At 59.9% G+C, this 56,532-nt stretch carries 53 protein-coding genes and 1 tRNA gene (1 of these 54 cut by a window edge); 17 read left to right on the top strand and 37 right to left on the bottom strand.

Annotation, left to right across the window (positions count from 1 at the left end):
• Nucleotides 1-561: the 5' portion of an alpha/beta fold hydrolase gene (locus AB1E34_RS07415; RefSeq protein ID WP_372571699.1), read on the bottom strand. The gene continues 375 nt to the left of window position 1, outside the view; only the first 561 of its 936 coding nucleotides appear in the window; it begins with the start codon at nucleotides 559-561; the stop codon falls past the left edge of the window.
• A 107-nt stretch (nucleotides 562-668) separates the two neighbouring features.
• Here AB1E34_RS07415 and ttcA point away from each other — a divergent pair, with 107 nt between their 5' ends.
• The 10 genes from ttcA (at nucleotide 669) to AB1E34_RS07365 (ending at nucleotide 10,427) form a co-directional block, all read left to right on the top strand.
• Nucleotides 669-1,538 carry a tRNA 2-thiocytidine(32) synthetase TtcA gene (gene ttcA / locus AB1E34_RS07410; protein ID WP_372571698.1) on the top strand — a complete coding sequence of 290 codons (870 nt, stop codon included), beginning with the start codon at nucleotides 669-671 and terminating at the stop codon, nucleotides 1,536-1,538.
• A 64-nt stretch (nucleotides 1,539-1,602) separates the two neighbouring features.
• The gene (locus AB1E34_RS07405; RefSeq protein ID WP_372571697.1) at nucleotides 1,603-3,141 is read left to right on the top strand and encodes a putative bifunctional diguanylate cyclase/phosphodiesterase; all 1,539 of its coding nucleotides are present in this window, start codon (nucleotides 1,603-1,605) and stop codon (nucleotides 3,139-3,141) included.
• 126 nt (nucleotides 3,142-3,267) lie between these two features.
• Nucleotides 3,268-5,088, top strand: coding sequence for a membrane protein insertase YidC (yidC, locus tag AB1E34_RS07400; protein ID WP_372571696.1), 1,821 nt, complete (start codon nucleotides 3,268-3,270; stop codon nucleotides 5,086-5,088).
• The gene (locus tag AB1E34_RS07395) at nucleotides 5,085-5,825 is read left to right on the top strand and encodes an MOSC domain-containing protein (RefSeq protein ID WP_372571695.1); all 741 of its coding nucleotides are present in this window, start codon (nucleotides 5,085-5,087) and stop codon (nucleotides 5,823-5,825) included. The genes yidC and AB1E34_RS07395 overlap by 4 nt, the downstream gene beginning before the upstream one ends.
• Nucleotides 5,822-6,475: a ribosome biogenesis GTP-binding protein YihA/YsxC gene (gene yihA / locus AB1E34_RS07390; RefSeq protein ID WP_372571694.1), complete on the top strand. Its 654-nt coding sequence runs from the start codon at nucleotides 5,822-5,824 to the stop codon at nucleotides 6,473-6,475. The genes AB1E34_RS07395 and yihA overlap by 4 nt, the downstream gene beginning before the upstream one ends.
• Entirely contained in the window at nucleotides 6,472-6,831 is a 360-nt protein-coding gene (locus AB1E34_RS07385; protein ID WP_372571693.1) for a DUF2946 domain-containing protein, read from the top strand. Before yihA ends, AB1E34_RS07385 begins: the two co-directional genes overlap by 4 nt.
• A gap of 76 nt (nucleotides 6,832-6,907) precedes the next feature.
• Nucleotides 6,908-8,302, top strand: a complete 1,395-nt coding sequence (locus tag AB1E34_RS07380) for a PepSY-associated TM helix domain-containing protein (RefSeq protein WP_372571692.1) — start codon at nucleotides 6,908-6,910, stop codon at nucleotides 8,300-8,302.
• Between the two features lie 105 nt (nucleotides 8,303-8,407).
• A complete protein-coding gene (gene argB, locus AB1E34_RS07375) occupies nucleotides 8,408-9,271 on the top strand; it encodes an acetylglutamate kinase (RefSeq protein ID WP_372571691.1) in 864 nt (287 codons plus the stop codon).
• A complete protein-coding gene (locus AB1E34_RS07370; protein ID WP_372571690.1) occupies nucleotides 9,271-9,933 on the top strand; it encodes a ferredoxin in 663 nt (220 codons plus the stop codon). The genes argB and AB1E34_RS07370 overlap by 1 nt, the downstream gene beginning before the upstream one ends.
• Nucleotides 9,930-10,427 carry a SixA phosphatase family protein gene (locus AB1E34_RS07365; RefSeq protein ID WP_372571689.1) on the top strand — a complete coding sequence of 166 codons (498 nt, stop codon included), beginning with the start codon at nucleotides 9,930-9,932 and terminating at the stop codon, nucleotides 10,425-10,427. Before AB1E34_RS07370 ends, AB1E34_RS07365 begins: the two co-directional genes overlap by 4 nt.
• A 55-nt stretch (nucleotides 10,428-10,482) precedes the next feature.
• Here the strand turns inward: AB1E34_RS07365 and AB1E34_RS07360 are convergent, their stop codons facing one another.
• The 17 genes from AB1E34_RS07360 to rplO form a co-directional block, all read right to left on the bottom strand.
• Nucleotides 10,483-11,274, bottom strand: a complete 792-nt coding sequence (locus AB1E34_RS07360) for an amino acid ABC transporter ATP-binding protein (protein WP_306202036.1) — start codon at nucleotides 11,272-11,274, stop codon at nucleotides 10,483-10,485.
• A gap of 10 nt (nucleotides 11,275-11,284) precedes the next feature.
• Nucleotides 11,285-12,589 (bottom strand): amino acid ABC transporter permease, encoded by a 1,305-nt coding sequence (locus AB1E34_RS07355; RefSeq protein WP_372571688.1) that lies wholly within the window; start codon nucleotides 12,587-12,589, stop codon nucleotides 11,285-11,287.
• Nucleotide 12,590: 1 nt separating this feature from the next.
• Nucleotides 12,591-13,859 (bottom strand): amino acid ABC transporter permease, encoded by a 1,269-nt coding sequence (locus AB1E34_RS07350; RefSeq protein WP_372571687.1) that lies wholly within the window; start codon nucleotides 13,857-13,859, stop codon nucleotides 12,591-12,593.
• Nucleotides 13,860-13,989: 130 nt separating this feature from the next.
• Entirely contained in the window at nucleotides 13,990-15,006 is a 1,017-nt protein-coding gene (locus tag AB1E34_RS07345) for an amino acid ABC transporter substrate-binding protein (RefSeq protein WP_306202042.1), read from the bottom strand.
• Between the two features lie 207 nt (nucleotides 15,007-15,213).
• Nucleotides 15,214-15,921 (bottom strand): ATP12 family chaperone protein, encoded by a 708-nt coding sequence (locus tag AB1E34_RS07340; protein WP_372571686.1) that lies wholly within the window; start codon nucleotides 15,919-15,921, stop codon nucleotides 15,214-15,216.
• The gene (locus AB1E34_RS07335; protein ID WP_372571685.1) at nucleotides 15,914-16,597 is read right to left on the bottom strand and encodes an HAD-IA family hydrolase; all 684 of its coding nucleotides are present in this window, start codon (nucleotides 16,595-16,597) and stop codon (nucleotides 15,914-15,916) included. Before AB1E34_RS07335 ends, AB1E34_RS07340 begins: the two co-directional genes overlap by 8 nt.
• Nucleotides 16,594-17,637: an RluA family pseudouridine synthase gene (locus AB1E34_RS07330; RefSeq protein ID WP_372571684.1), complete on the bottom strand. Its 1,044-nt coding sequence runs from the start codon at nucleotides 17,635-17,637 to the stop codon at nucleotides 16,594-16,596. Before AB1E34_RS07330 ends, AB1E34_RS07335 begins: the two co-directional genes overlap by 4 nt.
• On the bottom strand, nucleotides 17,634-18,014 hold the full coding sequence (gene crcB, locus AB1E34_RS07325) for a fluoride efflux transporter CrcB (protein ID WP_372571683.1): 381 nt from the start codon (nucleotides 18,012-18,014) through the stop codon (nucleotides 17,634-17,636). Before crcB ends, AB1E34_RS07330 begins: the two co-directional genes overlap by 4 nt.
• Nucleotides 18,015-18,045: 31 nt before the next feature.
• Entirely contained in the window at nucleotides 18,046-19,359 is a 1,314-nt protein-coding gene (locus AB1E34_RS07320) for a replication-associated recombination protein A (RefSeq protein WP_372571682.1), read from the bottom strand.
• Nucleotides 19,360-19,362: 3 nt separating this feature from the next.
• Nucleotides 19,363-20,745: a trypsin-like peptidase domain-containing protein gene (locus tag AB1E34_RS07315; RefSeq protein WP_372571681.1), complete on the bottom strand. Its 1,383-nt coding sequence runs from the start codon at nucleotides 20,743-20,745 to the stop codon at nucleotides 19,363-19,365.
• Between the two features lie 146 nt (nucleotides 20,746-20,891).
• Nucleotides 20,892-21,311: a 50S ribosomal protein L17 gene (gene rplQ / locus AB1E34_RS07310; RefSeq protein WP_372571680.1), complete on the bottom strand. Its 420-nt coding sequence runs from the start codon at nucleotides 21,309-21,311 to the stop codon at nucleotides 20,892-20,894.
• Nucleotides 21,312-21,429: 118 nt separating this feature from the next.
• Nucleotides 21,430-22,446 (bottom strand): DNA-directed RNA polymerase subunit alpha, encoded by a 1,017-nt coding sequence (locus AB1E34_RS07305; RefSeq protein ID WP_372571679.1) that lies wholly within the window; start codon nucleotides 22,444-22,446, stop codon nucleotides 21,430-21,432.
• 115 nt (nucleotides 22,447-22,561) lie between these two features.
• Nucleotides 22,562-22,951 carry a 30S ribosomal protein S11 gene (gene rpsK / locus AB1E34_RS07300; protein ID WP_372571678.1) on the bottom strand — a complete coding sequence of 130 codons (390 nt, stop codon included), beginning with the start codon at nucleotides 22,949-22,951 and terminating at the stop codon, nucleotides 22,562-22,564.
• Between the two features lie 14 nt (nucleotides 22,952-22,965).
• Complete coding sequence (gene rpsM / locus AB1E34_RS07295) at nucleotides 22,966-23,334, bottom strand: 30S ribosomal protein S13 (RefSeq protein ID WP_372571677.1); 369 nt, start codon at nucleotides 23,332-23,334, stop codon at nucleotides 22,966-22,968.
• 199 nt (nucleotides 23,335-23,533) lie between these two features.
• Nucleotides 23,534-24,109 carry an adenylate kinase gene (locus AB1E34_RS07290; protein ID WP_306202061.1) on the bottom strand — a complete coding sequence of 192 codons (576 nt, stop codon included), beginning with the start codon at nucleotides 24,107-24,109 and terminating at the stop codon, nucleotides 23,534-23,536.
• Nucleotides 24,106-25,470: a preprotein translocase subunit SecY gene (gene secY / locus AB1E34_RS07285; RefSeq protein WP_372571676.1), complete on the bottom strand. Its 1,365-nt coding sequence runs from the start codon at nucleotides 25,468-25,470 to the stop codon at nucleotides 24,106-24,108. The genes AB1E34_RS07290 and secY overlap by 4 nt, the downstream gene beginning before the upstream one ends.
• Before the next feature lie 110 nt (nucleotides 25,471-25,580).
• Nucleotides 25,581-26,054: a 50S ribosomal protein L15 gene (gene rplO, locus AB1E34_RS07280; RefSeq protein ID WP_372571675.1), complete on the bottom strand. Its 474-nt coding sequence runs from the start codon at nucleotides 26,052-26,054 to the stop codon at nucleotides 25,581-25,583.
• A gap of 1,330 nt (nucleotides 26,055-27,384) precedes the next feature.
• Between rplO and AB1E34_RS07275 the strand changes: the two genes are divergently transcribed.
• From AB1E34_RS07275 to AB1E34_RS07255, 5 genes are all read left to right on the top strand, one after another.
• Nucleotides 27,385-27,474 (top strand) — tRNA-Ser (locus AB1E34_RS07275).
• A 396-nt stretch (nucleotides 27,475-27,870) separates the two neighbouring features.
• Nucleotides 27,871-29,289 carry a circularly permuted type 2 ATP-grasp protein gene (locus AB1E34_RS07270; RefSeq protein WP_372571674.1) on the top strand — a complete coding sequence of 473 codons (1,419 nt, stop codon included), beginning with the start codon at nucleotides 27,871-27,873 and terminating at the stop codon, nucleotides 29,287-29,289.
• Between the two features lie 3 nt (nucleotides 29,290-29,292).
• Entirely contained in the window at nucleotides 29,293-30,234 is a 942-nt protein-coding gene (locus tag AB1E34_RS07265; protein ID WP_372571673.1) for an alpha-E domain-containing protein, read from the top strand.
• Nucleotides 30,235-30,237: 3 nt separating this feature from the next.
• A complete protein-coding gene (locus tag AB1E34_RS07260; RefSeq protein ID WP_372571672.1) occupies nucleotides 30,238-31,035 on the top strand; it encodes a transglutaminase family protein in 798 nt (265 codons plus the stop codon).
• Nucleotides 31,036-31,046: 11 nt separating this feature from the next.
• On the top strand, nucleotides 31,047-31,796 hold the full coding sequence (locus AB1E34_RS07255) for a proteasome-type protease (RefSeq protein ID WP_372571671.1): 750 nt from the start codon (nucleotides 31,047-31,049) through the stop codon (nucleotides 31,794-31,796).
• A gap of 79 nt (nucleotides 31,797-31,875) precedes the next feature.
• Here the strand turns inward: AB1E34_RS07255 and AB1E34_RS07250 are convergent, their stop codons facing one another.
• The 8 genes from AB1E34_RS07250 to AB1E34_RS07215 all read right to left on the bottom strand — a co-directional run bounded on the left by AB1E34_RS07250 (nucleotide 31,876) and on the right by AB1E34_RS07215 (nucleotide 41,834).
• Nucleotides 31,876-32,883: an LLM class flavin-dependent oxidoreductase gene (locus tag AB1E34_RS07250; RefSeq protein WP_372571670.1), complete on the bottom strand. Its 1,008-nt coding sequence runs from the start codon at nucleotides 32,881-32,883 to the stop codon at nucleotides 31,876-31,878.
• Between the two features lie 203 nt (nucleotides 32,884-33,086).
• Nucleotides 33,087-34,664 carry an APC family permease gene (locus tag AB1E34_RS07245; RefSeq protein ID WP_372571669.1) on the bottom strand — a complete coding sequence of 526 codons (1,578 nt, stop codon included), beginning with the start codon at nucleotides 34,662-34,664 and terminating at the stop codon, nucleotides 33,087-33,089.
• Between the two features lie 330 nt (nucleotides 34,665-34,994).
• Nucleotides 34,995-36,302, bottom strand: coding sequence for an alpha/beta hydrolase family protein (locus tag AB1E34_RS07240; RefSeq protein ID WP_372571668.1), 1,308 nt, complete (start codon nucleotides 36,300-36,302; stop codon nucleotides 34,995-34,997).
• A 104-nt stretch (nucleotides 36,303-36,406) separates the two neighbouring features.
• Nucleotides 36,407-38,419, bottom strand: a complete 2,013-nt coding sequence (locus AB1E34_RS07235) for a TRAP transporter permease (protein WP_372571667.1) — start codon at nucleotides 38,417-38,419, stop codon at nucleotides 36,407-36,409.
• Between the two features lie 55 nt (nucleotides 38,420-38,474).
• Nucleotides 38,475-39,644: a TAXI family TRAP transporter solute-binding subunit gene (locus AB1E34_RS07230; protein ID WP_372571666.1), complete on the bottom strand. Its 1,170-nt coding sequence runs from the start codon at nucleotides 39,642-39,644 to the stop codon at nucleotides 38,475-38,477.
• Nucleotides 39,645-39,688: 44 nt separating this feature from the next.
• A complete protein-coding gene (locus AB1E34_RS07225) occupies nucleotides 39,689-40,498 on the bottom strand; it encodes an enoyl-CoA hydratase/isomerase family protein (RefSeq protein WP_372571665.1) in 810 nt (269 codons plus the stop codon).
• 33 nt (nucleotides 40,499-40,531) lie between these two features.
• Entirely contained in the window at nucleotides 40,532-40,984 is a 453-nt protein-coding gene (locus tag AB1E34_RS07220; protein WP_372571664.1) for a DUF6841 family protein, read from the bottom strand.
• Nucleotides 40,985-41,006: 22 nt separating this feature from the next.
• Nucleotides 41,007-41,834 carry an alpha/beta fold hydrolase gene (locus tag AB1E34_RS07215; RefSeq protein ID WP_372571663.1) on the bottom strand — a complete coding sequence of 276 codons (828 nt, stop codon included), beginning with the start codon at nucleotides 41,832-41,834 and terminating at the stop codon, nucleotides 41,007-41,009.
• A 176-nt stretch (nucleotides 41,835-42,010) separates the two neighbouring features.
• Between AB1E34_RS07215 and AB1E34_RS07210 the strand changes: the two genes are divergently transcribed.
• Nucleotides 42,011-42,610, top strand: coding sequence for a CGNR zinc finger domain-containing protein (locus tag AB1E34_RS07210; protein WP_372571662.1), 600 nt, complete (start codon nucleotides 42,011-42,013; stop codon nucleotides 42,608-42,610).
• An 87-nt stretch (nucleotides 42,611-42,697) separates the two neighbouring features.
• Here the strand turns inward: AB1E34_RS07210 and AB1E34_RS07205 are convergent, their stop codons facing one another.
• The 4 genes from AB1E34_RS07205 to AB1E34_RS07190 all read right to left on the bottom strand — a co-directional run bounded on the left by AB1E34_RS07205 (nucleotide 42,698) and on the right by AB1E34_RS07190 (nucleotide 47,602).
• A complete protein-coding gene (locus AB1E34_RS07205) occupies nucleotides 42,698-44,230 on the bottom strand; it encodes a sulfatase family protein (protein WP_372571661.1) in 1,533 nt (510 codons plus the stop codon).
• 3 nt (nucleotides 44,231-44,233) lie between these two features.
• Nucleotides 44,234-45,106, bottom strand: a complete 873-nt coding sequence (locus AB1E34_RS07200) for a carbohydrate ABC transporter permease (RefSeq protein ID WP_372571660.1) — start codon at nucleotides 45,104-45,106, stop codon at nucleotides 44,234-44,236.
• Nucleotides 45,099-46,025: a carbohydrate ABC transporter permease gene (locus AB1E34_RS07195; RefSeq protein WP_372571659.1), complete on the bottom strand. Its 927-nt coding sequence runs from the start codon at nucleotides 46,023-46,025 to the stop codon at nucleotides 45,099-45,101. Before AB1E34_RS07195 ends, AB1E34_RS07200 begins: the two co-directional genes overlap by 8 nt.
• A gap of 62 nt (nucleotides 46,026-46,087) precedes the next feature.
• Nucleotides 46,088-47,602, bottom strand: a complete 1,515-nt coding sequence (locus AB1E34_RS07190; protein ID WP_372571658.1) for an ABC transporter substrate-binding protein — start codon at nucleotides 47,600-47,602, stop codon at nucleotides 46,088-46,090.
• 120 nt (nucleotides 47,603-47,722) lie between these two features.
• On the opposite strand from AB1E34_RS07190, the gene AB1E34_RS07185 reads away from it, so the two are divergent.
• On the top strand, nucleotides 47,723-48,640 hold the full coding sequence (locus tag AB1E34_RS07185) for a LysR family transcriptional regulator (RefSeq protein ID WP_372571657.1): 918 nt from the start codon (nucleotides 47,723-47,725) through the stop codon (nucleotides 48,638-48,640).
• Between the two features lie 4 nt (nucleotides 48,641-48,644).
• On the opposite strand, the gene AB1E34_RS07180 is transcribed toward AB1E34_RS07185, so the two are convergent.
• The 7 genes from AB1E34_RS07180 to AB1E34_RS07150 form a co-directional block, all read right to left on the bottom strand.
• The gene (locus AB1E34_RS07180) at nucleotides 48,645-49,544 is read right to left on the bottom strand and encodes a DUF4432 family protein (RefSeq protein WP_372571656.1); all 900 of its coding nucleotides are present in this window, start codon (nucleotides 49,542-49,544) and stop codon (nucleotides 48,645-48,647) included.
• A 17-nt stretch (nucleotides 49,545-49,561) separates the two neighbouring features.
• Entirely contained in the window at nucleotides 49,562-51,085 is a 1,524-nt protein-coding gene (locus tag AB1E34_RS07175) for a sulfatase (RefSeq protein WP_372571655.1), read from the bottom strand.
• Nucleotides 51,082-51,909 carry a carbohydrate ABC transporter permease gene (locus tag AB1E34_RS07170; RefSeq protein WP_372571654.1) on the bottom strand — a complete coding sequence of 276 codons (828 nt, stop codon included), beginning with the start codon at nucleotides 51,907-51,909 and terminating at the stop codon, nucleotides 51,082-51,084. The genes AB1E34_RS07175 and AB1E34_RS07170 overlap by 4 nt, the downstream gene beginning before the upstream one ends.
• Nucleotides 51,906-52,778, bottom strand: coding sequence for a carbohydrate ABC transporter permease (locus tag AB1E34_RS07165; protein ID WP_372571653.1), 873 nt, complete (start codon nucleotides 52,776-52,778; stop codon nucleotides 51,906-51,908). The genes AB1E34_RS07170 and AB1E34_RS07165 overlap by 4 nt, the downstream gene beginning before the upstream one ends.
• A gap of 74 nt (nucleotides 52,779-52,852) precedes the next feature.
• The gene (locus tag AB1E34_RS07160; protein WP_372571652.1) at nucleotides 52,853-54,199 is read right to left on the bottom strand and encodes an ABC transporter substrate-binding protein; all 1,347 of its coding nucleotides are present in this window, start codon (nucleotides 54,197-54,199) and stop codon (nucleotides 52,853-52,855) included.
• A 125-nt stretch (nucleotides 54,200-54,324) separates the two neighbouring features.
• Nucleotides 54,325-55,245 carry a LysR family transcriptional regulator gene (locus AB1E34_RS07155; RefSeq protein WP_372571651.1) on the bottom strand — a complete coding sequence of 307 codons (921 nt, stop codon included), beginning with the start codon at nucleotides 55,243-55,245 and terminating at the stop codon, nucleotides 54,325-54,327.
• Nucleotides 55,242-56,117, bottom strand: a complete 876-nt coding sequence (locus AB1E34_RS07150; protein WP_372571650.1) for a formylglycine-generating enzyme family protein — start codon at nucleotides 56,115-56,117, stop codon at nucleotides 55,242-55,244. The genes AB1E34_RS07155 and AB1E34_RS07150 overlap by 4 nt, the downstream gene beginning before the upstream one ends.
• Nucleotides 56,118-56,532: the final 415 nt, after the last annotated feature.

The following is a 56,532-nucleotide window of genomic DNA, read 5'->3' as shown; positions in this document are numbered from 1 at the left end:
CACATCCGCCGCCACAAAGGCGATCTGGCTGGTGGTCCAACTGGTCTGCGCGGTGGCATGGTCATCATCTGCGTAATCCATCGCCTCACGCACCAGAAAGGTCCCCATGGAATGGGCCAGCACATGGATATTGTAGCGGCAATCCGGCGTCTGCATCCGCGACAGCCGATTGATGCCGTGGATAAACAGCTTATCCGCAGAGCGGCGCGCATCCGCCCGGTCCGAGTTATAACCCAGCACCGATCCGTCACTTGGCCAGTCGAAGCTGAGAACCACCCCGGTAAATCCCTGCGCCTCCAGCCCGGCGCGAATCTTGCGGTGGCGTTCCAGCATCTCGAACTGCTCGGTGTTGAACCCATGCACAAAGACCACGATATGGCCGTTCTCGTCATCACTGGCTCCGGCCTCGTCCTGAACTCGGCTGACCCATTGCGAGACCGGCAGTTCGTGCTGTCGAGCGGGTTGCCCGACACCGGGCGGAATAGCCAGATAGCGCGCGCCACCCAGCCTGTTGGAATAATGATCACCGCTGCGGGCGCGGACGGAAAAGAAATAGTCCATGGCTCAAACCTCTCGAAATACAATGCTTGCCCAGCATAACACCGATCTCGGGTCTTTGCAGCGCGGCGCTTCCATGGCATATGCCCGCAAGCCTGAGGAGAGCCGCAATGCTGGACGATGACAGCGATATCCATCCCCTATTCGCCGGGGCGCCCTCGACCACCGAGTTCAAGAAGCTGCGCAAGCGGATCGTGCGCCATACCCGCGAAGCGATCGAACAATACGGTATGGTTGAGCGTGGTGCGAAATGGCTGGTCTGCCTGTCTGGCGGCAAGGACAGCTATACGCTGCTGGCGGTCCTGCACGAGCTGCAATGGCGCGGCCTGCTGCCGGTCGAGTTGTTGGCCTGCAATCTGGATCAGGGGCAGCCGGGCTTCCCTGCAACCGTGCTGCCGGAGTTTCTTGAGCGGATGGGCGTGCCGCACCGGATCGAGTATCAGGACACCTATTCCGTCGTGATGGACAAGATCCCGCAGGGTCGGACCTTCTGCGCGCTCTGTTCGCGACTGCGGCGCGGCAATCTCTATCGCATCGCGCGCGAGGAAGGGTGTTCAGCCGTGGTGCTGGGGCATCACCGCGACGACATTTTGGAAACCTTCTTCATGAACCTCTTTCACGGCGGGCGGCTGGCCACGATGCCGCCGAAACTGGTGAACGAAGAAGGCGATCTGTTCCTCTATCGCCCGCTGGCCCATGTGGCCGAGGCCGATTGCGAGAAATTTGCCACCGCGATGAACTACCCCATCATCCCCTGCGATCTGTGCGGCAGTCAGGACGGGCTGCAGCGCCAGCAGGTCAAACAGATTCTCGATCAATGGGAAAAGAACGCGCCAGGCCGCAGGCAGGTGATGTTCCGGGCGCTGATGAATGCGCGTCCCTCGCATCTATTGGACCCAAAACTGTTCGATTTTATGGGATTGAGCCTGTCCAAAGGCGAAATTGATCCAGATTCGCCTGAAATTCCGCAATTGCGTTAACACATCGCTCAGACTGGTTTTCTAAGCTCGGGCAGACGCAAATGCAAAAGGCCCTGGAAAACCGATGCAGATCAGTTCGTTATCGACCCGCCTGAAAGATCGGATCGTGCCGGTTCTGACCGGGCCTCCGGTGCTGGCCTTTTTGCCAGCGATCACATTGGGCGCCTTCTGGCTTTGGGGCGAAACCGCGCTGTTGCTGACGGCATTGGGGCTGCCGCTTCTGTTTGCGTTTGCCGGTGCTCTGGGCAAATGGCCGGTCGAGGGGCGCGGAACCCGCGATACCGTCACCGGGCTGCTGCTGCAGGACAGCTTTCTCACCGCCACCGAAGATGTCTGCGCCGAGACGGCCAGGAATGGCCAGAAATCAGCATGTTTTCTGGTCGAGCTTGACGATTACACCGATCATGTCAGCCGGCTGGGTCAGGGGGCAGCCGATCACATTGTGCAGCGATGCGGCGAACGGGTTCGATCCGTGCTGCGTGACAAGGATATTGTGGCGCGTATGGGTGACAACCGCTTTGCGATCTGCCTCGCGCCGGTGCCGCATCTTGATCTGGAACTCTCGATCCAACTGGCAGAACGCCTGCAGGAGGCGGTGGAAAACCCGATCTCGCTGGATGGATCAACCGTCTATGTCAGTTGTTCCATCGGGTTCTGTCAGTTCAGCCGGTTCGATGGCGACAGCGCCAAAGACTGGCTCGCCGCAGCCGATCTGGCCCTGGAAGAGGCGCAGCAGGCCGGACCATCCGCGATCCGGGCCTTCTCGCCACAGACGCGCCGACGTCGCGGCACCAAACCGCTGCGCGACGAGATCGGATCAGCACTGGATAACGGCCAGATCCAGCCCTGGTTTCAGCCACAAATCTCGACCGAGACCGGACATGTCGTAGGGTTCGAGGCGCTTGCGCGGTGGTCGCACCCGCTGCGTGGCAATCTGGGCACGGACGTGTTCCTGCCCCTGATTGCACAGGCGGGGCTTTTGGATCGTCTGGGGCAGGTCATGCTCTACCACTCGCTGACCGCGCTCAAGGCCTGGGACAGCGCCGATGTCCGGGTTCCGAGCGTTGGCGTGAATTTCACTGCAGAAGAACTTCGGAATCCCGCACTTGTCGAACGCATCCGGTGGGAGCTGGACCGCTTTGGTCTGACCGCCGACCGGTTGGCCGTCGAGGTGTTGGAAAACGTGTTCACGGATACGGCCGATGATACGGTCACCCGCAACATCGCCGGTCTGGGACAGTTGGGCTGCAAGATCGACCTGGATGATTTCGGCACCGGCCATGCCTCGATCGCGGCCATCCGCCGGTTCGCGATCACCCGGATCAAGATCGACCGCTCTTTTGTCGCAAAAGCCGATCGCGACCCTGAACAGCAACGCATGATCGGGGCCATCCTGACCATGGCCGAGCGTCTGGAACTGGAAACGCTGGCCGAAGGTGTCGAGACCGTCGGCGAACACGCGCTGCTGGCGCAGCTGGGCTGCGACCATGTGCAGGGCTTCGGCATCGGCCGACCGATGCCCTTCGACCAGACACTGGACTGGATCTCGGCCCATGAGGCCAAAGTGCAGGACGCGCCGCGGATCAGCCGCAAAACCGGCTGACCCGACCGATCTGCCGTTGCGATTTGACCGCGCAGACCGCGGTTTCCGGGCGATTCCGCTTGACCTTTGGTGCTGCACTCTGTTGAACCCACCGGTGACTTTTCCTGCATATGGTGGCGGTCCCCGATGGACGATCAGAACAAGAACCTCATTCTCGCAACGGCGCTCAGTTTTCTGGTGATCCTCGTCTGGCTCGTGGTGTTTCCGCCCCCCGAGCAGACCGCCCCAACCGAAGAGACGACTCTCAGCGCCCCGGAAAGCGACGTTGCGGCCGCACCGACCGCCGCAGATACCGGCGCGATCAACACCGAGGTTGTGGCCGAACCTGAATCGCCCGAGGCCCCTCGAATCGACATCGACACCCCGCGCCTGTCCGGCTCGGTCTCGCTCAAGGGGGGCCGGATCGATGAGCTGTCGCTGAAAGACTACCGTGTCTCGCTGCAACCCGATGCGGATGTCGTCGAGCTGCTGTCCCCTTCCGGCTCGGAATCGGCCTATTACGCGCTTTATGGCTGGGCCCCGGGCGCTGGCCTTGCCGCCGATCAGGTTCCGGGCGCGGCCACAGACTGGCAGCTTGCCGAGGGCGAGGTGCTGAGCCCCGACAGCCCGATCACCCTGAGCTGGGACAATGGCAATGGCCTGACCTTCAAACGCACCATCGCGATTGATGACAACTATATGTTCACCGTCACGCAATCGGTCGAAAACACCACCGGTGCCGAGGTCAAGCTGGCCCCCTATGGCGTCCTCGCACGTCACGGCACGGGTGAGGACGCGGACCTGCCCGGGCTCAAGAATTTCTTCATCCTGCATGAGGGTGCCATCGGCATGGCTGATGGCAGCCTGGCTGAGATCGACTATTCCGACATGCGCGATTTTCCGGTCGAACCGAATGAACGCGCGCAAGCCGAGGTGTTCCAGGTTCAGCAGGATGGCTGGATCGGCTTTACCGATCACTACTGGATGACGACGCTGATCCCGGAACCAGGCAGCGCGTTCAAGGCCGCCGCCAAATATGACGACCGCCGCAAGATCTATCAGACCGAAACCGTGCTGCCGACACTGACCGTGGCTCCGGGCGAGACCGCCGAAGTGCAGACCCAGCTTTTTGCCGGTGCCAAGGAATGGGAAACCATCCGCGAATATCAGCGCGAAGGCGTGCTGAAATTCATCGACAGCATTGACTGGGGCTGGTTCTTTTTCCTGACCAAGCCGATCTTCTGGCTGCTGCACAACATCAACGCTCTGATCGGCAACATGGGCTGGTCGATCATCGGCCTGACCCTGATCATCAAGGCGATCCTGTTCCCGCTGGCCTACAAATCCTACGTCTCGATGGCCAAGATGAAGGAATTGCAGCCGCAGATGGAGGCCCTGAAAGAGGCTGCTGGCGATGACCGCCAGAAGATGCAGCAGGGCATGATGGAGCTCTACAAGAAGGAAAAGGTGAACCCGGCGGCGGGCTGTCTGCCGATCCTGATGCAGATCCCGATCTTCTTCTCGCTCTACAAGGTGATCTTCGTCACCATCGAATTGCGGCAGGCCCCCTGGTTCGGCCCGTTCCGCGACCTGAGCGCGCCGGATCCGACCTCGATCTACAACTTCTTTGGCTGGCTGCCTTGGGCCGGGCCGCAACCAGACACGATCATGGCGCTGATCTTCATCGGTATCCTGCCACTGCTCCTGGGTATTTCCATGTGGCTGCAGCAGAAGCTGAACCCGGCGCCCACCGATCCCACGCAGGCGATGATCTTTGCCTGGATGCCTTGGGTGTTCATGTTCATGCTGGGCAGCTTTGCCAGCGGGCTGGTGGTTTACTGGATCGCCAACAACACCATCACTTTCACCCAGCAATACGCGATCATGCGCAGCCAGGGCTACAAACCGGATGTGTTTGGCAACATCAAATCCGGCTTCAAACGCAAACCCAAGGCTGACGAGAAGTGACGGCAACAATCCAAAGCCTCTGGCGGCACCCGATCAAGGCGCATGGCCGCGAGGCTTTGGATGAGGTGGCTCTGATCGCCGGGCAATGTCTGCCCGGCGACCGTGTTTGGGCGGTTGCCCATGAGGCCGCCAAAGTCGACAGCACCGAATGGGTCAAATGCGGGAATTTCACTCGCGCCGCCGGGTCACCACAATTGATGGCGATCTCGGCCCGTACAGAGGGCGACAGGCTGGTCCTGATGCATCCCGACCGGCCCGACCTGCGCTTTGACCCCGAAACCGACGAGGCCCCGTTTCTGGACTGGGTGAGACCGCTGATGCCCGAGGGCCGCGCCGCGCCTGCCCGCATCATCCGGGTGCCCGGCGTTGGCATGACCGACAGCAGTTGGCCCTCTCTTACGTTGTGCAACATGGCGACCCACCGCGCGGTGGAACAAAAGCTGGGCCGGAATCTGTCGATCCACCGCTGGCGCGGCAATATCTGGTTCGATGGATTTCCCGACTGGGCCGAGTTCGACTGGATCGGCAAGCAGGTCAAAATCGGCGAAGCGATCCTGCAGGTGCGCGAACGCACAACGCGGTGTCTGGCCACAACGGCTAACCCCGAGACCGGCCAGCGCGACGCCGATACGCTGGGCGCACTGGAACAGAACTGGGGCCACAAGGACTTCAGCGTCAAAGCCGAAGTCATCCAGGGCGGGCAGGTGCGCGTCGGCGACAGGTTGGAGCTGCTATGAACTCGCTTCCCTTCCCCTTGGCGGATGAGCCGGACCCGCAGACGCAGGAGCGTGGGCGCAAGCTGTTCGCTGGCGAATCGGAATTCGTGAAAGGCGTGGTTGCAATGTCCGGTCTGCCGCCCGCCAACCGGATCGAGGTCTGTTTTGCCGGGCGCTCGAATGTGGGCAAGTCCAGCCTGATCAACGCGCTGACCGGCACCAAGGGGCTGGCGCGCGCCTCGAACACCCCGGGCCGCACGCAAGAGATCAACTTTTTCACGCAAGGGCCGGACCTCTATCTCGTGGACCTCCCGGGCTATGGCTATGCCAATGCACCGCTGCCGGTGGTCGAGAAGTGGCAGCGCCTGCTGAAACAATATCTCAGCGGTCGCCAGACCCTGCGCCGCGCTTTTGTGCTGATCGATGCGCGCCATGGCGTCAAACCGGTCGATGCCGAGATCATGAAGCTGCTGGATACCAGTGCCGTGACCTTTCAATGCGTGCTGACCAAGGCCGACAAGGTCAAGGCAAAGGAACGCGAACGCGTGCTGGACCAAGTCCGCGCCGCCCTGGCGAAACACCCTGCCGCCTACCCGGAAATCGTTTTGACCTCGTCCGAAAAGGGCGATGGCATTCCGGTTCTGCGGTCGATCATCGCCACGCTGGAATGAAGCTGCGGCTGGTCATATGCCTGACCCTGATCGCGCTCGCGCTGAGCAGCTTCATTCCGCAGGGCTGGATGCCTGCGGGCAGTGGCGACAAGATGTTGCTGGTGCTGTGCGTCGGTGACGGGACGGTCGAGCGCTGGGTTGATCTCGACGATAGCGACCCGCTGCATGACGAGACCGACGAACGGATGCCCTGCGCCTATGGCGCGCTGCACTCCGCCGAACTGTTGCCGGACACCCGTCCGGTGCTTCTGCTGGCCTCAACGCAGACCGAGCGTTGGAGCCACGCCGATTTCACCCATCGCAGCGCCGGATTCTACGCGCGCTACGATGCCAGGGGGCCGCCCCGCTTTCTCTGATATCCGAAACGAAACCTTCTGAAAGCCCCGCACCGCACGGTGATGCGGGCCGTTTGATATCGAAAGAGACATGGCGATGGACACCCCCAATACGGCCGAAAGCGGCCAAGGCACACTTGCGCAAAAATTCTATTTCGCCGCATGGCGATGGCACTTCTACGCGGGGATATTTGTGATCCCCTTCCTCATCACGCTGGCGGTGACCGGCCTGATGATGATGTTTATCACCCAATTCGACGGGCGCGATGGCGAGAAGATCGCGGTCACGGTTCAGGGTGAGGCGCTCGCCGTCTCAGAACAGGCTGAGACCGCGTTGGCACAGGTGCCGGGCCGCGTCGTGGAATGGATCGGCCCCAAGGCGGACGATCTGGCCACCGTTTTCCGGGTCAAGACCGATGCGGGTCAACTGATGGTGGCGGTCGATCCTTATACGGGAACGGTGATCGAAACTTGGGACCGCCGTGCCGGATGGTACGATCTGGCCGACAACATCCACTCGACCCTGCTGATCGGCGATACCGGCGATCGGCTGATCGAGATCGCCGCCGGGCTGGCGCTGGTTCTGGTGCTGACCGGGCTCTATCTGTGGTGGCCGCGCGGCAATGCGCTTGCTGCCTTTGTCCCGAACCTCAAGGCACGCGGCCGCGCGCTGTGGAAATCGCTGCATGCGGTGGTCGGGTTCTGGATATCGCTTCTGCTGGTGGTGTTCCTGATCTCCGGCCTGTCCTGGGCCGGTGTCTGGGGCGGTATGCTGGTGCAGGCCTGGAGCAGCTTTCCCGCCGAGAAGTGGGACAATGTTCCGCTCTCTGATGACACCCATGCCAGCATGAACCACGGTAATCAGAACGACGTGCCCTGGGCGCTGGAACAGACACCGATGCCCGCCTCCGGCTCTGATGTGGGCGCAGATGGCGTTCCCGCCGGTGCTGCCGTGACCATCGATACCGTCGTCGCGCTTGGCCTGTCGCTGGGCATGGAAAACCGGTTCCGTGTTGCCTATCCCGGTGGTGAAACGGGTGTCTGGACCCTCAACCGCGACAGCATGAGCGGGGATTCGACCGACCCGATGGTGGACCGCACCATTCATGTGGACCAATATACCGGCAAGATTCTCGCCGATGTGCGGTTCGAGGATTATTCGCTGATGGGCAAGAGCATGGCCGTCAGCGTGCCATTTCACATGGGGCTGATGGGCACCTGGAACTTTGTGCTGAACGTGGCGTTCTGCCTCTCGGTGATCTTTATCTGCGTCTCGGGCATTGTCATGTGGGTCAAGCGGCGCCCCTCGCGCGCAGGCCGTCTGGCCGCGCCGCCGGCACCAGCAGAACTGCCCTTCTGGAAAGGCGCGGTGTTTATCGGGTTGCTTACCTCGATGGCCTTCCCGCTGGTCGGGTTGACCCTGTTGGCTGTGCTTGCATTCGATCTGCTGGTGCTGAGCAACATCCCGGCGATGAAACGCGCGCTGAGCTGAACACGTGCGCCGCGCCGCCCTTTGCGGTGGCGCGGCGTGTTTTGTCCCATCCGGTCTTGGCAGTTTTGGTGAAACCTCCTAACAGGGGGTCAAAGGACCATTACCATGAAGAAACAGAAGATGAACCGCGATTGGATTGCCACCGCCGCCACCCTGTCCAGCGCTCTGCCCTATCTGCAGCGCTATGACGGGGCCATCGTCGTGATCAAGCTGGGCGGCAACGCCATGGGCAGCGACGAGGCGATGGAAAGCTTTGCGCGCGACGTGGTGCTGCTGCGCCATGTGGGTGTGAACCCGGTTGTGGTGCATGGCGGCGGACCGATGATCAACGCGATGCTGGACAAGCTGGAGATTCAGTCCGAGTTCGTGAACGGCAAGCGCGTCACCGATGAGGCAACGGTCGAAGTGGTCGAGATGGTGCTCTCCGGTGTGGTCAACAAGCGCATCGTGCAGGCGATCAACGCTCAGGGCGGCACGGCCGTGGGCCTGTCGGGCAAGGACGCGCATCTGATGCAATGCGAGCAGACCGATGCCTCGCTGGGCTATGTGGGAACGCCCGCCAGGATGAACCCGAAACTGCTGAGCGATCTGTTCGCCAATGACGTGATCCCGGTGATTGCGCCGCTGGGATCGGGCCCCGAGGGCGAAACCTTTAACGTCAATGGCGACACGGCGGCCGGGGCGGTCGCTTCGGCGCTCAAGGCCGACCGGCTGCTGTTACTGACAGATGTATCCGGCGTGAAGAACGCCGCTGGCGAAGTGGTGACCGAGCTGAAAGCGGGCCAGATTCGCGAGATGACCCGCGAGGGCACCATCGCGGGTGGCATGATCCCCAAAACCGAAACCGCTTTGGACGCGCTGCACAATGGCGTGCGGGCGGTGGTCATTCTGGACGGCCGCGCACCTAACGCGGTGCTGCTCGAACTGTTTACCGAGCACGGCGCCGGATCGCTGATCCGACCGGATTGATGGACCAACCCGCGCTGCACCGGATCGAAGCACTGGCCGCCGAGCACGGCCTGATCGTGATGGGGGCTTTCCACCCGAGGCAGGTCTACGGGCCCGAGCATGGTACGGGCACACTGGTTCTGCTGGGTGCGGGACCTGCATTCTGGCGGGTCTTCTCCAACTCTACAGAATATCGCGACGGCGATCCGCATCCGGTTGACCGCTGGTCAGAACGTGTCGTTGGTGCGCTTGCGCGGCAGCTTGATGTCGCTTGCAGTTTTCCCTTCGGCGGGCCGCCTTATGAGCCATTCATAGACTGGGCGCTGAAATCCGGGCGGTGCTGGCAAAGCCCGGTGGGGATGTTGGTGCATGATACAGTCGGGCTGATGATCTCGTTCCGGGGCGCGCTGCATCTGGACGACGAAATACCGCTTCCTGCCCCTCCGTCCACCGCACCCTGCACGACCTGCGAGGCACCCTGCACGACCGCCTGTCCGGTAGGCGCTCTGAGCGCGCAAGCGCCCTATGATCTGGCCGCCTGTCACGGTTTTCTCGACACCGAGGCGGGCACCGCCTGCATGACCCAGGGATGCGCCGCACGCCGCGCCTGCCCCGTCAGCGCCGGAGCCGGTCGCACCGACGCGCAATCCGCCCTGCATATGAGAGCTTTTCATCCCACATGACACGCACGCTCATCCTGACCCGCCATGCGAAATCCAGCTGGGACCATCCCGCCCTTGACGATCATTCGCGCCCTCTCAACAAGCGCGGACGCGCGTCGGCAAAGGCGATAGGGGGCTGGCTGTCCGACAAGCACTATCTGCCCGATGCGGTGCTCAGCTCGGATTCGATCCGCACGCGTGAAACCTGGGACCGCATGGGGCTAACCGCCACACAAACGGTCTTTACCCGCGACCTCTACCACACCGACGCGCAGGGGATGATGCACGCGTTGAACCAGGCGACCGGGCACTGCGTTTTGATGTTGGGCCACAATCCCGGTATCTCGCATTTCGCGGAACAAGTGGTGAAGGCCTCGCCGCCCCATGACCGGTTCTTCGACTACCCCACCTGCGCGACCACGGTAATCGCCTTTCCGGTGGAGGAATGGGCGGATGTCACCTGGCAGAAGGGTACAGTTCTGGATTTCGTCATCCCGCGCGAGTTGCTGGTATAGAAAAGGCGGGGCCAAACCCCGCCTCGTCTTACGTTCAAGAAGTGTCTACCCCAACTCAGTGCCCGAGGATCTGGCTCAGGAACAGCTTGGTCCGCTCACTCTGCGGGTTGTTGAAGAACTCTTCGGGTTCGTTCTGTTCCACGATCTGACCCGCATCCATGAAGATCACGCGGTTGGCGACCTGACGGGCGAAGCCCATCTCATGAGTCACGCACAGCATGGTCATGCCTTCCTCGGCCAGTTCGATCATGGTGTCGAGCACCTCTTTGATCATCTCCGGGTCGAGCGCCGATGTGGGTTCATCAAACAGCATGATCCGCGGCATCATGCAGAGCGAGCGCGCGATGGCCACCCGCTGCTGCTGACCGCCTGAAAGCTGGCCGGGATACTTGTCAGCCTGCTCGGGGATCTTCACTTTCGTCAGGAAGTGCATCGCCCGTTCTTCGGCCTCTTTGCGGGGCGTCTTGCGCACCCAGATCGGAGCCAGCGTGCAGTTTTCCAGAATGGTCAGATGCGGGAACAGGTTGAAGTGCTGGAACACCATCCCGACCTCGGAGCGGATCTTGTCGATGTTCTTGAGGTCGTTGGACAGTTCCGTGCCATCCACCACGATCTTGCCCTGCTGGTGTTCCTCCAGCGCGTTCAGGCAGCGGATCAGGGTGGATTTGCCGGACCCCGACGGCCCCGCGATCACGATCCGCTCGCCCTGATTGACGGTCAGATTGATGTCACGCAGCACATGGAAAGACCCGTACCACTTGTTCATGCCGGTGATTTCGATGGCGACCTCGTCGCTCACCTGCATTTTGGTGCGGTCGATTTCGCGTTCGATTGCAAGTTCAGACATTGGGCCCTCCTTAACGATGGCCGGTTTGGAGCTTACGCTCCAGATACATGGAGTAACGGGACATGCCGAAGCAGACCACGAAGAACAGGAAGCCGATAAAGGCGAAGAGTTCCCAGTAGATGCCGTTCCAGGCCGTGTCGGCACGGATCGCACTGGACAGGCCGATCACATCGAACAGGCCGATGATCGATACCAGCGTGGTGTCCTTGAAGATGCCGATAAAGGTCGACACGATCCCGGGGATCGAGATCTTCAGAGCCTGTGGCATGATGATCAGCCGCTGTGCCTGCCAGTAGTTGAGGCCAAGCGAATCCGCCCCCTCATACTGACCACGCGGCAAAGCGGCGAGGCCGCCCCGGATCACCTCGGCCATATAGGCGGCCGAGAACAGGGTCATCATGATCATCACCCGCAGAATGATGTCGAAATTCGTGCCCGGCGGCAGGAACAGGTTCAACAGCAGCGAGGCCACGAACAGGAGCGTGATCAGTGGTACGCCCCGGATGAACTCGATGAAGCCCACGCAGAGGTATTTGACAATCAGCAGGTCCGATTGACGGCCCAGCGCCAGCACGATGCCCAGCGGCAGCGAACAGCCAATGGCAACAACGCCCAGCAGAAGTGCCAGCATGTAGCCGCCAAATTCCCGACTTTCGACCGAAGCGATTCCAATCGGGATAACTGAATTGATTGCACCTGCGACCGGGCCAGCCAGGAACAGCCACCATAGCACCGGCAGTAGAAATGCAGCGATCAGCGCGGTCAGGCCCCCTGCTACGGGCAGCAGAAACCGGTATGCCAAGTATCCGATGCCAAACCCGGCAGCCGCCATAAGCGGACCCCAGATTGACCCGCCCCACATCAGCCAGACCAACAGAAATGGATAGGCAGCTGTCAGGTAGAGCAGTTTGGACGAGACCTTCTCGGCATACAAAATCGGACTCAGTGCCACGAGAAGCAGCACAAGCGCCAGGATTGGACGCCAGTAGAGCTCGGGCGGATAGAAGCCGAACAGCATCTGCTGCCACCGCTCGTTGATCACGGCCCAGCAGGCGTGCCCATGTGTGGTGCCCCATGTCGCCATCATGATCTCGCGACACTCGGTGAGCGAGTTGGCATTCCAGACCGACAGGAAGGTCCAGGACAGGATGTTCGATAGCACGTAGTAGACGAACACAAGTGAGACGACGGTCAGGATCGAATTGATCCAGGTCGAGAAAAGGTTCTCGCGCAGCCATCCCAACACGCCAACTGTCGAGGCTGGCGGGTCCTGTTCCGGGAGCATTTCGGTGCGGACAAAACTTTGATTGCTCATATCACCGCTCCACCAGTTTGACACGTTCGTTGTACCAGTTCATCACCGCCGAAATGCTCAGCGAAATGCAAAGATAAACCAGCATCAGCAGCAGAACGCATTCCAGCTCGCGCCCGGTCTGGTTCATGGTAATCCCGCCTAGCGTGCCGGTGATGTCCATGTAACCGACCGCAATGGCCAGGGATGAGTTCTTAGTCAGGTTCAGATAGTTCGAGATCATCGGCGGGATAATCACCCGCAGCGCCTGTGGCAGGATCACCAACCGCATGATCCGTCCCTGACGCAGCCCCAGCGCCGCTGCGGCCTCGGTCTGGCCATGGCTGATAGCAAGGATGCCACCGCGTACGATCTCGGCAATGAAGGCCGCCGTATAAAGCGACAGGGCCAGCCAGAGCGCGATCAGTGAATTCCGCAGATGGGTGCCACCGGTGAAGTTGAACCCTTTGAGTTCGGGGTACCCAAGATGGAAGCCCAACGCGATCAGCAGGATCAGCATCGGCACAAAGAGAAGGCCCAGTAGGATGTGCCAGATCTTCGGCCGATCACCGGTCTGCTCCTGGGTCTGGTTTGCCCAGGCAGTGACCTTGCGCATGGCAAAGATGCTACCTGCCAGAACCACAATGATCGCGATCAGATCAAGCGACACATCAAAGCGCATCGCGCTTTCGCCAAAGAAATGGATATCCCCCAGAGAGCGCGAGAACAGCGCCTCGGGGATGTAGACACCGCGATTGGTGACAGCGATCGTATTGAACAAGTCCATCGTCGCAGTTGGGTTGTCGCCCCGGAACGCCCTTGGTGCCGGAAGGCTTTCGATCAGGATGGCCATCGCAAACACGATCCAAAGAAGGACAGGCACGTTGCGGAACATCTCGACATAGACGGTCATGATCTTGGCGATCAGCCAGTTCGATGACAGGCGCAACACGCCAACCAGAACACCCACGATGGTGGCTGTAATACAGCCCAGAACAGCCACAACCAGCGTATTGAGCAATCCGATGAAGGCAGCGCGCAGGTGGCTGTCGCGGGAATCATATTCCAGCAGCCGTTGGTTGATGTCGTAGCTTGCCGGTTCGCTGAAGAACCCGAACTCGACCGGTTTGCCCAGCGCTTCGAGGTTCTGGATCGTGTTGCTGAGCAGCCATGCCGCCAGCAGCATGAAGCCCATTAACGCAACGACCTGGATCGTGGCTGACCGATAACGCGTATCATAAAGGAGCATGGACAGCCGGAAATGCTCCTTCGGCGGGTCAGTGAGTGTCGTCATGACCTATGGTTTCCCCGTAACAATCCGGTGCTGAAATCGGCGGGGTTTGCCCCCGCTCGCAAATACCGGGTTTGTTTTTTGTGAAAATGAAAAAGGGCGCAGGATGTCCTGCGCCCTTTTTTGCGGCTTCTTAGCGGAACGGCGGCGAGTAGAGCAGGCCGCCATCGGTCCATTGCGCGTTCAGGCCGCGCGCCAGGCCGATCGGGGTGTCTTCGCCGATGTTCTTCGCAAAGATTTCACCATAGTTGCCGCCGGCAGCGATCGCACGCTGTGCCCATTCGGCATCCAGACCCAGCATCTCGCCCAAGGTACCTTCGGTGCCCAGCAGACGCTTGATTTCCGGGTTTTCGGTGCTGGAGGCGATGTCGTTGATATTCGCCGAGGTCACGCCCAGCTCTTCCGCCGAGATCAGCGCGTTCAGCGTCCAGCGGGCAACGTCGCCCCATTCGTGGTCGCCATGGCGCACCAGCGGACCGAGCGGCTCTTTCGAGATGATCTCGGGCAGCAGGATATGGGCCGAAGGATCTTCGAAGGATGCCCGTGTCGCAGCAAGACCGGACGCGTCGGTGGTGTAGACGTCACAGGCACCGGCCAGATACTGCTGCTGCGCTTCGGCGTTGGTTTCGATCGGGACCGGCTCGTAGCTGATGTTGTTGGTGCGGAAGAAATCCGCCAGGTTCAGCTCCGTGGTCGTACCGGTCTGGATGCACACGGTCGCGCCGTCCAGTTCCTTGGCCGAGGACACGCCGAGTTCCTTGGGAACCATGAAGCCCTGACCATCGTAGTAGTTCACCCCGATGAATTCGAACTTCAGGTCGACATCGCGGCTGAACGTCCAGGTGGTGTTACGCGCCAGCAGGTCGATTTCACCCGAGGCCAGAGCGGTGAAACGTGTCTTGCCCGTGGTCGGCACAAATTCGACGGCATTGGGATCACCCAGAACCGCCGCTGCCACCGCACGGCACATCGACACGTCGAAACCTTTCCATTCCCCATTGGCATCTGGCGCTGCAAAGCCAGCCAGCCCGGTGGTCACACCGCAGTTCAGCTTTCCGCGCGCCTTGACGTCGTCCGCAGTCCCCGCCATTGCAGCACCTGCTGCAAGAGTGACGACAGTGGCCGCGCCCACAAATATGGTTTTTTTCATTTTTACCTCTTCCTGATTTTCCGCCCCCTTGCGGGACGGCTCGCCGGCCTGAGTTGAGCCGGAGCGTATACCGAAAAAGGGATCTCCCCTTCAGTGGGGCCAAGTTTGGGCGCATTCATCAATAAACGTCAAGGGTTCGATCACCGAAATAAATACGCACAGGCTCAGATTGCCCCTGGGTCAGGCGACCGGATCGGCCATGTAATCTCAGGCTGAAAGGTCGAAGAAGCGTTTCGCGTGCAAAAACGCGTTGCGCTTTATCTCTGCGTGTGCGGTGGCCTCGTCATCGCTGCCCCACTGCTCTTCCTGCCAGCGCTCATCAATCCGCGACAGGTGCCAGATTTCTTCGGCTTCGCGCCAGTCCATGGCCGCCGCAAAGCCCAGAAGCAAGGAGCCGGAAATGCTCACAAGGTCATGAAACGCCGCCAGTTGGAACGCATCCAGCGCGTGAACGCGGTCTGACAGCGAGGCCAGCGCCTGGGCGGGTTGCGGGCTGTGAACAACGCCTTGCAGCGCGGTCAGGCGGGCAGCGAGCGCGTCAGCGGCCCAATCCAGCACCGGGTCCCAGGCTTGCGCTTGCCTGTCGGCAAGCCCCTGGGGATGCGCCGCGCGATAGCAGACAAGATCGGTATCGCCATAAGCCGCCAGCATATCCGCGACCTCGGCATGTTGAATGCGCACCTTGTCGATAGCCGCATTGGCCGACCGTGTGACCGGCATCGACATCGGATCGATACGGCCTTCCTGCGCGTCCCATTCCAGCGCCACCGCGTCGGCCATGGCGCGCGTGGGCAGAATCAGCTGGGCCTTTGCCGGTGTTTTGACGCCCCGCCCGTCCAACTCGACACGAAAACCGTCCTGCATCGCGACCACAGCGCTGCCCGTCCAGAACCGCTTGGCTGCCCACTCACTCATGATCCACCGTCCAGAATTTGTTCAACACGCCCGCTAATTGAGCGAAATCTCCAACCATGTGCTGCGCCGATCCCAGCGCATCGCGGTGATGATATCCCCAGGTAACCCCGATACCGGCCACGCCTGCGGCTTCGGCCATTTGCATGTCAAAACTGGTATCACCGATCATGACCGTATCACCCCGCGACACGCCGATCTCGGCCCGCGCAGTGTCGATCATCGACGGGTGCGGTTTTGATGGATGGTGATCCGCCACCTGCCGGGTCACGAAGATCCGCTCCAGCCCATGCGCCTCGATCAACGCGTCCAGGCCGCGCTTGGATTTACCGGTGGCGACCCCAAGCAGAACATCGGGCGTCTCGTTCAACTGCTCCAGCAGACCCCGTGCGCCGGGATAGAGCGGAGAATGCGCCGCGCCCTGCGTGAGGCGCAGATCGTGATAGGCCTCTTTATACCCGCTGACGAGCCGGTGCTGCGTGTTCTCATCCGCGTCGGGTGCCAACGCCTTCATCAGCACCGGCAGCGACAGGCCGACACCGGACAACAAGGCCGGGCGCGTGGGCGTTTCCAACCCGGCGGCGCTGAAGGCCGAGCGCATCGCGCCAACGATAGTAGCCTGACTGTCAACCAGCGTGCCATCCACATCGAACAGGATCAGGCGCAGCGGCGCGCTCATTGCAGCGCCTCAAACGGGTCATCCGCGGCCAGATCCTCGGTCCAGCCCAGCGTGTCCCAGCTGTCTTTCATATGTTCGGGCAACGGCGCGGTGATCGAGACCGGCTTGCGTGTCACCGGATGTTCGAACGCGAGTCGGCGCGCATGCAGGTGCAGCTTCTTGCTGATGATGCCGCCCAATTGCGCGCCCCAGCCATCGCCCAGATTCTCCTGACCTGAACCGCCATATTTGCCGTCCCCGATGATCGGATGCCCCATCCCGGACATATGCGCGCGCAGCTGATGGGTGCGTCCGGTGAGCGGCTCCATCGCAACCCAGGCGGCACGACCTGCAACGCGGTAGAGGGTAGCATAAAGCGTATGCGCGCGCTTGGCGCCCGGTGTGTCGGCGATCTCGCTGGGGTGGACGATGATCATCTTTTCGCCCTCTCCCTTGGGGCCATGCCCGCCCGCCTTGACCAGTCCGGCCTTGATTTCGCCCAGATAGGGGGTCGGAACGCCTGCGACCAGACCCCAGTAAATCTTGCGCGTGTTGCGGTGGCGGAAGGCGGCAGTCAGGGATTTCGCGGCCTCACGGGTCCGCGCCAACAACAGAACGCCCGAGGTATCCTTGTCAAGCCGGTGTACAAGGCGCGGGTTTTCATCATAGCCGAACCTCAGCGCCTCGCCCAACCCGTCCACATGCCGGGTCTGGCCGCTGCCGCCCTGCACCGGCAGGCCCGGCGGCTTGTTCAGCGCCATGATGTGATCGTCACGATAGATCACGCAGGACTGGATCATCTTGGCATCGGCGTCAGAAATACGCGGTTTGACTTCGGCGGGCTTGTGATCGGCATCCGGCAGCGGCGGCACCCGCACGCTCTGGCCGACCTCCAGCCGGGTCGAGGCCTTGACGCGGCCGCCCTCAACCCGCAATTCGCCCTTGCGGCACATCTTTTCGATGCGGCCCTGGCTGACATGCGGAAACAACCGGCGCAGCCAGCGGTCCAGCCGCTGGTCGCCTTCGTCTTCGCCCACGGTGATCAGTTGAACGCCGCTCATGTCCACATCCCTCGTGCCAGGTAGAGGCCAAGCATCAGCGCCCCGATCGACAATCCAACAGACAGCGCCACATAGAGCGCCGCGTGACCAAACGCGCCCCGCTCATAAAGTGAGACCGCTTCCAGCGAAAACGCGGAGAAGGTGGTGAAGCCGCCCATGATCCCGGTCATGATGAACGGGTTCAGATGCGTCAGCCCGCGCTGCGCTGCGGTCACCACGAAAAACCCCATCACAAACGAGCCGATGACATTAACCAGCAGGATCGCCACAGGGAATTCCTGCGGGCCGAAGGCACGAAACAGGCCCACGCCGGTCAGGAACCGCAGCGAAGCCCCGATTGCGCCACCGAGGGCCACATGAACAAGCGAAGATAACATGCGCGGTCTGTCGCGCGCACGGGCGAGGATGTCAAGTTTCGCGGCGCTTCGCGCGCAGGTTCGCGAAGTAATCCAGCCGCTTTTTCAACTCGCGCTCAAAGCCACGTTCGACCGGCTGATAGAGTTCCGGCCGCTCAACCCCGTCGGGAAAGTAATTCTGCCCGGAAAACCCGTCTTCGGCGTCATGGTCATAGTCATAGCCCGCGCCGTATCCCTGATCCTTCATCAGCGAGGTCGGCGCATTCAGAATGTGCTTGGGTGGCGGTTCGCTGCCGGTCTTCTTGGCCAGCCGCATCGCCGCCTTGTACCCCACATAAGCCCCGTTCGATTTCGGCGCGAGCGCCAGATAGACCACCGCCTGCGCCAACGCCAGCTCGCCCTCGGGGCTGCCCAGCCGTTCATAGACCTCCCAGGCGTGCAGGCAGATCGACTGCGCCTGCGGGTCAGCCAAACCGATATCTTCGACGGCCATGCGGGTGATCCGGCGCGCCAGATAGCGCGGGTCTTCGCCCCCTGTCAGCATACGCGCCAACCAATAGAGAGCAGCATCGGGATCAGACCCGCGTACCGATTTGTGCAGCGCCGAGATCAGGTTGTAATGCTCATCCCCGGACTTGTCGTATTTCGCCGCCCGCCGCATCAGACGCGCCGACAGCGCATCCGGGTCGAGCGGCGCGTCGACACGCCAGGCCGCGATCTGTTCCACCAGATTGAGCAGCGCGCGCCCATCACCATCGGCCATTTCCAGCAGGGCGCGCCGCGCCTCTGTGGCCAGAGGCAACGTGGTACCCAGATCCTGTTCGGCCCGTTCGATCAGCCGCTCAAGCTGTGCGCCGTCGAGCCGTTCCAGCACCAGCACCTGCGCCCGGCTGAGCAGCGCCGCGTTCAGCTCAAAGGACGGGTTTTCGGTGGTCGCGCCCACCAATAGGATCGTGCCGTCCTCCATATGCGACAGGAACCCGTCCTGCTGCGCCTTGTTGAAACGATGGATCTCGTCGACGAATAACAGCGTGCCCTTGCCGTTCTGCCGCCGCAGCTTGGCGGCTTCGAACACTTTCTTCAGGTCCGGCACGCCGGTGAAAATGGCGCTGATCTGCACGAAATGCAGATCGGTCTCCTGCGCCAGCAGCCTTGCGATGGTGGTTTTGCCCACACCGGGCGGCCCCCAGAGGATCAGGCTGGACAGCGCGCCCGAGGCCAGCATCACACCCAGCGGTGCCTCTGGACCCAATACCTGGTCCTGCCCCACCACCTCGCTCAGCGTCTGCGGCCGAAGCCGGTCGGCCAGAGGCCGGGGCGGTGCATGATCGGGTGCGGCAGCACCGGTATCGAACAGGTCAGCCATGCGCTAAAGCCGGAACCGCAGCGACACCGCGCGGCCTTGTCGGTCAAGCGTCATCTGCACCCAACGGCCCGGATCGGTCAGCGCCTGTGCCACATCTGAGGGCTGCCGGATATCGCGGTCATTGATCCTGACCATAACGTCGCCGCGCCGGAGGCCTGCGCGGTTGCCATATTGCCCCGGGTCAAGCACCACCACCCCCTCGGTCGAGACCGAAAGCGCCATGCGCGCAATCACCGCCGGATTGACCCGCGCCACGGTTAGACCGGGCAGCACGGTGTGCTCGTCCAGTGTGGTTTCCTGCGCAGGTGGCTCATCCGGGGCCGGATGCATCGCCACATCGACCTGTTCCGAGACCCCAGCGCGATAGCGTGTAACCCTTGCGGTACCACCGATCCCGGCCACCGCCATGCGAAATTTCATCTCGGGCGGCGAGTTGACCTCCTGCCCATCCATGTGGGTGATGACATCACCGGGCTTGAACCCCGCCTTTGCAAATGGGCTCAGCGCGTGCAGATTCGAGACGACAAACCCGGTTGGCAGATGCAGCCCGAGCGACTCGGCAATATCGGCGGTCATCTGTTGCCCGGTCATCCCGGCCCAGGGTTGCTGAAACGCGGTCGCGCCGTCTTGCGCCTGGCGCAGGAATTCCGCCACCAGATTGGCCGGTATGGCAAAGCCGATGCCGTTCGAGCCGCCAGAGCGGGTCAGAATCGAGGTGTTGATGCCGATCAGATCGCCATTCACGTCCACCAGCGCGCCGCCCGAATTGCCCGGATTGATCGGCGCGTCGGTCTGCAGGAAATACCCCCGCGCATTGCCGGTCGCCGTGCCCGAACGCGCCAGCCCCGAGACGATACCGCTGCTCACGGTCTGACCCACACCAAACGGGTTGCCGATTGCCAGCGCCAGTTCGCCGACCTCGACCTGATCGGAATCGCGCAAGGAGAGACTGGGCAGCCCCTGTGCCTTTGACAGTTTCAGGATGGCGATGTCGCTTTCGCGGTCGCCCAGAACCACCTCAGCCTCGAATTCGCGCCGGTCAGTGGTGACGACCCGGATTTCGGTCGCCATGCCAACCACGTGATAATTCGAGACCACATATCCGTCTCCGGTCAGGATCACGCCCGAGCCCAGCGAGTTTTCGACCCGCTTGCGCGGCGCGGCGCGGCCCTGAAAGAAGTCACGAAAGAAGGGATCGGAAAACAGCGGGCTGGCGCGGCCCTGCCGGATGATCTTGGCATAGATGTTGACCACAGCCGGGGCGGCCTGTTTGACCACCGGGGCAAAGCCCAGCGAAATCTCGGCCTGCGTCACCGGAACGCGTGTCTCGGCAACCGTCAGCGAGGCCGGGACCAGCAAGAAAACGGTAAGCAGCGCGCGTAGCATTCCTGACCTCGTATCGTGCATCGTTCCAGCGATATGCGACGGGGGTGGTCGGAATGCAAGCCGCCCGGCAGGCGCTGCGGACCCTGCACAACGAAAAACCCCGCGCCAAGGGCACGGGGTTCCGAACTCACTCCATTTGGGGTGATTTATTCTTCGGCAGCCTCTTCGGCGGCAACGCGCGCCTTGTCGGCCGCGCCTTTGGCGTCCTGATCGCGGTCAACGAATTCGATGATCGCCATCGGGGCCATGTCGCCATAGCGGAAACCGGCTTTCAGGATGCGGACATAGCCGCCCTGACGGTCTTTGTAGCGCGGACCCAGAACGTCAAGCAGCTTGGCGACGTCCTTGTCTTCTTTCAGCTTGGATGCGGCCTGGCGACGCGCGTGCAGGTCGCCGCGCTTGGCAAGCGTGATCATCTTTTCGATGATCGGGCGCAGTTCCTTGGCCTTGGGCAGCGTTGTCTTTATCTGTTCATGTTCGATGAGCGAGCCAGCCATGTTGGAGAAGAGCGCTTTGCGGTGCTCATGTGTCCGGTTCAGGCGGCGGTAACCACGTGCGTGACGCATTTTCTAGTTCCTTCTTTTCACTTTTGCTTTGTCTGGCCCCCGATGCGTGTCAGGGGCTCTCCTTGGGGCGTGATTGCCCATACGTTCCCCGGAAATCCGGGCATTGGGGAAGACACGCCTAGAACGCGTCTTCGAATTTCTTTGCCAGATCTTCGATGTTGTCGGGCGGCCAGTCTTCAACATCCATGCCGAGGTGCAGACCCATACCGGACAGCACTTCCTTGATCTCGTTCAGCGACTTGCGGCCGAAATTCGGGGTGCGCAGCATCTCGGCTTCGGTCTTCTGGATCAGATCGCCGATATAAACGATGTTGTCGTTCTTCAGGCAGTTTGCCGAACGGACAGACAGTTCCAGCTCGTCCACTTTCTTGAGCAGCAGCGGGTTGAACTCCAGACCATCGTCTTCGTCCTGGCGGCCAGCCGATTCCGGCTCGTCGAAGTTGACGAAGATCGACAGCTGATCCTGCAGGATGCGCGCAGCGAAGGCCACGGCGTCATCCGGGGTGATCGAACCATCGGTGTCGATCTTCATGGTCAGCTTGTCATAGTCCAGCACCTGGCCCTCACGGGTCGGCTGCACGTCATAGGACACCTTCTTGACCGGCGAATAGATCGCGTCGATCGGGATCAGACCGATAGGCGCATCTTCAGGCTTGTTCTTTTCGGAAGAGACATAGCCCTTGCCGGTGTTGACGGTCAGTTCCATGAACAGGTCCGCACCATCGTCGAGGTGACAGATCACGTGCTCGCGGTTCAGAACCTCGATCCCGGCGCTTTCGCTGATGTCACCGGCGGTGACAACGGCGGGGCCCTTGGCATTGATCGACAGGCGCTTGGGCCCCTCGACTTCCATGCGCAGGGACACGCCCTTGAGGTTCAGGATGATGTCGGTGACATCTTCACGCACACCGGCAACGCTGGAAAACTCATGCAGAACGTTGTCGATCTGAACGCTGGTGACGGCGGCGCCTTGCAGCGAGCTCATCAGGATGCGGCGCAGCGCGTTGCCCAATGTCAGACCAAAGCCACGTTCCAGCGGTTCGGCCACAACGGTGGCCTGGCGCGCGGGATCGTTGCCCGGTTTGACGTCAAGCTGCGTTGGCTTGATCAGTTCTGCCCAATTTTTATGGATCATGTACTTCCTCCATTCCTGTCTGCGCCCCATGACCAACAAGGTGCAGACGCCCGAGGCTTAAAATGACGGACTGGGGCCGTGCGAAAACGCGGGCCCCAGCTTAATTCAAAGTCGCTTAGACGCGGCGGCGCTTCGGCGGGCGGCAGCCATTATGAGCGATCGGCGTCACATCACGGATCGACGTGATGTTGAAGCCCACGGCAGCCAGTGCGCGCAACGCAGATTCACGGCCCGAACCGGGGCCCTGCACTTCGACTTCCAGCGTCTTGACGCCGTGATCCTGGGCCTTCTTGCCCGCATCTTCGGCGGCCAACTGAGCGGCGTAAGGCGTCGATTTCCGCGACCCTTTGAAGCCCATCGTGCCAGCAGACGACCACGAGATCGCGTTGCCCTGCACATCCGAGATCAGGATCTTGGTGTTGTTGAAGGTCGAATTCACATGGGCCACGCCCGTTGCGATATTCTTGCGCTCTTTTTTCTTGGTACGAGTCTTTTCGCGTGCCATCGGTCAGACCCTCCTTATTTCTTCTTGCCGGCAATGGCCTTTGCGGGGCCTTTGCGGGTGCGAGCGTTGGTATGGGTGCGCTGACCGCGGACCGGCAGGTTGCGACGGTGGCGCAGGCCACGGTAACAGCCCAGATCCATCAGGCGCTTGATGTTCATCTGCACTTCGCGGCGAAGGTCGCCTTCGACGCTGTAATTGGCGTCGATATGTTCGCGGATGGCCAGAACTTCGGCATCGCTGAGCTCATTGACGCGACGGGCCGCGTCGATGCCCACGGCTTCGCAGATCGCTTTGGCCGAGGTGTTTCCGATACCGGTGATATAGGTGAGGGCGATAGGGACCCGCTTTGCAGTCGGGATGTTTACGCCGGCAATACGTGCCACGTGTCACTTTCCTTTTTCGTTGCGGTTCCGTAGTTCCGGAACCTTTTTTCACAACGCTTTACCGTGGCAGTGCCGCCAGAGGGTTCAGCATTTTTTCGAGGTGGTCTATGGGCAGACGAATCTGCCCGAAGGAATCATGTCCCCTAAGGGATGGGGGTGGGTAGAGGCTTTTGCGGGGATCGTCAACCCCCGCGCGACCCTAGCCCAGAATCGCCTCAATCGACGCTGTCACTTCCTTGATCTCTGCCAGTCCGTTGACCGGGCGGAGATCGCCCTTGGCATAGTAGTAGCCAATCAACGGCGAGGTCTTTCTGTAGTATTCCATAAGGCGCACCCGCACGCTTTCCGCGTTGTCATCCGCGCGCACCGGCTGACCGGCGGCGCGCGCCTGTTCCGCACGGTTGACGATGCGCTGTACCAAGGTCTCGTCATCGACTCGCATTTCGATCACCGTATGCAGCGACTGACCCAGCTTGGTCAGCAGAGCCGCCAGGGCATCGGCCTGTGCCAATGTGCGCGGGAACCCGTCGAAGATGAAACCGGCGCCCTTTTGCGTCGTCAGCTGTTCTTCGATCAGGCCGATGACGATCTCGTCGGTGACGAGTTTGCCCGCGTCCATTATTTCGGCAACTTTCTTGCCCATCTCGGTGCCGCTGGTGCGCGCCGCGCGCAGCATGTCGCCAGTGCTGAGTTGGACCATGCCGCGCGTCTCGACCAGATGCTGCGCCTGGGTGCCTTTGCCCGCACCCGGCGGGCCCAATAGAATAATGTTCATCGACGCGAGGGTCCCTTCCTGCTGCGTTTCTTGCTTTTGCCACGCAGCTGGGACTTTTCGATAAGCCCTTCATATTGATGCGCAAGCAGATGGCTCTGAACCTGCTGGATCGTATCCATGGTCACAGAGACAATAATCAGTACCGAGGTGCCGCCGAAATAGAACGGAATCGCGAATTGACCGCGCAGAACTTCGGGCAGCAGGCAGACAAGGGCCAGATATCCAGACCCCAAAACCAACACGCGGTTCACCACATATTCGAGATACTCGGAGGTCTTTTTGCCCGGCCGGATGCCCGGAATGAAGCCGTTCTGCTTTTTCAGGTTGTCGGCCACGTCATCGGGCTTGAACGCCACGTTGAACGTGTAGAAATAGGCAAAGAAGATGATCATCGACGCGAAGAACAGCAGGTAGAGCGGCTGACCGGGTCCGAAATTGGCCAGAAGCCAGGACATCACCGGACCGCTGGCAGCGCCAGACGAGAAGGTCGAGATCGTGACGGGCAGCAAGAGCAGCGAGCTGGCAAAGATCGCGGGGATCACGCCCGACGGGTTGACCTTGACCGGCAGGTGCGACGAGCCGCCATCATAGACCTTCATCCCCACCTGACGGCGCGGATACTGGATATGGATCTTGCGCAGGGCGCGTTCCATGAACACCACGAAGGTAATCGTCACGATCACCATCAGGATCACCGCGATGATCACGGCGGGGCTGAGCGCGCCGGACCGGCCCGAGGCCAGGAATTGCGCCAGAGCGGCTGGAACCTCGGCGATGATGCCAACAAAGATGATCAGCGAGATACCGTTGCCGATGCCGCGCGCGGTGATCTGCTCACCCAGCCACATCAGGAACATGGTGCCGCCAACCAGCGTGATCATGGTCGCCAGCCGAAAATAGAGGCCCGGATCAGTGGCCAGATCGCCCGCTTCCAGCGACACGGCAAGCCCGTAGGCCTGCACCGTGGCCAGCGCCACCGTTCCGTAGCGGGTATACTGGTTGATCTTCTTGCGGCCCTGTTCACCCTCTTTCTTGAGCTGCTCAAGCGAGGGTACCATGGCGGTCAGCAACTGAACGATGATCGATGCCGAGATGTAGGGCATGATGCCAAGGGCAAAGATGCCCATCCGCCCCAGCGCCCCGCCGGTGAACATCGACACCATGCCGCCGATGCCCTGCCCCGCCTGTTCCATGAACTGCTGCAGCGCCGCACCGTCAATGCCGGGCACCGGTATAAAGGTGCCAAGGCGATAGACGATCAGAAGGCCAAGCGTGAACAGGATGCGGTTGCGCAGATCGGTGGCTTTGCCAAGGGCGGACCAGCTTGTGTTGGCCGCCATTTGTTCTGCTGCTGATACCATTAATCGGTCTCTCTTGTGAAAACGCCGCCCGGAACCGTTTTCCGGCTCGGGCGGCGTCTTAGGAAAACTTGAGGCACTATGTAAGCGGGTCTTGGCCCGCTCACAAGCTGTTACTCTGCCGCGGCAGCGTTTGTGACCTTAAGTGAGCCGCCCGCTTTTTCGACCGCTTCAACAGCAGCCTTGGACGCGCCGGTCACTTCCAGGTTCACCTTGGCCGAAATCTCGCCTTTGGCGAGGATGCGGACACCGTCCAGCTTGCGACGCACCAGACCGCTGGCAACCAGCGCGTCTTCGGTGATGGCCGCCTTGGCGTCCAGCTTGCCGGCATCGACGAATTTCTGGATCAGACCCAGGTTCACAACAGCAAATGCCTTGCGGTTGGGCTTGTTGAAGCCACGCTTGGGCAGACGCTGATAGAGCGGCATCTGGCCGCCTTCGTAGCCATTGATGGCCACACCCGAACGGGATTTCTGACCTTTGATACCCCGGCCACCGGTTTTACCCGTGCCCGAACCCGGACCACGGCCAACACGTTTGCGGGGTTTGGTTGCGCCAGCATTGTCGCGCAATTCATGCAGTTTCATATCGCTTCTCCTTCGCCGGATGTGACCCCCGAAGCGGAATGGGTCAACCACAGCATTTCTTGATTTTGATTCCCGTGGTCCTTCGACCACCGCGCGTGCATAGTCCTAATCCGCCAATGACGCAACACCCGGTTTTCAACGCAGGCAGATACCCCGTCAGCCAAGTGCGACGCGCTTGCCCTTTGAAGCAAGTTCGCGTGTGGTTTGTTCCATTGGCCTGCCATGTTGAGTGGTTGGTACAGTCCGGCACCGATATTTGCAGACGGCGAATGCTCATTTAGCAGCCCGGCAGACGCTATGCTGCGGCAGGTTTAGCAAAGGCAAGAACGCACGGACGCACTGGGTTGAAGCTCGGGCTAGCTAGGCATATGCGGCCAGCAACGTCGGATTGCCGTTAAACTGTTCCAACTTCGGGGAAAAGTATGGATCTGGCTATGAGTTTCTGGTGACACCGGAGTCTCAAAAGGCCATCCATCCCGATGAAAGCATCGCGCGCGCCATGTGATCCTGGTGGGACCTGAATCTGACCGCTTCGTGGGCACCGTCAGCGCCAACTCGCTGCTGGATCGCGCGCTGAGCTCAGCCCCAAATTAACCGGAATCAATGCCTTGGCAGAGCATTCCACGCCGCACGGAGAGGCTGCATTCTCCGTTCCCGACCGGTACCGGCCATGGGTCGCTAAGGGCATTCTGATCCTCGTCCACCCTTTCGAACATTCTGAACAACATCCCTTTTGTCGCCACCACGATCCCACTGATCGAATCCACCGCCGACACCTTCGGCGGACCGGGCACGATCGAACCGCTGTGGTGATCGCTGGCACTGGGGGCCTGTCTGGGTGGCAACGGCACGCTGCTGGGCGCAAGCGCCAACTTGACCGTGGCGGCCTTCCCCCAAAAAGACCAAGCAATCGATCGGCTTCATCGCCTTCATCGACATCGCCTTTCCGATCATCACTCTGAAGCTGATGATCGCCAACATTTATATCTGGCTGCGATACTTCTGAGTTCAGCGCTCCGGCAGGTCTTTCAAAAAGGCAACGGGTGCTATCCACCTATGATCGCCTGATCACGCTTCACGCCCGTCACACCCAGAGGGAAAACGCCCGGCAAGGTCAGCGCGCATCCGCATCTGACGGACAGAAACGCGCACTCGAGGAGATCTCCGACTGCCAATCGGGCGGAGGTGAGCGGCGAACATCTGGTCAATTAAGGCTGTTCTCAACGCTATTCCCTTCTATTTCAACGGCTTCGCACGGTCGCGCAAAAAAATGCACCCTTGGTGGAATCGCCCTTGTATTTCCGTCGCTTGCACGGATATACCCGTCGGCGGAGACGTGGCCGAGTGGTCGAAGGCGCTCCCCTGCTAAGGGAGTAGGCGGGAAACCGTCTCGAGGGTTCGAATCCCTTCGTCTCCGCCACAGGCTTTTCCCGCAGGGAAACGCCATCGAAACCCAGATCAAAGAGATTGGCGGCAGTCGCTTCGGAGAAGCGATGAGAACCCGCGCAGGTCGATCTACTGTTCGTCAGGCCCGCCGCCTGCCACATTGTTCAACTGTGCTCAATGCTGTTTAAGCCTTTATGGATCTGTTTTTGTTGATTTATCTGTGTTCATTCTCACGGTCTATTTTCTTCGACCAGGTGTCAGATTGAGTACCAGTCAGTCCAGAAAACCACGTGTATCTGGACAGCAAAACAGAATTCGTTGCCCTAGGCCTTGCATCAAATAGCCTCAAAAATAGTCGTTTTTCTCAAAGCCAACGGGCACTTGAGAGCGTTTTCCTTGAAAACTCTGATTTGTTCGTCAAACTCCTCGCATGAATGAATACTTTGATGAAATGTTCGAAGGTGATGGATCACTCAGAGGTCCATTCGAAGAGATAGGCCGTTGGTTCAATGCAGAAGATGCGTCACGGCTAAGATCCAAACAGCGCGAAGCGGAGGAAGTGTTCAGGCTGACCGGCATCACTTTCAACGTTTACGGCAAAGCCGAGGCAGAGGAGAGGTTGATACCGTTTGATATCGTGCCGCGTGTGATTTCCGCGCGGGAGTGGCAACGCCTGGAGCGTGGTATCGAACAGCGTGTCCGGGCAATTAACGCCTTTCTCCACGATATCTACCACCGTCAGGAAATTGTCCGAGCAGGGCGGGTGCCTGCGGCGATGATCGCTGAAAACGTCGCGTTCCTGCCACAGATGCTGGGCGTTTCGCCACCCGGTCAGGTCTATACACATATTGTTGGCATTGATCTGGTACGCACCGGGCCCGACGAATTCTATGTGTTGGAAGACAACGCGCGCACCCCTTCGGGGGTCAGCTATATGCTCGAAAATCGGGAAACGATGCTGAAGATGTTCCCCGAGCTGTTCAGCGCCACCAACGTCCGGAATGTTTCGGATTATCCACGAAACTTAAGACGGTCCCTTGCCGCCTGCGCTCCGAACTGCGCAGAGGGAGAGCCCACTGTCGCGGTGCTGACCCCTGGAATTTATAACTCGGCATATTACGAGCACGCTTTCCTAGCGGATCAGATGGCCGTGGAGCTTGTCGAAGGACATGATCTGCGCGTTGTCGACGGGCGTGTCTGTATGCGTACCACCCGAGGGTACCGGCCCATTGACGTCCTCTATCGTCGGGTTGATGACGATTTCCTGGATCCTTTGAACTTCAATCCAGACAGCGCGCTCGGCGTTCCTGGCATTCTGGACGTGTATCGTGCCGGCGGCATCACGATCGCCAACGCGCCGGGTACGGGTATTGCCGATGACAAGGCGATTTATTCCTACATGCCTGAAATCGTTGAATTCTATACGGGCGAAAAGCCTCTGCTAAAAAACGTGCCGACCTGGAAGTGCAGCGATCCCGAGGCTCTTTCCTACGTTCTCGATAATCTGTCCGAACTTGTGGTGAAGGAAGTGCATGGTTCTGGGGGCTATGGGATGCTGATTGGTCCGACGGCCAGCAAGAAAGAAATTGCCGCATTCCGGGACAAGCTCAAGTCGCGGCCAGCGAACTACATCGCGCAGCCCACGTTGTCATTGTCGACCGTTCCGATTTTCACGCGATCCGGATTGGCGCCAAGACATGTCGATTTGCGTCCCTTCGTTCTGGTTTCTCCGGATGGGATCAAAATCACACCGGGCGGATTAACCCGGGTCGCACTCAAGAAAGGGTCGCTGGTCGTGAATTCCAGTCAGGGCGGCGGAACCAAAGACACCTGGGTTCTGGAGGACTAAGCCATGCTGGGAAAAACTGCTGGTGGATTGTTCTGGATGTCCAGGTATCTGGAACGGGCAGAAAACACGGCCAGATTGCTGGAAACCGGTCAGCGGATGGCTTTGACGCGAACCCAGAACTCGGTAGAGGAATGGGGGTCTGTGCTGAAGACAGCCGGCGTGCTTGATGAATATCTCACCAAGTACGAAGAGGTCACCAGAGACAATGCCGTGGATTGGGTCCTGCGCGATGCGGATAACTCATCCTCGGTGAAATCAGTGATCAAACAGGCCAGAGTTAACGCGCGTCTTGTACGGACGGCGCTAACCCATGATGTCTGGAACGCGGTGAACGCCACCTGGATGAAAATCGACGCGGCAACGAAACGCCGTGTGAACGAACGGGATTTGCCAGGGATTCTCGAACTGGTCCGCCAGCAAGCGGCCCTGGTTCGCGGGGCCACACTTGGCACCATGCTTCGCAATGACATGTTTGACTTTACGCGCATCGGCACATTTGTCGAACGCGCCGACAACACCGGGCGCATTCTGGATGTTAAGTATTACGTCCTGTTGCCCACGGCTTTTGCGGTCGGGTCTTCTCTGGACAACATCCAGTGGGAGAGCATTCTGCGGTCGGTGGGTGCGGGTGGCGGGTATCGGATAACGCATGGTCAGAAAACAACCCCGTCCGACATCGCTCAATTTCTCATTCTGGACCAGCGCATGCCGCGCAGCCTTCATTTCTGTTGCCGAAAGCTTCAGGAAAACCTGTCTTATCTCAAGAAGGACTATGGCTTTTCGGGGCCTTCATGTGAGGCGTCCACTGCGCTTTATGAAAAGTACCTCGACCAGCCGATCGCCGACATCTTTGACTTTGGCCTGCATGAGTACATCCAGGATTTTCTCAACGATCTCTCAAGCTTAAGCCGCCAGATCGAAATTGACTACCGGTTCTATGAGTAGCAAATGAAACTGCATATCAGACACGAAACCAGATACGATTTCGACGCGCCTGTGCCCTTCGGGCTTCAGCAGCTGCGGAAAACGCCCAAATCCTTTCGCAATCAGAGCATCATAAGCTGGAGCACCCAGGTCATCGGCGGGCGCAAAGAGCTGAGCTTTGAAGACTACCACCGCAACACAGTTGAGTTGATAAGTTTCGAGACGAATACCCAAAGTGTCACGTTGATCTCCGAGGGTGCCGTCGAAGTGGAAGATACACATGGCATCCTGGGGCGCCACGAAGGGTCTGTACCGCTCTGGCTCTTCAAGCGCAGCACACAGCAGACGAAACCGGGAAAAGGTGTTGCTGAACTGGTAAGGCATTTGCCGCAAGGCGAACCTCTTGAGCAGATGCATGCATTGTCCGAGAGCATTCGGGCGCGTGTGAAGTATGAGATCGGAAGCTCTCATCCGGACTGGAGCGCCGAGGATGCTATCGAAGCTGGCAGCGGCGTTTGTCAGGATCACACCCATATTTTTATCACCTGCGCCCGCCAGGTTGGTTTGCCCGCGCGCTATGTCTCGGGCTATCTGATGATGAACGAAACCGAACTGCAGGACGCCACCCATGCCTGGGCCGAAGTGCATCTGGATGGGCTGGGATGGGTTGGCTTCGACGTGTCAAACGGAATTTCTCCTGACAATCGATATGTTCGTGTCGCAACCGGTCTGGACTATGCGCAGGCTGCCCCGGTAATAGGAAACAGAATTGGGACAGCGGGTGAGCAATTGAAAGTACAGTTGCAGATCGCACAGCAGTAACGGAGACCACTATGACCTATGCTGTGGGGATGCGGCTGAACCGCGGACTGGTTTTTATGTCCGATACACGCACGAATGCGGGCGTAGACAATATCTCTACCTTCAACAAGATGTTCAACTGGACGGTGGAAGGCGAACGGTCGATCACCCTTTTGACGGCCGGCAATCTGGCGACTACGCAGGCCACGGTAAGCGTGTTGGAAGAGCGGACAAAAGCACCTGAGGATCGCGCACCGTCCATCCTTGAAGCACCCACAATGTTTCAAGTCGCGCAATTGGTGGCGGAAACCCTAAGCGACGTTATTGCACAACATGGGCGGTTGGGTCAGCAGGCCGACAGTGCATTTCATGCCACGCTTATTCTGGGTGGGCAGATCAAGGGCGGACCATCGCGCCTGTTTTTGATCTATCCCGAAGGCAACTTTATTGAGGCTGGCGACGACACCCCGTTCTTTCAGATCGGAGAGACAAAATATGGCCGACCGATCTTGGTGCGCGCCTACGATCCCGAAATGAGCTTTCCAGAGACTGTCAGACTCTTGCTTGTCAGTTTCGACTCAACGATCAAAGCCAACTTGTCCGTTGGAGCCCCGCTCGATCTACTGCTTTACGATGAGGGCAGCCTCGAAGCAGGCCGACGCACGAGCTTCGGAGCTGATGATCCGTATTTTCGAACGATTTCCGAAGGCTGGGGCGACGCGCTGAAATCCGCTTTATCCAAGCTTCCAAAGTACAGCTTTGACTCAACAACAGGCGATTGAATGAACGCGTTGTCCGCGCATCTGACATCTGCTCCTAGCCTTCATTGTGAATAAAGAACTAGATCGCATTGGCCAGCTGTCAGGCAGCAGCTGGCGCTTTGCAAAAACTGTTCAGCGCATCTGCGGCGATCTCGAAAGATCGAATTCGAGCAGAAGGCTCGTGGATCATGCCCGTCACCATCACCTCATCTGGCTGATAGGTTTTGATCAGATCACCTAACTGCTGCTTGATCGTGCTGGGCGAACCTGTCGCAGAGCATGACAATGCTTGCCTTACCTGATGCAGGAGAGCGGATGGAACTTCTTGCTCAAGGTTGTGGGTTGGCAATGGCAACTTGCTTGGCTTGCCGGTCCTGAGCCGCACAAGGGCCAGGATTTGAGAGGACCGCAGGAATGTCGCCTCCGCGTCGGTGTCTGCTGCACAAACGCCGACGGCAATCATAGCATGCGGCTCTTTTAGCCAGATCGATGGGCGAAATGTTCGCCGGTAAACATCAAGAGCTTCTTCAAGCATCGCAGGTGCAAAATGCGAGGCGAATGCGTAAGGCAACCCCAAATGCGCAGCCAATTGCGCACCGTACAAACTGGATCCGAGAATCCAAATGGGCACGTTTGTTCCGGTGCCAGGGAATGCTTGAACCCCGGTCTCTGTTGCGTCGTCACCGAGATAACCAATCAATTCCAGCACGTCCTGGGGAAAATTGTCCTCCGAGGCCATGTGGCGACGCAATGCGCGGGCCGTGGCCATGTCGGTTCCAGGTGCCCGACCCAGTCCAAGATCGATGCGGTCCGGATAGAGCGTCGCAAGCGTTCCGAATTGTTCTGCAATCACAAGCGGCGAATGATTGGGCAACATGATCCCACCGGCACCAATACGCATGGTTGTGGTCGCAGCCGCGACGTGACCAATGACAAGCGCTGTTGCAGCACTGGCGATACCAGGCATGTTATGGTGTTCAGCCAGCCAATAGCGATGATACCCAGCGCGTTCTGCTGCACAGGCCAATTTCACCGAATTCGCCAACGCATTCGCGACAGTTTTCCCCTCAGGGATTGGCGACAGATCGAGTAGTGAAAAGTGCTTCATGCGGGCCTCCATTACCTGGTACCTATGCTATGCCATTGTATCGGCCAAGATCATGTGCAGGTAAATCACCAAGAATGAGCGGTCTTCCTGCGGATTTCCTTAAGGTGCCTCTACGCTGCCGCTAAAATAGGCTAAAGGGCATCGCACGTCGCGAATACACCTGCAATATCCGGACGGCAGAGCCAGGTGCCGGGGCTGGCTAACTAGTATTCGATCACGGGTCGGACAAGGTCCAGAATTTCTTCTTCTGCAATATAGGCGTCGAACTGTCTTTGCGGCAACGCGGACCGCACCGCCAACACAAAAACGATCGAAGCAAACACAGAGCAGACTGCAACATCCCAACCGAAGGGGATGAGTTTTTGGGCGCCTTCCCCGAACTGCCCGAAATACGAGATCAGGCCGGTTCCAGCGAAATAGGGGATCAACCACAACGCCTGAGTGGTCTCCATGTCACTCAGCTTGCCCGAGAATCTGATCAGCAAAAACGCCAACCCCACCAGCAGGGCGATACCGAGCCGCCATACCGTGTGCCAGCCGCTCCAATACACAATCATGGTTGCTATGATGAAGGCCATGAGTGCAACAAGGCGCACCGCTGGAATTCGGATAGAGCGCGGGTGGTCCGGCAACAGGTCGCGCAGACACACGACCGCGATCGGCCCAACCGCAAAGGACAGAACGATTGCTGCGCCATTTAGTGCGATGACTTCTTTGAACGGTATCGTCAACAAGAACAGCACGCCGATCAGGAAGTTCAGCGCAAGTGCCCAGAGCGGAATGCCCAGTGACGACAACCTCTGCAGGAGCGCCGGTAGAAAACCGTTCTTGGACAGGGCCAGCGTGATCCGCGCGTTCGAGCCGGTGGCGACAAGACCGTTGCCGAAAGGCCCGATGATTGACCCGATGTTGAGCAGCCCCATAAACCAGACGATCCCCACGGATAGGATGATGCCGTCCAATGGACCTTCGCTGCCGAAATTCAACGCGGCCCATCCCTGGCTGAGTGCTTCGGCATCCAGCGCACCGATGAAGGCAATCTGCAGGCCAAGATAGATGGCGGCGCAAAGCAGGATCGACAGGACCAGCGCGGCCGGGATGGTGAGTTTCGGATTTCGGGCTTCACCTGCCATGTCGACCACATGCCGAAACCCGATGAACGAGAAGATTACACCACCCGTCGACACGGCTGCCAAAACACCCTGGAACCCGTAGGGCGCAAAGCCGCCGGTATTGATAAAGTTCGCGCCCTCAAACCGGGTCACAACCAAAGCAATTGATAACAGGACGGGAATGCCGATCTTGACCCAGGTGAAGGCAGTATTCACACGCGTAAAGAACTTAACGCCAAACGCATTGATGATGACAAACAGCAGCATGAGAACCAGAGCCACCACCGTACCGCTGCCAGTCAGGTCACCGGTGTTGGAATCGTGCAGCCACAGCGCATATGGGGCCAGATACTTGAGCATCGCCAGAACTTCGATCGGCGCTGTCGTGTTGTAGCCGATCCATGCGCTCCACCCCATCGCCATGGAAACGATGTTGCCATGCGAAAACTGTGGCACGCGTGCGATCCCGCCTGGGATCGGCAGCATTGCCGAGATTTCGGCAAAGGTCATGGCCAGAATGAACATCGCCGCTGCGCCGATAACCCAGGAAACAACTGCTGCGGGTCCAGCCTGTTGCACCGCCAGCAGCGGCCCCAACAACCATCCAGACCCCATGATTCCGCCGACCGAAATGAACGTCAGACCGAGCAGACCTATTTCACGCTTCATCTGCGCCATGCCCTGAACCCGTTTCCAATCATCTCGGTCACCAGCCGTTCCTGCCGGTCCGTTTCTTCAATCGAGCCAAGGAACCCAGCTGCAATACCTGCCGGATCTCGCAGCATACATCAAACGCTACTGCCTGACGGTAAGAACGCCAAGAAATCTCTGCATCAACCGCATTCATCACACGGTATTTTGCTGTCTCGGACGTTCTGCGATGAGTGTCGTTAAGCGTGTCAGGCAGCGGTCGCTGCTAGTGCATGTCGATGATGGTCGTGGAGTGGTGCGTTGGCGCCTCTGTGCTGCCGGTACCTAAGCTTTCCCACTTGTTCCAGCCTAGTTTCCTTCCCCTTCTTCAAGTGTCTCAAACGTCAGCCCCAGGGCGGTTCGCGGAGCAAAACCTGTCCAATAGGTGTGATCGTCCTTTGGTGTCCCGTCATCGTTCAAAGATACGACTCCGTCGGCGGCTCTGGGGATCAGGTCCAGGTAAGCGGCCTTTGCCTCATCGCCCTTCAAATGAAGATCCAGAAAGGCCGTTACAAAATGCTGGGTGATGTTGTTCATCCGGTTCGTGTCCCACACGGCATCGCCGTAGTGAAAGAACGGCGTGAACGCGACCTTGTCTGACGGCTGCCAGCTTTCAATCGGGGCCGGGATCGGGGCCGCGGCATTATGGTTTGCGCCCTCAAAGACCAGCATGTGACGGTTCGTGCCGGTGGCTTCGTCGAAAATCTGGCGCAGCGCATCGTAACCGGAGATGTCATCCGCATCACCGACCAGCATCATCAGGGGTTTGTCGAAACCGGCCATTGTTTGTGCATCCCAAAAGTCGCGATTGCGTCCCCAGGGACCAAAGGTGACAATGGCCTTGACCCTGTCATCAGGCAGCTCCTCATGCGTTTGGCTGCCTGCGACATGACGATCCAACAGGCGCGCAGGCGGCGCGGCGCGGAAGTTCACGCCGTCTTCGGTGATACCAGCCCCACCGAAAATCAAGGCGCCGTATCCGCCCATCGAGTATCCCACAACCGCAGCGTTATCCACATCGGTGATATCGCCGATCGGGCCATCCAACTCTGCCATCGCTTCGACCAGAAATCTCTGATCCAGCGGGCGGTGGTACAGGGTTGAGCCGAAGAACTTGAAGAAATCGGTATCCTGATATCCGCTGCGCAAATGGTCAGGCGCGATCACCACATAGCCCTTGGATGCAATGTTCTCCGCCAGATGTGACATCAGATAGCGGTCTCCGGGCCAGCCGTGGCTGATCACCACCAGCGGAAAGGTCTCGCCTGCGGCAGGTTCCGCATCACGCGCCGCCTGCCCGTGCAGCTCGATCACCGTCTCGCCGTCGCGCAATAATCCGGAATAGATGCCGCCGGGCTGGGTGCCCTCGGCAGCGGGATACCAGATTTCGGTTGTCAGCGTGCGATCATAGGTCGGTTGCGCTTCGTCCGTGCTGTTCAGAACATCGATCTGGCCCGGATTGGTGAATTGCGTGGTCGCAACGCCAACAGGGTAGTCACCATAATGCGCAAGTTCCGGCGCGTCCGGCCGAATGCGATCCACACGGTTTTCGGCAAGGGCATCCAATGGCATCGAGGCCCCGGACATGGCGATCGCAAGAATAAGGATGTTCTTCATGTAAAGCTCCCTTTTGTGTTGGTAGTTCAAGAAATTCTCAGGCACGCCGCGATCTGGCTAACGGCATGTTTCTCATTGCAATGGGTCCCGCAGATTGCGCAGCTTTACGCATGGCGCGGCGGCCGGGCTTTGACATCCAAAACAACCGGTAGGGCGAGTAGGGCGCCAATCAGGCACATCTGCCACTTGGCTATGCCCCAGCCCTCAATGCCCGGCACGGCAAGGATAAGGCCCGCCGCAAACAGAATGACGCGCATGACAAGTCCAAGCGCGCCGACCCGCATCTCGCCGATCCCCGCGATATACCCCTGAAGGGCGGACCCCAGCAGGAACACTCCAAGCAACGCAGTTGCGGATACGAACAGAACCTCACCGATTGGTCCCTGTCCGATCAGCGCAGGGTTGAGCACGAAGAAAAATGGAACAATATAGATCACACTGCCCAGTCGCATCGCGGCAAAGGCCGCTTTCATCGGAGAAGTCCCGGCCAGCGATGCGCCGGCGAAGGCACCCAAGGCAACCGGCGGCGTGATGAACGACACCATGCCCCAATACAGAATGAACAGATGCACCGCCAACACGTTCAGGCCCAACTGGGTCAATGCGGGTGCCAGCACAATGGCCAAAAAGATATAGCAGGCAGTGACGGTCATCCCCATGCCAAAGATGAACGCGGTGACCGCCCCCATGATCAATAAGGGCAGCACGGCATTGCCCGCAAGGAAGACAAGGTCATTCACCAGCGTACCTGCCAGCCCCGTGGCCGAGAAGGAGCCGACGATCAGACCAACACCCAGCAAAAGCGCAACCAGTTCCGCCAGCGAACGGCCGATCGAGGCTGCCAATTGTACCAGCCCTGTCCATGACAGCCGGGTCGACGGGAAAATCTGGTTGATGATCAATAGCAGTGCGGTGGCATAAAACGGGGCCAGTTTCTCTTGCCGCCAGACCAGCAGCATGAAGATCAGAACCGCAAAAACGATGATATACTGCCACCCTTCGCGAAACACCTGAGAAAATTTCGGGGTTTCGTCGTCCTGCAACCCCTTAAGACCTTTTCGCGCTGCATAGGCATCCAGTTGCACGAACAAACCGAAGTAGAACAACAGCGAAGGTATCGCCGCTGCGATGATGACATTGGCATAGGAGGTGCCCAGAAAGGACGCCATGAGGAATGCGGTGGTTCCCATGACCGGCGGCATCAGCACGCCGCCGGTGGACGCGCAGGCCTCGGTTCCGGCAGCATAATGGCGCGAGAACCCGGTGCGGCGCATCGCTGGAATCGACACGGCCCCGGTGGTCAGAACATTGGACACCACACTGCCCGACATCGATCCCATCAGACCCGACGCAAAGATGGACACTTTGGCGGCACCGCCCCGGTACCGACCAACAACAGACAGGGCGAGATCATTGAAGAACCGTCCCCCGCCGGTATATTGCAGCGCCGCGCCAAAAACGATGAAGCCAACCACGATCTGGCCAAAGGCTTTCATCGGAATGCCAAAGGCACTTTCCACCGACAGGATATGGAATGACACCGTATCCATGAAGGGAAGGGAAAAACCGGAAATCGGACCGGGGATTTTATCCGCAAAAACCGGGAAAACGCCAAAGAAGGTCACCAAGCCAAACACGACCGGTCCGCCCGTGCGTCTTGTGCATTCCAGTATCAAAATGAACAGCAGCAGTGCCATTCCCTGCGCCGTTGCTGGCGCACCGAACTCCCACCCCTGTCTCAGGCTTATATGGCTGGTGGCTGCGAAATAGCCGCATGCGATCAGGGATAGTATGGCAAAAACCACATCAAACCAGGGCGTTTTGGACAGGTCTGCGGATTTGCGGGTTGGGAAGGCAAGGAACGTGACGGCCAGAAAAATACCCGCCAGCAGGAACAGATATTGCGAATCCAGCAGCGTGACGCCGAACAGCTGAAGGTTAAAAAGCTGGTTCACCGCCAGAGCAATGGCAACGACAGCCGCGCCTGCGAACAGCGCAAGCGTAACAGGGGTCAGGGCGCGGTGCCGTTCCTGCACGATCTGCGAGTCATCATTTTGGTCTGAAACCGGGCGATTTGACATGGCGCGTCCGTATTCCTTGCTTGGGAGTGTGAACACGCCCGGCAGTCGCAGGACTGCCAGGCCTAGGTTCAATCACGCACTGAAGTCGTGCTTAGGGCTGATAGACAGGGTCCATGCCTGCGGTCGTCAACGCCGCGTTCCGTGCCGCCATCCATGCGGCCTCGAACTCGTCGTCTGCAACATCTTCGGCAACGAAGGCTTCCCAGGCTTCCTTGAGAACCCCCTGACGTTCGATCAGCCCGTTATTGTGCGCTTCAAAGGCATCGGACCAGGCGCCGATTTCCTTGAAATAGCGCACGGCCCCCGCGTGATAGGGCACCGCCCAATCGAAAGTCTGACGATCCAGCGCCCAGCCGTTGATACCTGGGGCCGCCCCTTCATAATTGGGGAACAGTTCAACCATGGCCTTGGTCATGGAATACACCATCTCTTCGTCCTGCTCCGCATAGGTGATCAGGACCGGAATGGGATAGCCCGCGCCTTCGACGGGGTCTTCCGGCGACATACCGGCCCCGGCGGTGCCCATTTTAGGCACAAAGAAAGGCGCTTTGGCGTGCAGACGTTCCCAGCCTGCGGTGTCGCTATGGGTCACTTTGGGCCATGTGATACCGCGCGGCGAGGCTTCGAGCTGAAAAGCGATCCCGGCCGCCGACAAGCCATTAACCGCGTCGACCTGACCGTTGATCACACCTTCCCATGAGGCGCGGTAACCACCGAATTCAACCAGTTCCACATCGTCAAAGGTCAGGTTCGCGAAGGCCAGCAGCGCGCGGACGTTTTCGTTCAGAGCAGGCGAGCCGACAACCCAGGCAACCCGTTTGCCCTTCAGGTCAGCCATGCTTTCGATGCCCGCATCCGCCGCCGCAGCCATTGACACCAGGGCCCCGCCATTCGAGCTCATCAGAACGCGCACCTCCTGCGGGCCCCAATCCTTGCTGGCAAAGTCAAACACACCTTCTTGTGCAAGGTAGCTTCCGCCGACGCCGGTTGCCGAGAATTGCACGCGGCCCTGACGCAGCGGGATCTGGCGCGAAATGTCATTCTTTCCGGGCAGAACCCGCAGGTCTACACCCAGTTCGTTCTTGAGCGCGCCGCCGATAGCAACCGACTGGTTATACCCGGCCGATCCGACGTCGTAGGCTGTCCATGCGATCTGATCGGGCAAGGCGCCCTTGTCCTGCGCGGTTGCGCTTGTTGCACCAAGCAACAAGGCCGCAACAATGCCCGCGCTGCGTGGTAATAGGGCTTTCTTGATAGCCATGTTTGTTCCTCCCATGAATGTGATTGGCCCCGTGGGGCCTTTGATCAGGTTCCCTTGAATTTCAGAGTTGGCCGCTCTCCACCTTTGGCCAGCGCTTCAGCCGCAGACTTGATTGCCGTTTCGACATCATCGGTTGCGAGAATGTTGGGGATCAGTTCGATCATCTGCGCATCCGCGTTCGGAACGCCACCCGACGCCCAGGCGGTCAGCATCATCTTGGTCGCCGCATGGGCGCGCGTCGGTCCCGAGGCCAGCTTGACCGCGATCTCCATTGCCCCGCTTTGCAGTTCCGCATCCGGCAGTACTTTTGTCAGCAGGTTCAGACGATACGCCTCGGCTGCGTCAATAATCTCAGTCAGCATCACGAGCCTTGCCGCCGCGTTCCGCCCTGCGCGCTCGGCGATCCGCTGCGCGCCACCCGCCAGGGGGAAGACCGCGATGGTCGCTTCCGGAAAACGAAACTGGGCGCTTTCGCCAGCGATGATCATGTCGGTGTGCAGAGCCAGCTCAAAACCAAAGCCAAACGCGTTGCCATGCACCACCGAGATGGTCGGGATCGGCAGATTTTCCAATGCGATCAGCGCCCCGTTTGACAGCGTCCAACGCTCACGCCTTTTCAGGTAGTCCGAGAATTGCGGCCATTCGCGAAAGTCGCCGCCCCAGCAAAAGTTATCACCCTCGGCCCGTACGATCAGCGCCCGCGCACCCGATTGCGCCGCAGCGCTGACGGCGTGCCCCAGTTCCGCCGCGACCTGGCGGTTCACTCGGTTTTGCGGTTCACGGTCCAGAGTGATGATTCCAACATCGCCTTCCTTGTGAAAGCGGACAAATTCCGGGGTGTCGTCTTGTGCCATTAACGTGCCTTTCTGTCGTGCTGACACAGTCGCCTAAGCGCCGTGTCGAGATGCCCAGACATCGGCCAGTCGACCGGTCTGCGTGTATTGATTGGAAAGTCCGATGATGCGCCATCCCGCCTCGGTCAGGCGGATATCGAAATGGGTTGCGACGCGCTCGATTTCCGTCTCGTCCGCTCGGCGACGCGACCAGATTGCATCCGCGCTGGCCGAATGATCGTTATAGACCGTAATCGCCCGGTCGAGCGGTTTCGTGTTGTCATACCCACTCGTCTTGAGCGGGGCATGTGTTGTCGCGAGCAACCCGATCACGGCCTCTTCATCCATCAGCCAGCCGATTCCGTGCATCGACGCGGCGAACATCGGGACGCTCCAGTAATTCAGGATATCCTTGGCATCGCGCTCGGACCGACCGATCGCGGCCCAGGTCGGGACGTAGTCGGAAAACACCCATTGAAACAGGTCTTGGGTCAGGTCGTTGTCCATCACACCCTCCGCCTATGCTGGTTCAGGTTAGGCGCTTAGTGAATGTCTTGACGACATTCGCAACCTGCGCCGGCCGCTCCACATGAGGCCAGTGCCCCGCTTCGGCGATATGCGTTGTCTGAATATTGGAAAACCGTGGCGTTACGTGTTCGCTCAGGAAATCGGGCGTGAAAAAGATATCATCCGAGCAGACCAGTCGAACGGGAAGATTCACTTGCGACGGTTCGCGCCCTGCGGGATCCCCGGTTGTCCACGCATCCAACTGGAACAGGGCGGTATCAACTTCGGTTTCCATCGCGGTTTTCACCAATGTCTGCATCGAGTCGCCGGAGGCGTTCGGCGCCAACCTGCCTCGTCCAGCCTTGATCGCTTCGGGATCGCGGGTCATGGCCCGCTGACGGAACATATCCTGCTGTTCGGCGGTCAGCGGATATCCTTGCAAAGGCGCCGGGCAGATCAGCACCAGTCCTTTCAGCGCGTCACCCAGCCTGGCGGCGACCAGCTCGGCCACCTGACCGCCCATGCTGTGCCCGATCACTACAAAGTCATGCCCGTCAGTGAGCCCGCAAGACTGCAGCGCCGCGACAGTTGCATCTGCAAAGCCCTGCAATGCGGTGCCTGCGCCGGGCGCCTTTTGCTGCAGCGCGCGCAGGTCAACGGCCAGCATCGTCCAATCGGACAAGTCAAGCGCTTGGGAAACGGCCGCTATGCTTTCCGGCGCATCCATAAACCCATGAACAAATAGCAGAATCCCGCGTGTGGTCACCTCGCCCGACACAACGTTGCCTGTCGTTGCATCCACAAGCGGCAACGCGCTTTGGCCCACCGAACCGTCCAAGGTGTTTTGCATCCGTCTCTCTCCCTGATTTCCATGCAGCCATTGCAAAACTGCCGCTCGCGGTTCGCCACCGATGCTCAATTTCGTTGACACCATTTGAACTGGTTACTAGTTAAGACACCTATTGGAATGGTGTCAACTTCATTCTAGTACTGTATCGACCTGTTAACCGTTCAGAAGGTACGCGCATGAAAATCCAAGAGGACTTCCAGCTGACCAGTGGTCGTCTTTGCCTGGATCTTGTTTCAACTTTGCGGGCACGTAGCGAAGAGCGGATTGAGCTCCTCGATCAGCCGGATGCGCTGGCTCATTGGGTCAGCCTGACGCAATTCGCCGATCTTGAAGGCGACCTGAGTGTTTGCGACCGGTCCCTTGCGCAAGCAATAATTCTCAGGGAAGCAGTCCATGGGCTTGTTGTGGCCTTCCGCGAGGGCGCGGCTTATCGGCAGCGCGACATCGACATAGTCAATGCCGCCGCTAACCCCCCTGCGCTTATCCCGCAGTTGATTTACGATCAGCGACTTACACATGCCTTTGCCGCAAGCGGTCAGTCGGACTTGCTGACATCGGTAATGTCCGAAATCGCCAGGGATGCGATCGATCTGATCACAACGGCCCCCGAAACAAGGGTCAAAAACTGCGAAAACCATAAATGTGAGCGGTTGTTCTACGATGACAGCCAGGCCCAAAGACGTCGCTGGTGTTCTATGGACCGATGCGGCAACAGGTCCAAAGTAAAACGTTACAGGTCAAAGAACACCAAGGAGCAGTTGGGCCCGGATCACTAAACACCCCTTTTTAGGGTCACAGCCCCGTAGAATTCACGATTCTTGCAGTTTCTGTATCGGGGTAACTCCAGCGATCGCAGCCTTGATTCAAGCCTGAGCGACGCGTTTCGACTTCATGGGCTCGGCGGCCAGCATGCTCTGCACCATCCGTTGCAGCATGGCCGACCTCACCTCGGCGCTTGACGGATCGGTCCACAGGTTGCGCGTTTCCTGCGGATCGCTGGCAAGATCGAACAGCTCGCCGATCCGGCCGTCGCGATAGACCGAGATCTTGTAGCGCTGCTCGATATAGCTGGTGACATGCGGCATGACCGGGTTGTGCCGGTTCTCACAGATCGCATGATCGCGCGGCGGTGAGCATTGGCCCTGCCAGTGGTCCAGTTGCGACACGCCCTGCATGGCCGGATAGTCGTTGACCCCAGCCGCCTCAAGAATCGTGGGCGCGATATCCAGAAGCGACTGGATCGAGGTTTCGACCGCACCATCGGGCACCTTGCCGGGCCAGCGCACGATAAAGGGCACCCGCAGCATATCCTCGTAGTGAAACGGGCCCTTGGCGACCAACCCGTGCTGACCCAGAAAGTGGCCATGATCGGTGGTGAAGATGATCAGCGTGTCCTCTGCCAATCCCAAGGCATCCAGCTTGTCGAGGATGCGACCAACCTCACGGTCCAAAAAGCTCATCATGCCGTAATAGACGGCCATGTCCTTTTTCAACGCCTCTTCCGGGTATAGGTGGCTGTCGCAGCCATGGGCCTCATGCGGCTGATGCCAGTCGGCAAAGTCTGGGTCGGTCTCCTGTGTTTTCGCGAAATGCGGCGCGTTCAGGTCATGCTCGCCGGGGGTGATGCGGCCCGGCTCCATCTCGTCGGGGTCATACATCGAAGCCCAGGGTTCGGGCACCGTGTAGGGCGGGTGCGGGTCGGGAAAGCTGGTCCAGAGGAAGAACGGGGTTCCATCCGTCGCCGCCCGGTCGATGAAATCCACCGAGCGCTGCCCGATCCAGGGCGTATAGTGCATATCTTCCGGCAAGTCCCAGCTGCGGCCCTCACGCGCCCAATAGGGCGCATCCTTGGCTCGCGCCGGGGCCTTGGCCGACGTCTCGCCCGGAAGCGGCTGGAAGTACTCTTTCCAGTCCGTCAGCCCCTGCTCTTCCATCCACAACGCATAGTGCTGGCCCACATGGGCCTCGTCGGCATGATTGCGCACCAGCTCGACATGGTCGAAGCCATAGAACCGCTCGCTATAGTCGCGCCAGAAGGCCAGATCGCGCAGAATGGGCTGTTTCTCCAGACTGTCACCCGCTAGCGGCTGGAAATGCGCCTTGCCGATCAGCCCGGTGTGATAGCCCGCCTCAGCAAGGGCTGTGCCCACTGTCGGTACATTTTCGTCCAGCTTGCAGCCGATGGTCCAGGCACCATGCTGCGACGGATATAGCCCGGTGATCACGCTGGCGCGCGAGGGCGTGCAGGTGGGTGCCGGACAATAGGCGCGGTCAAACCGCGTGCCCTCGGCGCAGAGCCGGTCCAGGTTGGGCGTGCTGATCTTGGGGTTCACCGCCCCCAGAGCGCTGAAATGCTGCTGGTCGGTGGTTATGAGAAGGATATTGGGACGCGACATGACTTACCCTTTCACCGCACCGGCGAGACCATTGATGAAATACCGTTGCAAGGCGATGAACAGCACCACCACCGGCACGATGGAAATCGTCGCTGCCGCCGCCATGCCGGTCCAGTCGATGAACTGCTCGCCCTTGAAGGCATAGATGCCCACCGACAGCGTCCGGATCGCGGGATTGGCCAGCGTGATGACCAGCGGCAGCAGGAAATCATTCCATGCGTGTAGCACCTGCATGATGACCACCGTCACCACCATCGGGCGCGCTAAGGGCAGCATGATGTACCAGAAGATCTGCAGAAAGGTGACGCCCTCGACCTGCGCGGCCTCTTCCAGCTCTTTCGGAAGCTGGCTGAAATAGCCCGCAAACAGCACCACAAATACCACCATGGCATGTCCCGAGGTGGCCAGCGTCAGCCCCAGCAGATTGGTTGACAGGCCAAGCGCGCTGAGCAGCTCGAACACGGGAATGATGGTAAAGCCCTGCGGGATGAACACGGTGCAGACAAACGCCAGCAGGATCGCGTTGCGGCCCGGAAAGCGATAGCGCCCCAGCACGTAACCGGTCAGCGCGGTGCAGAAAGTCACGATCACCACAGAGCCCACCGTCACGATCAGCGTGTTCAGGAAGTAGCGGCCCATGTTGGCCTCAACCCAGGCGCGGGAGTAGTTCTCCCACGCAAAGCTCTGTGGGATCAGGCCCGGGTTGCCGAACATCTCGGCATTGGATTTCAGTGAGGTCGAAATCATCCAGACAAAGGGATAGATCCAGACCACGCAGAACGCAGCCAGCAGCACCGAGGTGACGAAAATCCGCGCATCCGGTCGGCGGCCTGTCAGGCGCTTTTGGCGCGGCAAATCGAGCGCGGCATCACTCATGCCCGGCCTCCTGCGTGCTGCGGCGCGCACGCCGCGTGGCCAGCGATTGCAGGATGGTCAGCGCCAGCATGATGACGCCAAAGAACACGCCTGCCGCCGCCGCATAGCCCAGACGCGGGATCGAGCCATCCTCGGTCGCGAACGCAGTGCGGTAGATGAAAATCTCCATCACTTCCGAGCCGAAGAAAGGCCCGCCATTGGTCATCGACATGATCAGCGGAAACACGTTCAGCGCTGCCACCGATGAGATCAGCAAGATCGCCACCGCAAAGGGCAGGATGATCGGCAAAATCACATGCCAGATCAGGCGTCCGCCCTTGCAATTGTCGAGCTTGGCCGCGTCATAGACATCGCTGGGCACCGTCTGCAGCGCAGCCAGCCAGTAGATCAGCGTGATGCCCAGCCATTTCCAGACGTAGACCCCGATGACGGAGGGCATCACCGTGTCGGACGATCCCAGAAAATCAATCGGGCGCGTGATCAGCCCGATATTGAGCAGCAACCCGTTAATTGGCCCGTTGAACGGACTCAGCAGAAAGGTCCAGATGATGCCGATCACCGCAACGGGCGTAACGACCGGCAGAAAGATCATGGTGCGGAAAGTGGTCGACAGTTTCAGCAACTGGTTGTTCAGGATCACGGCCAGGATGAGCGACAGGACCAGCTGCGCAGGCACCGTACCCACCAGAAACAGCAGCGACCGCCCGAACGCATCCCAGAAGATCGGATCGCTGAACAGCGTCGCAAAATTGCCAAGGCCGACAAAAACCATATCGGCGTTGAAGCCCGACCAGTCATGCATGGCATAATAGACCGCCGCAAAGATCGGATAGAACACGAACATTCCGGCCAGGATCAGGCCGGGCACCAGCATCAAATACTGGTAGCGATAGCGATAAAGCGTCTGGCTTAGCTGCATTTAGGGGGTCCCGATGGCTGATGCGGCCCCGGCAATTGGGGCCGCATCAGGTGAGTGGCCTGTCAGTAATCCGACGCGGCGAAATCAACATCCGGGTTCCAGTTGGTAAAGACCAGATCAGCCCGATCCACCTTGGCCCCCTCGGCAGTTGCCGCCGCAAAGGCCGCGTCCAGCGATGCGTTGTAATTGTCGCTCAGCTTCTTCATCTCGCCCGGCACATCAGTCAACTCACCGGCGACCAGCCCCTGCACGGTGCGCGCGAAATTGACATCGGGCGCCACGAAGGTGCCGATGACCTTGGCCAGATCGCCATTGCGCACGATCGGGTTGGGCCCGACGCGGATCTGGTCGTTGAACAGTTCCAGTATCTGCTTGGACCGCGGCGACATATCCGCCTGCGCCACCGCTTCGGGCATGATCGGCGGGTCGCCCGCGCCCACGATGTTGGCCCAGGCGGTCTGGCCCTCAAGCGTTCCGAGATAGTGAAAGATATCGCCCGCAATCGCGCCATTCTCGGACCCAGAGAACAGGCTGATCGTGTTGGGCGCGGCACCGCCTTGCGAGATCGTCAGCTTGCCCACCGGTCCACTATCCGGCACCGGGCCGGAGGAAACGCCAAAATCGAAATCGGGGTTCTGGCCTTCCCAGCTTGGGATATTCCACGGACCCTGCAGGATCATGCCTGCCGCGCCTTGCGGCATATAGGCCCGCGCCTGCGGTGCGTTCAGGTTCATCAGTCCGGGGAAGAAACTGCCATCGTCGCGCATGGCGATCAGCAGCTCGATAGCGGCGATATAGGCATCGCTGTCGAAGACATACTCGCCCGTGCGCAGGTCGATATCTGCATCCAGAACCGAGTCGCCTCCGGCGCTCGCACCCGCCATCCGCGCCAGGTTGCGCACACTCTGCGCCCAACGGTTCAACTGAGAGCCACCAAGGATAAAGCCGAAATACCGCCCTTGTCCCGCTTCGGTGATCTTGCGCGCCGCCTCGCGGAATTCAGACTGCGTCAGCGGTTTGGCTTCGGGATCGAACCCGGCATCGGCCACGTATTGTTTGTTATAAAGCAGATGTGTGCCGTAGCGCTTGTTCGAGGTGAAAGGCAGGCCATAGGTCTTGCCCTCAAACTCGTTGATGCCGGGCAGGAACGCACCTGCCGGGAAATTGGCCTTCCACTCTTCAATGTTGGGAATGAATTCATCATAGGGCTGCACCCAACCCTGCGCCACCGCGTCGGCAAGACTGACATTGCGCGGCGTAACAAAGACATCATGGGCAGTGCCATTGCGCACGCCCAGCGGTACGACCTTGGCAATCTCGTTCCAGGGCAGGGGATCATAGATGACCTCAATACCGCGATCTGCCGCGTAATCGGCAAAGAACTTCTTGAAGAACACCGCCTTCTGGTCGCCGCTATCCACCCAACGGAACGTTGCGCCCTTCGGAATGGAATTGATCGGCGGCTGCACCGTCTGCGCCAACCCCGCTGTACCTTTCAGTGACAGCATCGCCGCGCCCGCAGCAGACCCCATAAGGAACTCGCGACGGCCTAGGCGGGCCCGAGTGACTTTACGCATATTTTCCTCCCATTTCACCCCGCTCACACCGGCGCGGTTTGATTCACGGGCAGTTTATAGGCGCGCCAACTGCAAAAAAGCTTGAAAGTTTTTTAATTTCGATAACGATCTGTTATCAATATGCTGGAAAACACACTTCTTCTGCAGCGGTTCGTCAGCGTCGTTGAAAACGGCACGCTCCGGCGTGCGGCCGACACCCTGAACGTGACCCAACCCGCGTTGACGCGCAGCCTAAAACTGCTGGAAGAAGCGGTCGGCGGTGCCCTGTTCGAACGGCGCGGGCGGGGGCTGTCCCTGACCCCGCTGGGTGATCAGCTTTTGTCGCAGGCGCGCCACCTGCTGCGTGAACATCAATTGGCCGAGGCGGAACTGGCCGCACTGCGGGAAGGAGAGCGCGGGCAAATCCGCATCGGTGCCGCGTCGGTCTGGATGACCAAGCTGCTGCCGCCTAGTATCGCGCAAATGCATGAGACCTATCCGCTGTTTTCGATCTCGCTGCAGTCGATGAACTATCCCGAGGCGGTCGAAGCCCTGCAAAGCGGTCAGCTTGATGCGTTTTTTGGAGGGTTCCAGCATGTCGAACCCCTGCCATCCTACCTGATACGGACCCCGCTTTTCAAAGCGCGGCTCAAGGTCGTCGCCCGCAAGGATCACCCGATCCTGCAGCAATCGCCGGTCCGGGCCGAGGACCTGTCGCGCTATCACTGGGTCTCGTTCCAGAGCGAGCTGGCCTATCTTTCGACCATTGGCGAAGCGATCCGCGCGGCCACAGGATCGCGCCCCTATGCCAGCATCAATTGCGACTCGATGATGACCGCGTTGGATTTGCTGCGCCATGGCGACTACCTGGCGCTCCTGCCCAGCAGTTTCCTCAAATCCGACGGGCGCGGCGATCTGGGGATCATCGAAACCGATCTGGACGAGATCGCCTTTGATTCCGGCCCGATCTATCGCCGCAGCCTGCAACAGAACAAGGCTTTTGGCACACTGCTGGACAAGGCAATGCAACAGGTCGACGCGCTGAAAATGGAACGGTAGGCGTCTAGTCGAACCGGATGGTCAATTGCGCGTCCCAGACTTCTCCGGGTGCCAGAACGGGCGCGGCAGCGCTGGTTCCATCCGCGTTGCGGGCGCAATTGCACGGCTCGACCGACAGGATGTTCCTGCGCGCGCGCAGGTCGGACCAGAGTTGCAGATACCCAAGGCTGTCCGCATCTGCCTCAATCTCGGCGCGAAACGCGGGCCAGTCGTCAAAGGCCGGGCGGTTCACCACGGTGATCGACCGACCATCCGCTGCTATTTCCAGGCACTCCGCCGGGCCGGTTTCTACGGTTGGCGTGTGCTCTTCCCCGTTCACCTTCAGGCTCAGCCCCGGTCCAAGCGCGGGATAGCCGAAATTCAGGTGATAGAGCGCATAAAGCGGCGCGGGCTCTGGCCCGATATTGCGCACCCGGTCGATCAAGCGCAGCGTGCGACCGCCAACCGGCGCTTCGACCCGACGTGTCAGAGTCAGGCAGGCACCGTTTAGCCGGGCCTTTGTCACCTCCCCCTCAACATAAAGCACCCCGGTATCCCACTCTTCGCCCGCAGCGATCAGACGCGCGGGGGTCAGGGGCAAGGTGCCATGCATAGGCAGGCCGCCGCGTGCGCGCCGGATATTGTCGAACCCACAGGTCACCAGAAACCCGCTCAGCGCTGCCGACAGACCGGTTCCGCCAAAGGCGTCCGCATCATGCAGCCCCGGCGCCATAAACCCCGCAGGGTGCTGCCACGCCACTGGCATGCCGCCGAGCCAAAGCGGCCCGATATCCAGGCTCCGATCCGACAGCACCCAGAAATCCAGCCCGCCACCGGTGGAAAAGACAAGCGCCCGCGTACCGCGCTCAGGCCCGTCATCCAGCGCGATCCGCCGAACCGAGGCAAGCTGGCGTGGGGTCGCCATGGCTGCTGGGTCGAACATCACTCGGCAAGCACCGGGTCGGCCAGTTCCAACCGCCGATAGGCTTCCGGCGGGGCATCAAGCGACGCCATAGCGTCCAACATATGCGCCTGCATCCGTGCCTCGACCTGCGGTTGGCGGATCGGCTCTGCCTGCTGCGGGTCCGCCCTCAGGTCATAGAGCCGGGTATCGCTTTCGATGATCGCCCCCGGCCCATAGGGCTTATACATCGCGGATTTTTCATGCACCGGCACCTTCAGCACGGGCTGTCCCCTGGTGAAAGACAGGGGCGGTGACAGGGTCGCCGCGCGCAGCTCATCGCCCAAGAAGAAATCGAAGATATGCGTGGGCATCAGCGTATATTGATAAATCTCCTGCCTGATCACGTCGGCAGGGAAACGGAAGTAAGTGTATTGGCCGTCCGTCACATTCACTGCACCCCCGAAAAACCCGTAGATCACCGCCTCATGCCCCGGCGCGCCATCCAACATCGGGATCAGCGAGCGGCTGCGCATCTCTGGCGCCTGTTCGCCGCCATGCAGATCAAGGAAGGTCGCGCAAAGGTCGGGCGTCTGAGTCAGCGCCCTGATCCGCTGGCCCGGTCTGGGGCTGCGCGGGTCATGCAGGAATAGCGGAATCTGGGCGATCTCGTTATAGAGGTTCATCCGGTTCTTGCCCCAGAAATCATGCTCCCCGAGCAGGAAGCCATGATCGGTCGTGACCACCAATGCGGTGCTTTCCCAAAGCCCCTCACGGTCGAAATGGTCCAGAACCCGCCCCAGCAGCGCGTCGCAATGAGCCATGCTGGCATAGTAATTCGCGCGCAGCTCATCACATTCCTCTGGCAGATCATCGACCCGGCCATAGCGGGGCCAGTCGAGGATCGGGCCGTCCCACTTGGTGGGAAACTGTGCGCGGAACCGCTCGGGGGCCTGAAACGGCTCATGTGGGTCGAAGCACTCGATCTGCAGAAACCAGTCATCGGCCTGCGCATTGCGCCGCATGAAGTCCAGCCCGCATTCCACCGTCTGCGCCGAGGGGAAATCCTCTTCCTCGCGAATGCGCTCGCGGTTGAGCATATTGGCCAGCTTGTAGTGACGGTTGGTCGCAAATTGGCTCTGATGAAACCTCTGGCTCAGGTCATCCCAGTCCGGATCAACCACGCCGGTCCATCGGTCGCCCTCCTGCCCGCGCACAAGATCATAGCCGGAATAGCGGTTGTGATAGGTGGCACCGCCATCCTCCCAATAGTGAAAATGGTCGGTCGCCAGATGGCTATAGACACCTTTCTGCTCGGCCAGCATTTCGGTGAAGGTGTTGTCGAAGGGCTCAATCGGTCCCCAGCTGCGATGCAGGAAGCTCATCCGCCCGGTCAGGATATCCCGCCGGGCGGGCATGCAGGGCATTGAGCCCACATAATGCTGGTCAAAGGTCGCGCTGCGCGCGGCCAGCCGGTCGAAATTGGGCGTCGGGACCTCGGTACCGCCATAGGGTCCCAGCATGTGCCGGTTGAGGCTATCGAACAGCAGGAAGACGGTTTTCATTTGATGGCTCCGGACGTAAGACCGCTGACGATGAAGCGTTGCGCGATCAGCAGCAGGACAAAGGCGGGCAGGATCGACAGGGTCGATGCAGCGGCCATTTCGGTGAAGGCGATAGTGTTTTCCTGGGCGTATTTTCCGATGCCCAAGGGCACCGTTGCGGTCTGACGCTGGCTGAGCGTGAGGGCCACGGGAAACTCGTTCCAGCTGAAGATGAAGCAGAGGATGCCGGTGGCGGCTAGACCCGGCCGCACGAGGGGCACGACGATATACCACAAGAGCTTGGGCGTGTTCGCGTTGTCGATGCGCGCGGCCTCGACCAACTCGCGAGGGACATCGCGGATAAAGACACCCATCATCCACAGCCCCATCGGCAGGTTGATGGTGGTATGGGCCAGGATCAGCCCGGCATAGGTGTTGTCCAGCCCAAGCCCTCGGAACATGGTGTACCATGCGCCCGCCAGCGTGATCGGCGGGATCATGTGAAAGATCACCGACCAGGCCAGCACGCCGCGCAGCACCCATGGCGCCCAGACCAGCCGATAGAGCGAAAATGCCGCCAGCGTAGCGACAACCAGCACGATGGTGGTCGAGGCCGAGGCCACGATCATCGAGTTCTTGAAATTGGTCAGGAAATCCGAAGTCTTGCCGCTGATAACCGCATCGAAGTTGAACCATGTCGGCGTGAACCAGACCTGCCCCATCAACAGCGTGATCTGGGTCTTGAAACTGGCGGTGACGATCCAGACAAACGGGAACAGCACGATAACCACAAACCCCATCAGCAGGGCGTGGCGGAACAGCGCCGGGGCGCGTTGCTCGATCATTCCGCCTCCCTCCGGTTGCTCAGCCGCATGGCCAGCACGATCAGCAGCGCCACCACCGCGATAGTGGCCAGCGACATCGCCGCGCCATAGCCGCTTTGGTCCTCGGTGAAGAAGCGGCGATAGATGGTGAAGCTGATGACCTCGGTCGCGGTGCCCGGCCCGCCCCCGGTTAGCAGGTAGATTTCGTCAAAAACCTTGAATGCCAGGATCATGCGAAAGACGAAGGTGACGATGATCGCGGGCAGCATCAGGGGTAGAATGATATAGCGCAGCACCTGCCAGTTGTTCGCGCCATCGATCCGCGCCGCCTCCTGCACATCGGTGGGCAGGCTTTCCAAACTGGCCAGCATCAGCAGGAAGCAGAACGGCGTCCAGTGCCAGACATCGACGATGATCACCGACAAAAGCGCCAGATCGGGATTGCCCAACCAGTCCACCGGCGCGATGCCAAAAAGGGCAATCAACTGGTTGATAACTCCGAAATCGTAGGAATACATCAGCTTCCAGATCGCGCCGATGATGATGCCGGGCACCAGGATTGGCAGGATGAAGACCGTGCGGTAGAACTGCCGCAACCGCTTGATCCGGGTACAGAGCAGCGCCAGCCAGAATCCGAGGATCATCTGGAACGCAACAGCGACGATCGAAAAGATGATGGTGTTCAGGATGCCCGCGCGAAACAGCGTGTCGCTACCCAGCTTGGCATAGTTCTTCAGCCCCACCCATTCCCAAACCGCGACCCGGTCCAGCCATTCCACCTTGTGAAAGCTCAGCGCGCCGAGATTGGCCAGCGGCAGGATGGTAAGACAAATGAACAGGGCAATCGCCGGGGCAAGCGTGGCGTAGCGCCAGAACCTGTCTGACGACATGTCGTCACCTCCTGAATGCGGGATCAAGGCATGAAAGATGGCCGCCCAGCGGGGCCGGACGACCAGGGAGAAGCTTAGGGCAGATCGTCGAGCTTGGGCGCCTCATAGCCCGCCTCGGTCATGATCTGGTGGATTTCCTCGGCAGCGGTGTTCAGCGCCTCGTTCAGCGGCATCTGCCCGCCAATAGCCTCGTTGAGGCGCAGTTCCGTAACCGCCACGATCTGGCTGGCTTCCGGGATAAGGAAGGTCAGGCCGGCGGTCGGGATCGCATCGGCCAACGCCTTCATCCAGCGGAATTCCTCGGTCTCGGACATTGGCCCTTCCAGCACCGCGCGGCTGACAGGGGCGGAGCCAGCTCGCGCATAGGCCTCTTGCGCCTCATCTGACTGGAACCATGAAAGGAAGGCCAGTGCGGCTTTCTTGCGCTCTTCATCGGTGTTCTTGGGAACCCCTGCCAGCCAGTGACCCAACGGCGTGGCCGCCGCGAACCCCTCACCGGCAGGAGTGGCGGCGTAGTTGACCTTGCCCACCACGGCAGACTGGTTCGGATCATCAAAGAGGCCCGGTGCAAGCACTGACATGATATGCCCGGCCTTGCCGGTCGCCATGTTCTGGATCACATTGGCCTGTGTCTGACCTGCGGTCGAGGGATGCCCCACATTGGAGGCGAGGCTCATATAGGTCTGCATCCCCGCCAGCGTTTCGGGGCTGTTGATGGTGATGGTGAAATCGCCCTCTTTCTGATTGCGGAAAATGCCGCCGCCATGGGACCAGATATAGGGAAAGACGTCATAGGTGACGTCAAACGCCCCGCGCTGACCGCGCTGCGAGATGCCATAGCGGGCGGGTTGATCGTTGAGCGCCTGCGCGTTTGCCATCAGCTCGGCCCAGGTCTGCGGAACCTCAAGCCCGTTCTCGTCATACAGATCGGCGCGATAATGCAGGATCAGGATGTTGGGGTTCACCGGCACCGCCATCAGCGCGCCCGCGCCATCACAGGTCACTCGCTCGGCACCTGCATCCCAGCACACGCTGTCATCGAACCTGTAGATGTCATCACTCAGCGCAAAACCGGGGTCGATCTCGGTCAGGGGTTGCATGAAGCCGCCCTTGTAGAACTCGACAAAGAAACCCGCATTCATGATCAGCAGATCGTAAGGGCTTTCATCGGTCCGCACCGCCGTGCGCTGTTTCTCAAGGCTGCCGGCAAACGGGTTGACGTCCAGTTCGATCGTGTTGCCGGTGGTTTCCTCGTAAAGTTCGACAACTGATTGAAAACCGGGGAACCAGGGCGATTGGTTGATCACGATGGTGATCGGCACCTGATCCGCCGCCTGCGCCGCCGTCAGCGACAGCGCCATGGCTGCACCCGAAACAAGGCCGGTGAGGCCAGCAAGTCTTGCAGTGGTACGTGACAGCATTCTTATCCTCCCATTCAGCAGCCCGCCGCCAGAGTACGGAGCAGGCCGAGATCCAATCAGGCTGTCACAAAGTCACTCATTCTCATAATGATGAATATTCGCCTCTCCATAGCTGCTAGCTATGGTCAATTCACTTTCTCAACCGCGCAGCGCGCCTTCAACCGCTGTGCAACGAACTCTGCGGCTGCCGTCAGCAAGCGGGGTTTGCGATAGATCAGCCCCGCCGTTCGGGTCGACACCAGCTCTGGCACGTCGATCTCGACAAGTCCGCTGCCTTCCGCAGTCCCCAGCAGCGACCGCGTCGTGTAGATCAGCGCGTCCGAGCCAGCCACGAATTGCAGCAAAAAACTCAACGAAGTCGATGTGACCTGTGGCTCAGGCAAAGCATGTCCACGAAAGCTTGTCTGACCATCCAGTTTCCGCCGCGCCAGCACATGCTGCGGCGGCAGCGCCCAGGCCATCGCCAGCACCGTCTCGGTCGGAACGTCACGTTGCCCGACCAGCGGGTGTCCCGCGCGCGCGCACACAACCAGTTCGTCCTCGGTCAGTTCCTCGAAACCGAACACCCTGCGCCTGTTCTGCGGTTCTTCGGCCACCACATAGTCCAGCTCACCGTTTTCCAGTGCCTCCAGCATCCGCTCGTCGAAACCGCTGGAAATCGACACCTGCAACCCCGGCCGCGCTCGCAACGCCTCGGCGACCACATCCGGCAGGATGCGCCGCACCCAGGACGGCCCCGCCCCGATGCGCACGCGGCCTGCCGTGCCGCTGCGCAGCGCCTCGATCTCTTCGACCGCGTCAGAGACCTGCGCCAGAACCAGCCTTGTGTGCCTTAGCAACTGCTCGCCCTCTCGCGTCAACACCACGCCGGTCGGCGAACGTTGAAAGAGCGTGGCAGCCAGTTGCCGTTCCAGTTGCTGGATCGCTTTCGACAGCGTGGGTTGCGCGACATTGAGCGCTGCCGCCGCGCTGGTGATGTTGCCGATCTCAGCGGTCTTGTGGAAATAGGCCAGCAGCCTCAGATCAACGGCGGGTTTCGCTGTCATATGTCGAACGCCACGCGAAAGCCCTGATGGGTCGTGGCGCTGTCGGGCGAATTCCCCGACCGCGCGGCAATCCGGTAGCGCCAGCAATAGGTGGAATGGCACAGGAAGGACCCGCCTTTGAGAACGCGGTATCCCTTCATGGTCTTCAGCCGTTCGCGCACAGCCTTCTTCAGCGAAGGAATGCGAAACGGGTCCGCTGTCCATTCCCAGACATTACCGACCATATTGAACATCCCGTAGCCGTTGGGATCGAACGACCGGGCCGGTGCTGTTGTCAGATAGCCATCCGCAGCCGTGTTCTGATGCGGAAACCTCCCCTGCCAAATGTTGCAGGGGTAATAGCTGGTGTCATCGGGCTCAGCGCTGCCCCAGGGATAGGGCACATCCCCCAGACCTCCGCGCGCGGCGTGTTCCCATTCAGCTTCGCTCGGCAGACGTCCCTCCGCCCAGGCGGCATAGGTACGGGCGTCATTCCAGGATACCTGCACAACAGGATGATCGGGATGCCAGGCGGCTTCTTCCGATCCCGGCCCGTTGATGTCGCGCCAATTCGCGCCGTCGACCCGGCGCCACCATTCGATCCCGTCCACCCCCAAAGGGTCCGCGACGCCGCGCGGCACGTTCAGCCAAAACACAAAGGACCAGCCGATATTCTCTGCCTCGGTGACATAGCCGGTGTCATCGACAAAGGTCTGAAACTGCGCGTTGGTGACCGTCGTCACCCCAACGCGATAGGGCTTAAGAACGCCCGCCTTGCGCAGTTCTTCGCCATCATCGGGAATGATGGGCCGACTGGTGCCCACAATCGGCCGCCCACCCGGAATTTCCGCGGTGCCTTCCAAACGCGGCGAACCTTTTTTTGCGAAAGCCATCGGCACCGCGGTGTGAAGCCGACGCTCCGTTCGAGGAGAACAACATTCTGATTTTCGAGCACTGGGGATGATCAAATCTCGACAACTTTCCAGACTATGTGGCTTGTAAACTCAGGCCTGCCCAGCGAGCCTGACAAGGCAGTTTAAGGCCGAACCTTGTGCCGGAGCAACCCTCGGGCTGTGTTGCATGTTTTGACGTATGACGCTCTCGGAGTCGGCAGGTGAATGACCGTTGGTCATGCCAAAGGTCAACTCACCCAGGGTCGGACAAGACTCGACTCCGATAGGGTTTTCACGCCCGGGTCAGAGGCGATGCCGGGCGGATACACGCAGATTACCTCGGCGCAGTCCAACGGTCTGTTAGCGTCCGAACCCCGCAAAAAACCACCAACGGGCCGAAAATGTTGTGTTTTTG

The sequence above is a fragment of the Ruegeria jejuensis genome, from assembly GCF_041537905.1.
Lineage (GTDB): Bacteria > Pseudomonadota > Alphaproteobacteria > Rhodobacterales > Rhodobacteraceae > Ruegeria_C.
Note: the sequence above shows the minus strand (reverse complement) of the source record. Positions and strands in the feature narration are given on the sequence as shown.

Excerpts from the sequence above, each read along its gene's own strand:
- AB1E34_RS07215 (WP_372571663.1), bottom strand. The coding sequence starts at position 41,834 with ATGCAAAACACCTTGGACGGTTCGGTGGGCCAAAGCGCGTTGCCGCTT.
- argB (WP_372571691.1), top strand. The coding sequence starts at position 8,408 with ATGAAGAAACAGAAGATGAACCGCGATTGGATTGCCACCGCCGCCACC.
- ttcA (WP_372571698.1), top strand. The coding sequence starts at position 669 with ATGCTGGACGATGACAGCGATATCCATCCCCTATTCGCCGGGGCGCCC.
- AB1E34_RS07230 (WP_372571666.1), bottom strand. The coding sequence starts at position 39,644 with ATGGCTATCAAGAAAGCCCTATTACCACGCAGCGCGGGCATTGTTGCG.
- AB1E34_RS07260 (WP_372571672.1), top strand. The coding sequence starts at position 30,238 with ATGAAACTGCATATCAGACACGAAACCAGATACGATTTCGACGCGCCT.
- AB1E34_RS07370 (WP_372571690.1), top strand. The coding sequence starts at position 9,271 with ATGGACCAACCCGCGCTGCACCGGATCGAAGCACTGGCCGCCGAGCAC.
- AB1E34_RS07355 (WP_372571688.1), bottom strand. The coding sequence starts at position 12,589 with ATGAGCAATCAAAGTTTTGTCCGCACCGAAATGCTCCCGGAACAGGAC.
- AB1E34_RS07405 (WP_372571697.1), top strand. The coding sequence starts at position 1,603 with ATGCAGATCAGTTCGTTATCGACCCGCCTGAAAGATCGGATCGTGCCG.
- AB1E34_RS07335 (WP_372571685.1), bottom strand. The coding sequence starts at position 16,597 with ATGAGCGCGCCGCTGCGCCTGATCCTGTTCGATGTGGATGGCACGCTG.
- AB1E34_RS07345 (WP_306202042.1), bottom strand. The coding sequence starts at position 15,006 with ATGAAAAAAACCATATTTGTGGGCGCGGCCACTGTCGTCACTCTTGCA.
- secY (WP_372571676.1), bottom strand. The coding sequence starts at position 25,470 with ATGGTATCAGCAGCAGAACAAATGGCGGCCAACACAAGCTGGTCCGCC.
- AB1E34_RS07365 (WP_372571689.1), top strand. The coding sequence starts at position 9,930 with ATGACACGCACGCTCATCCTGACCCGCCATGCGAAATCCAGCTGGGAC.
- AB1E34_RS07195 (WP_372571659.1), bottom strand. The coding sequence starts at position 46,025 with ATGCAGCTAAGCCAGACGCTTTATCGCTATCGCTACCAGTATTTGATG.
- AB1E34_RS07245 (WP_372571669.1), bottom strand. The coding sequence starts at position 34,664 with ATGAAGCGTGAAATAGGTCTGCTCGGTCTGACGTTCATTTCGGTCGGC.
- AB1E34_RS07270 (WP_372571674.1), top strand. The coding sequence starts at position 27,871 with ATGAATGAATACTTTGATGAAATGTTCGAAGGTGATGGATCACTCAGA.
- yihA (WP_372571694.1), top strand. The coding sequence starts at position 5,822 with ATGAACTCGCTTCCCTTCCCCTTGGCGGATGAGCCGGACCCGCAGACG.
- AB1E34_RS07320 (WP_372571682.1), bottom strand. The coding sequence starts at position 19,359 with ATGGCTGACCTGTTCGATACCGGTGCTGCCGCACCCGATCATGCACCG.
- AB1E34_RS07210 (WP_372571662.1), top strand. The coding sequence starts at position 42,011 with ATGAAAATCCAAGAGGACTTCCAGCTGACCAGTGGTCGTCTTTGCCTG.
- rplQ (WP_372571680.1), bottom strand. The coding sequence starts at position 21,311 with ATGCGTCACGCACGTGGTTACCGCCGCCTGAACCGGACACATGAGCAC.
- AB1E34_RS07220 (WP_372571664.1), bottom strand. The coding sequence starts at position 40,984 with ATGGACAACGACCTGACCCAAGACCTGTTTCAATGGGTGTTTTCCGAC.
- AB1E34_RS07380 (WP_372571692.1), top strand. The coding sequence starts at position 6,908 with ATGGACACCCCCAATACGGCCGAAAGCGGCCAAGGCACACTTGCGCAA.
- AB1E34_RS07185 (WP_372571657.1), top strand. The coding sequence starts at position 47,723 with ATGCTGGAAAACACACTTCTTCTGCAGCGGTTCGTCAGCGTCGTTGAA.
- AB1E34_RS07340 (WP_372571686.1), bottom strand. The coding sequence starts at position 15,921 with ATGAGTGAGTGGGCAGCCAAGCGGTTCTGGACGGGCAGCGCTGTGGTC.
- AB1E34_RS07225 (WP_372571665.1), bottom strand. The coding sequence starts at position 40,498 with ATGGCACAAGACGACACCCCGGAATTTGTCCGCTTTCACAAGGAAGGC.
- AB1E34_RS07180 (WP_372571656.1), bottom strand. The coding sequence starts at position 49,544 with ATGGCGACCCCACGCCAGCTTGCCTCGGTTCGGCGGATCGCGCTGGAT.
- AB1E34_RS07290 (WP_306202061.1), bottom strand. The coding sequence starts at position 24,109 with ATGAACATTATTCTATTGGGCCCGCCGGGTGCGGGCAAAGGCACCCAG.
- AB1E34_RS07175 (WP_372571655.1), bottom strand. The coding sequence starts at position 51,085 with ATGAAAACCGTCTTCCTGCTGTTCGATAGCCTCAACCGGCACATGCTG.
- AB1E34_RS07190 (WP_372571658.1), bottom strand. The coding sequence starts at position 47,602 with ATGCGTAAAGTCACTCGGGCCCGCCTAGGCCGTCGCGAGTTCCTTATG.
- AB1E34_RS07255 (WP_372571671.1), top strand. The coding sequence starts at position 31,047 with ATGACCTATGCTGTGGGGATGCGGCTGAACCGCGGACTGGTTTTTATG.
- AB1E34_RS07170 (WP_372571654.1), bottom strand. The coding sequence starts at position 51,909 with ATGATCGAGCAACGCGCCCCGGCGCTGTTCCGCCACGCCCTGCTGATG.
- yidC (WP_372571696.1), top strand. The coding sequence starts at position 3,268 with ATGGACGATCAGAACAAGAACCTCATTCTCGCAACGGCGCTCAGTTTT.
- rpsK (WP_372571678.1), bottom strand. The coding sequence starts at position 22,951 with ATGGCACGCGAAAAGACTCGTACCAAGAAAAAAGAGCGCAAGAATATC.
- AB1E34_RS07160 (WP_372571652.1), bottom strand. The coding sequence starts at position 54,199 with ATGCTGTCACGTACCACTGCAAGACTTGCTGGCCTCACCGGCCTTGTT.
- AB1E34_RS07240 (WP_372571668.1), bottom strand. The coding sequence starts at position 36,302 with ATGAAGAACATCCTTATTCTTGCGATCGCCATGTCCGGGGCCTCGATG.
- AB1E34_RS07265 (WP_372571673.1), top strand. The coding sequence starts at position 29,293 with ATGCTGGGAAAAACTGCTGGTGGATTGTTCTGGATGTCCAGGTATCTG.
- AB1E34_RS07305 (WP_372571679.1), bottom strand. The coding sequence starts at position 22,446 with ATGATCCATAAAAATTGGGCAGAACTGATCAAGCCAACGCAGCTTGAC.
- AB1E34_RS07250 (WP_372571670.1), bottom strand. The coding sequence starts at position 32,883 with ATGAAGCACTTTTCACTACTCGATCTGTCGCCAATCCCTGAGGGGAAA.
- AB1E34_RS07200 (WP_372571660.1), bottom strand. The coding sequence starts at position 45,106 with ATGAGTGATGCCGCGCTCGATTTGCCGCGCCAAAAGCGCCTGACAGGC.
- AB1E34_RS07385 (WP_372571693.1), top strand. The coding sequence starts at position 6,472 with ATGAAGCTGCGGCTGGTCATATGCCTGACCCTGATCGCGCTCGCGCTG.
- crcB (WP_372571683.1), bottom strand. The coding sequence starts at position 18,014 with ATGTTATCTTCGCTTGTTCATGTGGCCCTCGGTGGCGCAATCGGGGCT.
- AB1E34_RS07315 (WP_372571681.1), bottom strand. The coding sequence starts at position 20,745 with ATGCTACGCGCGCTGCTTACCGTTTTCTTGCTGGTCCCGGCCTCGCTG.
- AB1E34_RS07205 (WP_372571661.1), bottom strand. The coding sequence starts at position 44,230 with ATGTCGCGTCCCAATATCCTTCTCATAACCACCGACCAGCAGCATTTC.
- AB1E34_RS07330 (WP_372571684.1), bottom strand. The coding sequence starts at position 17,637 with ATGAGCGGCGTTCAACTGATCACCGTGGGCGAAGACGAAGGCGACCAG.
- rplO (WP_372571675.1), bottom strand. The coding sequence starts at position 26,054 with ATGAAACTGCATGAATTGCGCGACAATGCTGGCGCAACCAAACCCCGC.
- AB1E34_RS07360 (WP_306202036.1), bottom strand. The coding sequence starts at position 11,274 with ATGTCTGAACTTGCAATCGAACGCGAAATCGACCGCACCAAAATGCAG.
- AB1E34_RS07150 (WP_372571650.1), bottom strand. The coding sequence starts at position 56,117 with ATGGCTTTCGCAAAAAAAGGTTCGCCGCGTTTGGAAGGCACCGCGGAA.
- AB1E34_RS07155 (WP_372571651.1), bottom strand. The coding sequence starts at position 55,245 with ATGACAGCGAAACCCGCCGTTGATCTGAGGCTGCTGGCCTATTTCCAC.
- AB1E34_RS07350 (WP_372571687.1), bottom strand. The coding sequence starts at position 13,859 with ATGACGACACTCACTGACCCGCCGAAGGAGCATTTCCGGCTGTCCATG.
- AB1E34_RS07165 (WP_372571653.1), bottom strand. The coding sequence starts at position 52,778 with ATGTCGTCAGACAGGTTCTGGCGCTACGCCACGCTTGCCCCGGCGATT.